Raw genomic sequence first — 57,323 nt, forward strand, 5'->3', positions numbered from 1 at the left:
GATCAGCCCATCGCCTTGTCCAGCGGCGTGACCTTGCCGCGCTACGAGCTGATGTATGAAACCTACGGCACGCTCAACGAGAACCGCACCAACGCCATCCTGATCTGCCATGCGCTGTCGGGCCACCATCACGTGGCTGGCCGTTATCAGGAATCCGACAAGAATCCAGGCTGGTGGGACAACATGGTCGGGCCAGGCAAGCCCATTGATACCAACCGTTTCTTTGTGATTGGCCTCAACAATCTGGGCGGTTGTCATGGTTCTACCGGCCCGTCGTCCATCGACCCGGAAACCGGCACACCGTACGGTTCGCGCTTTCCGCTGGTGCTGGTGCGTGACTGGGTGGAAACCCAGGCGCGGCTGGCTGACATGCTGGGCATTCACCAGTTTGCGGCCATTATCGGCGGCAGCCTGGGCGGCATGCAGGCGCTGCGCTGGACCATCACCTACCCGCAGCGCGTACGGCATGCGCTGGTGATTGCCTCTGCGCCCCGGCTGACCGCGCAGAACATTGCCTTCAACGACGTCGCCCGCCAGGCCATCCTGACTGATCCGGATTTTCACGGTGGCGATTTCTACGCCCACAACACCGTACCGCGCCGCGGCCTGCGCCTGGCGCGCATGCTGGGCCACATCACCTATCTGTCTGATGACGGCATGGGCGAGAAATTCGGCCGTTTGCTGCGCAGTGGCGAGTACCGGTACAGCTACGATGTCGAGTTCGAGATCGAATCGTATCTGCGCTATCAGGGCGACAAGTTCTCTGACATTTTCGACGCCAATACATATCTCTTGATGACCAAGGCGCTGGATTACTTCGACCCGGCCCGGCATTACGGCGGTGATCTGGCGACGGCGCTTAAAGAAGCACTGGCCAAATTCCTGGTGGTGTCATTTACCAGCGACTGGCGCTTTGCGCCGGAGCGCTCGCGCGAGATCGTCAAAGCCTTGCTGGATGCGCGCAAACACGTCAGCTACGCCGAGATTGAATCGGCCCACGGCCACGACGCCTTCCTGATGGAGGACGCGCCGTATCACAACATCATGCGGGCCTATCTGAACCGCGTTGCAGCGGAGGTGAACGCATGAGCAACAATCTGACTTTGCGCCCTGACCTCAGAAATGTGGCGGACTGGATCAACCCCAACGCCAGCGTGCTCGATCTGGGTTGTGGCGATGGCTCTTTGCTGGCCTGGTTGTCGGGCAACAAGCGCGTGCAGGGTTACGGCGTAGAAATCGATGTCGATGGCGTAACCGCTTGCGTCGAGAAGCATGTCGATGTGATCCAGACTGACCTGGAAAGCGGCCTTGGCACCTTCCAGGACAACACGTTTGATTATGTGGTGTTGTCGCTGACCATTCAGGCCATGCACAACATCGAGAACATCCTGCTGGAAATGCTGCGCGTGGGCCGCACCGGCATCGTCACCTTTCCCAATTTCGGCTTCTGGGAAAACCGCTGGCAACTGGCGCTGGGCCGCATGCCGGTGTCGGAGACCATTCCCTATGAGTGGTACAACACGCCCAACATCCACCTGTGCACGATCTATGACTTCGGCCGGCTGCTGAACAAACTGGGCATGAAGACCACCGGTCAGGTGGTGATGCATCAGGGCCAAAAAGTCTCGTTCCTGCCCAACCTGCGCGGCAGCCTGGCGCTGGTGCGCTTCGACAAAGCCTGACCTGGCTGGCGTCTGCTTGAACAAAAGGGCTGCGGATGCAGCCCTTTTTTATGGCTGTGCTGTGGGTGCGCGCAGCACAGAATTTGACGCTTGCCGTCTGTCCAGTGTTTACCCGGTTCGCCCGTCACATCGGGCGGGGTATCATGGCCGGACAAAATCCAGTCAACGGAATGTGCCATGTCCTCCCAAACCATACGCTTTGGCGTGATCGGAACCGGCGGGATTGCCCGTCGTTTTGCCGAAGGCCTCAAACTCGTGCCTGATGCCGCTCTGGCTCAGGTCTGGAATCACACCGCAGACAAAGCCGCTGCCTTTGCCAAAGAATTTGGCGCGACGGCCGCAGCGTCGCTCGAATCCTTGCTGGCCAGCGATATCGATGCCGTTTACATCGCTACACCGCACAACAGCCACGCCCAGTACTGTCTGGCCGCGCTTAGTGCCGGCAAAGCGGTGCTCTGTGAAAAGCCCGCCGCGATCAGTCTGGGTGAACTGGAGGCCGTGCTGGCGCAAGCCGCGGTCAGTGACAAGCTGTTCATGGAAGCCATGAAGCCGCCGTTCTACCCGCTGTACCGCAAGCTGCGCGAGACCCTGCAAAAAGACCCGATCGGCCAGATCCGCTTTACCCGCGCAGGTTTCGCAATTCCGGAAGCCCAGTCGGGCGGCCGTTTGTATGATCCGCAACTGGCAGGTGGCGGTTTGCTGGATATCGGCGTGTATGGCGTATTCCTGGCTGTGGACTGGCTGGGCGCCGCCGATAACGTGCAGGTGCAGGGCAGGGTTGAAGGCGGCGTGGATACCTTTGCCGCCATCAACAGCCGCCATCGTGACGGTTTCTCGCAGGTATATTGCGGCCTGGGCGTTGGTGGCTCGGGCGACGCCATGATCGGCGCCACCGGCGGCCATATTGTGATTCACGAAAAATGGTGGCACCCGGAGCGCGCCACGATTGTGTACGCCGATGGCCGCAAGGTAGAACTGTACGAGCCGGCCGAAGGCGGTGGTCTGAACTACGAAGCCGCGCACTTTTGCGAGCTGCTGCGCGAGGGCAAGCGCCAGAGCCCGATCCTGTCGCACGAGACCTCACGCGCCATGATCCGCTTGCTGGATCACGCGCGGGCAGAACTGGGTGTCGTATACCCGTTCGAGCGCGGGCTTATCGGTTCAATCTGACCCAGTCGCGCCAGGGGCCGAACAGGGCGGGGGTGCGCGCAGCAATGGCTGAGCGCGCCATCACCCGGTCGGCCCAGTAGTCATCCAGATTCAGTGTCGCCAGCTGGCAGCCGGCTTCCTGGGCGATCAGCGCGCCAGCCGCGTAATCCCACAGTTTTTGCGAGCCGTGCAGCATGATGTCGACGCGACCGGCAGCCAGAAAGCACCAGTCAATGGTCGAGGCGCCAAAGTTGCGCAGGCTGGAGAACGGCGCGACGGTGACCACGCGGTTGGGCAACCGGCCGGTCAGATGCTTGGTTTCGACAATCGCCACGCCATCGCCGGTTTTGATATCCGGCGCAATCAGCGGCAGCGGCTCGCCGTTGCACCACGCGCCCTGGCCTGCGGCCGCGTAATAACACTCATCAAGCACTGGCAGATACACCACGCCCAGCGCCGACCGGCCCTGCCGCATCAAGGCAATGGAAATGGCGAAATACGGCAAGCCATGCACGAAGTTGGTGGTGCCATCGATAGGGTCGACAATCCACAGGCCGTCCGGGTTGTTTTCCAGCAACGCCAGTTGCTCTGCGTGGGTCATCTCTTCGCCCAGCACCGGGCAATTGATGATTTCCGGCAGGCCTTTGACCAGGGCGGCCTGACTGGCCAGGTCTGCTTCGGTAAACGTGCTGCCGTCGTGTTTGCGCCCGCTGGCGACTTTCAGAAAGCGGGGCATGACTTCGCGCGCGGCGACGTCGCGGGCAAGGTCACAGATGCGGGTCAGTAGTTCCAGGTCAGACACAGGGCACTCCGGCTTGGTGGCTCAGTGCTCGATTGTATGCGAGCTCTGCAAAATGTACTGTCGGAATTTGCCGCACCGCAATACTGGTTTTCCAGCCGGGCTGCGTTTTGTCATGGCCAATGCTGACGACGCCCAATAAAAAACGACCTGCCGGAGCAGGTCGTTTGTGGTTTCAAACCGGTAAACCGGCTTAGTACGGCCACTTCCAGTCGCGCACTTCCGGCATGTCGTCGCCATACTCATTGATGTAATGCTTGTGTTCAATGAGCTTGTCTTCAAACTTCTGACGCACATGGGCGCCCTTGACGGCGAGTTCCGGCACGCGGTCGATCACGTCAATCGCCAGCGAGTAGCGGTCAACCTGGTTCATCACCACCATGTCGAACGGGGTGGAGGTGGTGCCGTTTTCGACATAACCACGCACGTGCAGGTTGTCGTGACCGTTGCGGCGATAGGTGATGCGGTGGATCAGCCACGGGTAGCCGTGGAAGGCGAACACGATCGGCTTGTCGGTCGTGAAGACCGAATCGAACTCGTGATCATCCAGACCGTGCGGGTGTTCCACCTTCGGTTGCAGGGTCATCAGGTCAACCACGTTCACAAAGCGGATCTTCAGATCCGGGAAGTGCTGACGCAGCAGATCGGTCGCGGCCAGTGCTTCCATGGTCGGCACGTCGCCGGCGCAAGCCACGACCACATCAGGTTCAGCGCCCTGGTCGTTGGATGCCCAGTCCCAGATGCCGACGCCCTTGGTGCAATGCTTGATGGCCTGATCCATGGTCAGGTACTGCAGCGCCGGTTGCTTGCCGGCAACCACCACGTTCACATAATGACGCGAACGCAGGCAGTGGTCGGTCACCGACAGCAGCGTGTTGGCATCGGCCGGCAGGTACACCCGGATCACTTCAGACTTCTTGTTCACCACGTGATCCAGGAAGCCCGGATCCTGGTGCGAGAAGCCGTTGTGATCCTGCCGCCACACGTGGCTGGTCAGCAGGTAGTTCAGCGACGGCACCTGCTTGCGCCAGTGGATGTCACGCGTGGTTTTCAGCCACTTGGCGTGCTGGTTGAACATGGAATCAATGACGTGGATGAAGGCTTCGTAGCAGCTGAAGAAGCCGTGACGGCCTGTCAGCAGGTAGCCTTCCAACCAGCCCTGGCAAGTGTGCTCGGACAGGATTTCCATCACGCGGCCGTTTTGCGCCAGGAAGTCGTTGTCCGCATCTTCCGGCTTGTAATCGGCCTGCCATTGCTTGCCGGTCACATCGTAGACGTCTTGCCAGCGATTGGATGCGGTTTCATCCGGGCCGAAGATACGGAAGTTCTTCGCGTCCAGGTTGTCCTTCATCACATCGCGCAGGAACTTGCCCATGACGCGGGTTGCTTCGGCATTGATGGTGCCCGGCTTTTTGACTTCGACTGCATATTTGCGGAAGTCCGGCATTTTCAGATCACGCGTGACCTGACCATGCACATGCGGGTTGGCGCCCATGCGCAGTTCACCCTTGGGGGCGAGTTCCTGCAGTTCGGCCTTGAGCGCGCCGTCATCGGTGAACAGCTCTTTGGGCTTGTAGCTCTTGAGCCAGTCTTCCAGGTTTTTCACGTGTTCCGGCGTCATGTCGGAGAACGGCACCTGGTGGCTGCGCCAGTAGTCTTCCACTTTCTTGCCGTCAATTTCAACCGGGCCAGTCCAGCCCTTGGGGCTGCGCAGGATGATCATCGGCCACTTCGGACGGGTCAGCGGCTTGCCGGCTTTTTGTTCCTTGAGCGCGTTCTTGCGGATTGCGTCCAGCTCGTCGAGCACGGTATCGAGCGTCGCGGCAAAGCGCTGGTGCATATCGGCGTAGTCATGGACATCCTTGCCCACTTCTACAAAGTGCGGCTTGTAGCCGTAGCCTTCGAACAGCTTTTGCAGCTCGTCATGCGGAATGCGCGAGAGCAGCGTCGGGTTGGCAATCTTGTAGCCGTTCAAATGCAGGATCGGCAGCACAAAACCGTCGTCAATCGGGTGCAGGTACTTGTTGGAGTGCCAGCTGGTTGCCAGCGGGCCGGTTTCGGCTTCGCCATCGCCTACCACGCAGGCCACGACCAGGTTCGGATTATCGAATGCCGCGCCAAACGCGTGAGAAACCGAATAACCCAGCTCGCCGCCTTCATGCATGGAGCCCGGGGTTTCCGGTGCCACGTGCGACGGAATGCCGCCCGGGAAAGAGAACTGCTTGAACAGACGCTGCATGCCATCTGCGGTCTGGCCAATGCTTGGATAAACCTCGCCGTAGGTGCCTTCCAGCCAGGTATTGGCGACCAGACCCGGGCCACCATGGCCAGGACCGGCAATATAGGCCACAGACAGGCTGCGTTCCTTGATGACGCGGTTCAAATGCACGTAAACAAAGTTCAGACCTGGTGTCGTCCCCCAGTGACCCAGCAGACGCGGCTTGACGTGCTCGCGCTTGAGGGGTTTTTTCAGGAGGGGGTTATCGAGCAAGTAAATCTGGCCAACTGACAGATAATTGGCTGCGCGCCAGTAGGCGTGCATCTTGTCGATGAGGTCCTTGGGAAGAGCTTTTTGAGCCACGGTTCACCTCGTTCTGGTTGTGATTGCAAAACTGGTCAGGCAGCTTGTCTTTGTGAAGCAAAGCATTTGCCGGGTTACGATCAGTTTATGCCGTTTACATGAACGGCTTCTGACCTGGATCAACGCGCCAGGCTGAACTTTTGCTCACTGTGACAAAGTTACTGGGTAACCTTAGAACAAACTCTGAGACATAGAGAGAAAGTTACCGGATAGGTTCAACGGGTAAATTCAGGGAAGAAAAGAAAGTACCGTGAAAATTATCATGGCATATTTTGAGAAATATGCCTGGCAGGCGGGGCAAGGGGCAGAACGGATCACGCGCCGGGCGCGGCGTGATCCGCCAGATCAGAAGTGGAAAAAGATCAGGGTGACCAGCAGGAACAACGGCAACAAAATGGCACCTGACCAAAGCATGTAACCAAAGAAGCCGGGCATCTTCACTTTGCCTTGCTCGGCAATGGCCTTGACCATGAAGTTGGGCGCATTGCCGATATAGGTATTGGCACCCATGAAAACCGCACCCATGGAGATCGCCAGCAGGGTCGATGCCAACGGGCCCATCATGTGCGCCGCATCGCCATGCGCTAGGTTGAAGAACACCAGGTAGGTCGGCGCGTTATCCAGAAAGCTCGACAGCAAGCCCGTCATCCAGAAATACATGCCGTTGACGGGTTCCCCCATCTCGTTACTGACCAGACTGACAAGGCCGGACAGGTGGCCTTCAGGCCCGGCGCGCAAAATGGCAATGGCCGGGGCGATGGTAATGAAGATGGCCGCAAACAGCTTGGCGACTTCCAGGATCGGAAACCAGTTGAACTCGTTGCCGGCGCGAATCTGCTTTGGCGTCAGCCACAATGAAAGCAGCCCCAGCATCAGCAACAGCGCGTCGCGCACCAGGCTTTGCAGATCAACCGCTGTACCGTAAATGTCGATCTGCACGCCGCTGTTCCACAGCCCGGACATCAGCACCGCACCCACAACGCCGGCGATCAGCAGCATGTTCCAGGTGCCGTAGAGTTTGACCGGCTGCGGTTTTTCTGTGGCGACCGGGGCGGGGTCACGTTTCCAGAAATGGCGATCCAGGAAATAGAACAAGGTGAGCAAAACAGCCGCGCAAAACGCCACGGACGGCAGCATGTGCTGCACCGTCCACATGAACGTCACGCCCTGCAAAAAGCCCAGGAACAGGGGTGGATCACCCAGCGGCGTCAGCCCGCCACCAATATTGGCCACCAGGAAGATAAAGAACACCACCACATGAACATTGTGCTGGCGGTGCGCATTGGCCTTGAGCAAAGGCCGGATCAGCAGCATGGCCGCACCCGTGGTGCCCATGACAGACGCCAGCAGTGTGCCCAGTGCCAGCAAACCGGTATTGAGCGCAGGCGAGCCACGCAGCGTGCCCCAGACCAGAATGCCGCCAGAGATCGTATACAGCGCAAACAGCAGCAAGATGAACGGGATGTACTCGCCCACCAGTGCATGTACGACGTTATGCAGGGCGGCATCCACGCCAAAGACGGCGGCAAACGGCAGCAGGAACAAGGCAATCCAGAAAGCCGCAATCTTGCCGAAATGGTCATGCCACAAATGCGGCGCCACCAGCGGGAACACGGCAATCGACAACAACATGCCGGCAAACGGAATGGTCCATGCCAGCGACAGGCTGGCCCCCGCAGGCTCTGCGCCAAAGGCGAGTGCGGGCAACATCATCAACAGTGGCACAAGGCGTTTGCAAAGAAGTGGCATGAGCAATCAGTAATCAATATGCATGACAAAGCCGGGCAGGCCGCCCGGCTCGCAAATCCAGTGACCCTCAGGTCTTTTTCTGGATGAACTCGATCTTGTAACCCTGGCTACACATAATTTCTACCCATATGGACAATTAATTTTATTTAAAATCAATAGCTTTGCTATAACTCGTCGAGTCCACATGGACAGGAATTTATGGACAATTTTACCAGGCACCGATATTGGGCTTGGAAACCCAAGGTTCAGCTGGAGGGAGAGCCTCGCCACCTTGCAGAAGTTCAATTGAAATTCCATCAGGGGATCTCACGAACGCCATTCGGCCGTCTCGCGGGGGGCGCAAGATTGTCACGCCGAGGCTTTCCAGCTTTGCACAGGTCGCATAGATGTCATTCACTTCGTAGGCGAGGTGGCCGAAGTTGCGACCCCCGGTGTAGGTTTCTGGGTCCCAGTTGTAAGTCAACTCAACTTGCGCTTCTTCATCCCCTGGCGCCGCTAGGTAAACAAGCGTGAATCTTCCTTTTTCATACTCTTTGCGACTAATTTCCAAGAGACCCAAGGCATCGCGGTAGAAAAATAAAGAGGCTTCCAGGTCCGTTACACGAACCATTGTGTGTAAGTACTTCATAACTATTTTCCCGTGGAGTTTTTGTCGGTCAATGTTCTGTGACGAGCCAGGCCCATCTGCTGTGAACCTGCTCGAGTATTCATGCAATTTCAGAGTATTCAATAGACTGGAGGAATTTTTCGCCAACTCGCCAGTGAGATCAACCGGTTTTTACCTCAATCTATCTGCCACTGATGTGCATTAAAGGCAAGTTCCGCAGAGAGGCGGATTCTGACTGAAGAACACGTCGCACCTTGTCATACTCAAGGGAGAGCGCATAGTCTTCATCGACATTCCCATCCGTTATCTTCATAACCCGTACTACACCTTCTTTTTCCTCCAAAGCAGCTTCGATGACCTGCTGCAGGTGAGTTTCTGCTTGCAGTACGGCATCTTTGATAACGGACCGCATTGAGGCCTGAATATCACTTAAGCACTCTACGTATTGGCGCACACTTCTTCTCAGATCCACCTGATCATCCATTTCGTCCAGTACCTCTGCCTTGAATTTCCCATCTTCGGCCAACGACTGACGTGTCGTCTGAATGATGGTCCTTTGTTCCATTACTTCTTCATTCTTCACTCGAACCCACTCTACGGTTTTTGTCGTCAAGTGAATGGCGCTCCCATTGTGTTGGACGTGATTTCGGAGCGCTTCCATGAAGCGGTAGGCAAAGTGGCTGTCGTATTGTTCAGTCCTGAAGTGTTTAAGTAAACGGGCTGCTTCTTTTGGGTCGGCAAGGGCTGGCTGAATATCGCGATGGGCTTGGTCAAGATAGAGACGAGCCGTAGACAGGAAGTTAGCCAGAGCCAGATTTAGCCGTACCTTGATTTCATGAAAACTTGCGTACTCGTTCTTTTCGAAGAGAACCGAATCTAGTGTGCAGTCAAACAGCTCGCGCTCGAAGGTTGCATAGTTGCGGATGAGGTACTGATACTTTGTTTCGAGTCCAAGTGCCCCTCGCAAAATGGTCATATCCCCGAGCAAAGTCTGGTATTCCTCTTCACTCAGCAATCGATGGGTCATGCCCCTAGGTTCTGACTTGAGCCCGTCTAGGTAGTATTTTGTCTCCATATTTCTCCTGAATCCAAGTTCCGATGCGGCTTCCACATTGGAACAATGATCAGGGAGATGTTATGGCAAGCGCAATGAAAGCCGACTGTTGATTTGCACCCAAACCTGACCCGCCGGGGGTGCGGACAAAAACCTGGACTACCTGGAGGGGAGTTCATGTATTCGTACGAAGACCGGTTACGAGCAGTCCAGCTCTACCTGAAGTTGGGCAAGCGCATCAACGCAACCATCCGCACACTGGGTTATCCAACAAAAAATGCACTCAAGGCCTGGTATCGCGAATATCAACAGGGCCGGGATCTGCCGACGGGCTATGTGCGTTTGCAGTCAAAATATTCCGCCGACCAGAAGCAGGTGGCGGTCGATCATTACCTGAGCCATGGCTGCTGTGCTGCCGCCACCTTGAGGGCGTTAGGCTATCCTGGCCGTGCGACGCTGGTTGCCTGGATTGAAGAACGATGTCCTGACATCGGCAAACGCCCTGTCGGGCGGGTCGCGGGCAGCGTTCCGAAATCCCGGGAGGTCCGGCAGACGGCCGTCATTGCATTGTGCACCCGAGAAGAAAGTGCGAGCCGGGTTGCTCAAAAGGCAGGCGTGAGCAGGCCGATGCTCTACAACTGGAAGAACCAGTTACTCGGTCGGGAGGATCCCGCATCCATGAAACGCCAGAAGACACCCGTATCGGAGACTGAACGTACGGCACTGGAACAACAGGTCGAATTCCTTCGACGCAACCTCCGTCAACTACAGCTTGAACACGACATCCTGAAGAAGGCGAATGAGCTGATAAAAAAAGAAACGGGCGTCACCCTGCTGCGCTTGGGCAACCGGGAGAAGACGATACTGGTTGACGCCCTGAAACAGACTTACGCGCTCCCTGAGTTGTTGGCCGCATCAGGGCTGGCCCGCAGTTCGTACTTCTATCACCGGGCGTGTCAGTGGCTCCCGGACAAATATGCAGCGGTGCGTGATGCCATGACCAGTATCTTCCATGGCAACTACCGCAGCTATGGCTACCGGCGCATGCACGCCGTCCTGCGCCAGGGTCATGCCCGTCTCTCTGAAAAAGTGGTGCGTCGCCTGATGCAGGAGGAGCAGCTTGTCGTTCACCGGACGCGTCGCCGCGGTTACAGTTCTTACTGCGGAGAGATTGGCCATGCGCCGGAGAATCTGCTGGCCAGGCAGTTCCATGCCCGGTCACCGAACGAGAAGTGGCTGACGGACATCACTGAATTCCCGCTGCCGTCGGGCAAGGTGTATCTCTCGCCCGTGATCGATTGTTTTGATGGCAAAGTAGTCAGCTGGTCCATCGGCACCCGGCCGGATGCGCAACTGGCGAACAGTATGCTGGATCGTGCCATCAGTACGCTGGCCACTGGCGATCAGCCGTTGATTCACAGTGACCGGGGTGGGCATTACCGATGGCCAGGCTGGGTGCAACGGATCCAGTCGGCCGGTCTCGTCCGTTCGATGTCCCGCAAGGCCTGTTCCCCCGACAATGCAGCCTGCGAAGGCTTCTTCGGACGGTTGAAAAACGAGATGTTCCATGGCCGCAACTGGACCGGTATCACTGTGGAATGGTTCATGCAGGAGCTGGACATCTACATCCGCTGGTACAACGAGCGCCGTATCAAGCTGTCACTGGGCGGCCTGAGCCCGGTGGCCTACCGGCAGTCCCTGGGGATTGCAACGTAAACCAGTCCAGGAAAACGTCCGCACCCCCGCCTGATGCAGTAATTTGCACCGAAAACTGACCCACGTAGAACACTGTCCCGCGAGGTAGCGAGCGGGAGCCGGGCCTTCTTCCTGCGTGCCTAGAGGCTACAGCAACACTCGCGATAAACAGCGGACGCTATTGGTTGCAGTGCCGCCCAACGCCGCTGACAAGCAAACGGGCACTTTGGCCGATGACCTGCCTACTGTTGTTTGTGGCTGGCGGCAAATCGGCCGAAGCAGACTTGCACCCCTTTCGCCGGCATGTCCGCTTCTAACCGCTGAACAGCCCCCTGAAAACCTGACGTGCCTGGCACGGCGGGGCAACTGGACTGCCCCGGCTCCTGTAGCCAATCCCGCCCTCTGCCCGGCCGCAAGGGGGTCACGCGCAGACGGGCCGGCTTAACGCTTGCCGGCCGCCTCTTCTCGTCGGCGCTTGGCCTCTTCCAGCAGGTAGACCTGGTAATCGTCCAGATCGCCCGCGAAATCGCTGACCCCGCCACGCGACACCATCCAGAATTCGTCGCACACCGCGCGCAGCAACGCCCGGTCGTGGCTGACCAGCATCACCGAGCCTTCGAACTCGTTCAGCGCCACGCTCAGCGCCTCGCGGGTGGCAAGGTCCAGATGGTTGGTCGGTTCATCCAGCAGTAGCAGGTTCGGCCGCTGCCACACGATCATGCACAGCACCAGCCGCGCCTTCTCGCCGCCGCTCATGCTGCCGACCGCCTGCTTCACCATGTCGCCGCTGAAGTTGAAGGTGCCGAGGAAATTGCGCAACCCCTGCTCGCGGCAATCGTTGGCCGACGGCCGCATCGCCGCCGGGGTGTCGCGCACCAGACGGAACATGTGCTGCAGCGGATCGTCGTCCGGCCGCAGCACGTCCAGCTCCTGCTGCGAGAAGTAGCCGATATTGAGCCCCTTGCCACGAATGATCTCGCCACCGACCGCCTGCAGCGCCTCGGCCACGGTTTTCACCAGCGTCGACTTGCCCTGGCCGTTGGCACCGAGAATGCCGATACGCTGCCCGGCCAGCACGGTGCGGTTCACGTTGCGCACGATCACCGTCGGCGGCGTGTCTTGCGGCGCGCCCTCCGGCGCCGGATAGCCGAACACCGCGCCGGTCATCGACAACATCGAGTTCGGCAGGCTCTGCGGCTCTTTGAATTCGAACTGGAATTCGGCATCGGCCAGCACCGGCGCGATCTTCTCCATCCGCTCCAGCGCCTTGACCCGGCTCTGCGCCTGCTTCGCCTTGCTGGCCTTGGCCTTGAAGCGATCGATAAACTTTTGCAGGTGCGCCATCTTTTCCTGCTGTTTGGCCAGTGCCGCTTGCTGCAGGACCAGCTGTTCGGCACGCATGTCCTCGAACTTGCTGTAATTGCCGCCGTAGCGCACCAGCTTGGCATTGTCGACGTGCAGCGTCACGTTGGTGACGGCATCGAGGAATTCGCGGTCATGGCTGATTACCACCATGGTGCCGGCGTATTGCTTCAACCACGCTTCCAGCCATACCAGCGCGTCCAGATCCAGGTGGTTGGTTGGCTCGTCCAGCAGCAGCAGGTCGGACGGACACATCAGCGCACGCGCCAGTTGCAGCCGCATGCGCCAGCCGCCGGAAAAGCTGTTCACCGGCTGCTGCAGCTCGGCAACGCTGAAACCCAACCCGAGAATCAGCGCCTGCGCCCGTGCCGGCGCGTCGTGGGCGCCGGCATCGTTGAGTGCGGTATAGGCGTGCGCCATGCGCATGTAGTCTTCGCCGGCCTCGGCCTCGGTCACCTCCTGCTGCGCGGCGAGCAGGGTGGTATCGCCTTCGACCACAAACTCGGTCGCCGTCTGCGCTGTTTCCGGCATGTCCTGTGCCACCTGCGACATGCGCCACTGCGACGGGATCGACACATCGCCTCCGTCTTCGTGCAGCGAGCCGTTCAGCACCGCGAACAGCGAGGATTTGCCGGCGCCGTTGCGGCCGACCAGGCCGACTTTCTCGCCGGGATTGAGCGTCACCGACGCGTTGTCGAGCAGGACTTTGGTGCCGCGGCGCAAGGCCACGTTTTTCAGAATGATCATGGGAAGCGCCGTGCGGCAGCAGAAAACAGGTTACGCCGCGACCGGCGACAAGGCGGGAAGACGACAGAAAAGTGGCCAACGTTGGCCGCATCATGGCAATGGAGCAGCGCCGCCACATGCTGCAAAGCAATAAAAACGGCACGGCGCAGATGGTAACACGCCCCTACGCGCTCCGAAGGGGAAGAAAGTTGACGTTCGGTGCCGGCAACAGAGAAATGGCCGGTATGTGGCTCTGAGCAGACTTTCAGGACAAATGGGCTAACAGACCGCTTCGGCCGAACAGCCGCTGAATCCTGTCGGTTCGGATGAGCAGCAGCCCGCCGTCTGTGTGCGAACCAAATAATTGGACTCCTCTCAACCACCAAGGAGTCCGGCATGGAAACCATCTGTAAGCGAGAAGCCTGGAACAAGGGCAAGCTCGTGGGCCAGAAACCACCTCTCAGGTTGAAAGATATCTGGACGATTCGTATCTACCTTCAAAACACCCATGCTGTCCGCGACCTCGCCATGTTCAATTTGGCAATCGATAGCAAGTTGCGGGGGTGCGATCTCGTCAGTCTGCGCGTCCGCGATATCGCCCACGGGAGTCAAGTCCTTCCCCGAGCCATTGTCATTCAGAGAAAGACGCAAAGACCCGTACAGTTTGAAATGACTGAACCTACAAGAATGGCTGTCTCTGCCTGGTTGGACAAAACCAAACTGCGGGGAGATCAATATCTCTTTCCGAGCCGCCCAGCACCGGCGTTCCATATTTCAACACGGCAGTATGCGCGTATCGTGCATCACTGGGCTGACGCTGCCGGCCTTGACTCGTCGGTCTACGGGACACACTCGATGCGACGAACAAAAGCAACGCTGATCTACAAACGAACGAAAAACCTGCGTGCTATTCAACTGTTGCTTGGTCATTCCAAACTGGAAAGCACGGTCCGATACCTCGGTATCGAGGTGGATGATGCTCTGGAGATATCGGAGCAGACAGAAATATAGCTTCTAGCACCCGCTGCTCGACAATGTCGGGCAGCGGTAAAGTTTCGGCCAAAGCGGTCGGTGGGTGTTCCGTATGTGATCGGCAGCTTCCTGACTGCACCAGCCGGTCCATGGCCGTGGCGCCGGTCTAAAGGATTGAGAGTCCAATTCTGCTACTCAACTCCGGGGTGACGTTGGGTGTAACAGACGAGGTGAACCAGAAGATATTCAAGATGCTGGATTTTGAAGAGGTCACACTCTAACTCCCGGTCGATCTGGTCGATAAAAAAGCCCCGGCGCTGAGTGCGCAGGGGCTTTTTTTCTGGAGTGCCGACTATTTGGCTTCGCGCTCAAACTCGGGCAACTTCCACGTGCCAGACAAGACTTCTTCCTTGGGCTGGTAGATGCGCAGAATGGCGTAGAAACCGCCCTTGGGTGCGGGCAACCAGTTGGTGCCGTCGGTAGGTTTGTCGGCTGAGACGGTGACGGTAAAACCACCATCTGCGTCTTTCTTGATGCCCGGGGTGTCGCTACCAAACTTGTACCGGCTGATGGGATTCTCGATCAGCATTTTGGTCGTGGCATCGTAAATGGTCAGCGACCAGAAGGCGTTGTTGGGCGGCTCACCCGAGAACTTCACCTTATAGGCGTTGTTGCCATCCAGCGGCTGGTTCTGGCTGTCGGTATAACGCAGCGGGTACACCGCTTCTTTCTCGCCATTCCCACCCAGGTACGGGCCGGCCACCACCGCCCGGAATGGATAGTTGTACCCGAAATTGTCCATGCCCTTGTTGAAGCTCCAGCCCTGGCGGGACTCGGATATCTGCGTGACCGAGGCCACGGCAATGTACGGGGCATCTTCAACGGCGCGCATCAAGCCTTTCTTTTGCGCGTCGTTGAGTTTGCTCGGGTCAAAGCCCTTGTCGGTCAAGCCAATGCGCTCAAATTGCCCGTAGAGCGCTTTGTCATCCGGGCGCACCGGGTTGTCTTTCAGCACGGCAGCCAGTTGGGTGTAGAAACCCAGCGGATCGTCACCGATATCCGGCAGCGGTGTCAGCGAGGCGGCCGGGGCTTTCCAGTCTTTCTTGCCCAGCGCGGACAGCGGACGCAGATCAAACTGGTCTTGCAGGGCGTGCAACTTGCTCATGTCCTCGCCCGGCGAAACGCGCATGCGGCCCCACAGCCAGACCTTGCTGGTTTTGATATCCAGCCGTTTCACGCCAGCGGGCAGTTTGCCTTTCCAGCCCGGACCCACCAGCGCAAAGCGGCCGGCTTTGGTGCCGGTGGTGCGGCGGCCGATATAGTGTTCCAGCTCTTGCCACATGTTGAAGGTATCGACCACGTAGTAGCGGTCGTGGGTATCGGGCACCGACAACACATACGGGCCGTGCGACAGATCAACCACCGCGCTCAGGTAGGCGGTGTCGTTGTTGGCGGTCGGCATGTCCAGCGCCTTGGGCGTGGCCAGTTCACGCGCCCAGCCGATCTGGTTCATCGGGGCGCGGTAGCTGGTGGCCGGCTTGGGATCGGGTACGTCGATGTACTCGCGCATGACGCGTTCCATACGCACCAGCGGGTAGCCCCAGATATAGGCCGACAAGCCCTGTTCGTAGGCATCGTATTCCATGCCTTTGGCGACGTTTTCCGGCGTGCCGGCGGTTTTCAGTATTGGATCGGGCCAGTCTTTGGCTTGGGCAAGCGGGCTAGCCGCCAGGCTTGCGGCAATCATGGCCATGACCAACAACGATTGACGAGCTTTAAACAATTGATCTCTCCTTGCGGGTTGGTGTGGTGACGCTTCTCGATCAGCGTGCCTGAGCGTCGATCCAGGGGGATATGCGGAGCCTGCGCCGGGTGAGCAACACATGGCTGGCTCCCATCAGCATAGCCAGGCAAATGACGAGTGCAATCAACAGCCCTGGTGACAGCGAATAACCTTCTTTACTTGGGGAACAGCAGGGTCACGACCGCTCGCAGCCCCCAGCCATGCGCCCCGGAATCCGGCGAGGCGGCCCAGTAACGCACGCCGCCGCCCAGACTGACCGGCTGGTTGCCGAACTTCACGAGTTTGCTGACCATGCCATTGATGGGTACCGACCACTGCCGGTGGGTCCAGTCATAGGTGGATTCGGTGTTCAGGGTGTAGGTCCAGGCATCCTTGGTGGTGTAGGCCAGGAAGGGCTGCAAGAATGTCGAGTTCACCTCGGGACGGTCGCTTTGTCCGGCAAAAGACCAGATATGGTTGGCCAGCGCGCCGTAGGTCCAGCCGTGGTTTTGCCAGAGCAGAACGGCGGTAGGGCCAGCGCCCCATTTCTCGGCACCCAGCAGTTTGTTGGTGTCGGTGGGCAACAGCAGCACTGGGCCAACGCCCCAGATCAGGCCACTTTCAGTGGGCTTTTGCGGCGACAGGAAAAAGCTTTGCACCACGTCGCCAATCCCGCTTTGTGAGCCCGCACCCGGTGCGACATCACTTTGCGAGACCACTGGCACAATGGTGCGCGAAATCAGGTTCCATTCATCATTCAGATGAAACGGAATCACCGGCTGGAAGTTCAGTAGATATTTGTCGCCATCTCGCGACGGGCCGATGTCATCGTCGTAGTTGAACTGAAAGGGCACGCTGATCAAAGCCGCCACCGGGTTGCTCAGCTTCTGCGCGAGGTCTGAGTCACTGTCAGACCAGGCTTGGGCAGAAGATAGAGCCAGTACCATGCCGCTCAGGGCAGGCAAGACAAGTTGAATGCGTGTACGCATCGGTCTCTCCAGATTTTGACAGGGAAGGTGTGCGCAAAACCAGCGACACGACCTGGACTACCGCGTGGGCGGTCCAGGGTGTCCGGTCAGGCAAAGGCAGGGTGGCCTGCATTCGTGGCGGACCACTCAAGAGGTAAAACCGCAGAGCGCTTTACTACTGGAACAACCGCAAAGACTCAGCTCACCAGTTCAAAGTCCGGCATCTTGAAGATTTTCTGATTCATTTCATCCGTGGCCCCGTAAAAACGGAACGCAGGCAAAGGACGTTTGCCGCTGGTGGGAATCCAGTTTGCTTCCAGCCCGGCCGGTGCTTTGGGGCCGACGTAGAGCGTCACGCTGCCATCGCTATTCTTTTTCATCTTGTTCATGTCGTAGGTCGAGAGCGTCGTACGGTTGGACTCGCTGTAGATGAATGAGAACGTGGCGCGGTCGTATACCGTTAAAGCCCAGAACTGCTTGACTGGCATTTGTGCAGGGACGTCGATCTTGTACAGCTTGCCGGCCTCCAGCAGTTTGCCGTTCTTGTCGGCCATGGCCATCATGTATTGATTGGCCGGGGTGTCGGTTTCGACCTTGGGCATATAGGTGCACCAGAAATACTCGGCGGCACGTTCTGTCACATCAATGCGATCTTCATAGGTGAAGGTGAAGGTCTTGTTGGTGTCGGTCTGCATCAGCGACACGTAGTGCCGATCCGGCCAGAACACGCGCTTGACCATTTCGGTATCAAACCACCACTGCAGATAGAACCAGACATCAATGGCTGCCTGCCGCATCGCCCGTTTGGCGGTGTCGTCCGGCGAGAACGGCTTGCCTTTCTCGATCCCCAGCGAGGTCAGCATGCCCATCATGACTTTGTCTTGTTCCTTGACCGGCTCCACTGACATGATCTCGTGCATGTCCTGGAAATGGCGCTCGTCGTAGAACGGCAGCGTCGGGTAACGCATGTCGATCGGATCAAGAAACCGTTGTTTGGGCGGGTTGGCCGCATCAGACAGGTAATACATGCGCAGGCGTTGCGCATATTGGTATGCATCTGCTGCCGTCTTGCCGGCGGCTGGCACGGAGCGGAACGCAAAGGCAACCCGGTAATTGGGCGATGGCACATGGATATAGCCAGCGGGCACATCGCCTTTGAAGTCGGGCGGGGTAAACAGGATCTTGCCGCCTTTACCCTTGTCCAGACCGGACGGCCCTACATCGGCAATCGTGTATTGCCAGGCATCCACCACCTGTCCGTACAGGCTGCCATCGGGCCCGGCTGCGGGTAGTTCGAGCACAACCGGGCCTTTGCGCAAGTCTGTAAATGCGGAGATATACGGCGTCACGCTGTTGGCGGTGATGGCCTCCAGCTTCGGGGTTGCGGGTCGCGAATAGGTAATGATGTCGTTGTCTTTGAGGCCCAGTTCATCGATTGCCGCACGGCGAAAACTGTAAATGGCAATTGCAGGCATGTTCCACAGAATGGCTTCAAAGGCGCGGTGATATTTGACCTCATAATCGAAATCCTTGATCGAGGTTTTGGCACCCGCAGGCGGCTGACCACCTAATGGCTCGCCCTTGGCACCCGCTGCGCCCGTCAGTTTGACGGGTTCGGTATCAGCCAGCGCTTCGCTGGTAGAAAGGGTCACTGTGCTTGCTACTGCCGTTGCTGCACTTGCCAGCAAAAAATTGCGTCTATCCACTTCGTTCTCCCCGGTCGATCCATTGCAAAAAACAAGCGCCTCGACTGATGCGAGGTCTCCAAAGGCAATGAATTATCTTAGGCAGACATGCCAATTTGTGCCTGGGAGCCAAGAGGGCAGATGAGGATTATTCGACCACGCAGACAAGCCAGGGCCGATGGGCAACGGGACGATTGGTGTGGCAGCAATGGGTGGGGGAGCAGACGTTGAGGAACTGAAGTCGCCATGTCTGCTTCGGCCGATTTGCCGCCAGCCCCAACCCACTGTGGGTAGCTAGTCGGCCAAAGCAGCCATCACAATACCAATATGGAATGGCTGCTCTTGGTCACATACCCGCGTTTTATTTGAGCGCGTTTGAGATCATCGCCGCCAAAACCGCCGTTTGATGGCCGATCAAACTGCTGAGCTGATGTTGATCATCAAACAAGGCTCCCTTGGCTGCGCCTGCATCGGAATCCGCCAGCACAAAGGCCAGGCCTTCCGGCAAACCACCTTCCAGTAACGCAGCGCGAAACTCGGCTTCTGGTAGATTGACGTAGGGAATTTCCTTGCCGGCCTGCGAACTCAATGCAGCTGCGAAATCGGTCAGTGTGTATGCCGTATCACCAGCCAGTTCGTAGACCTTTCCGCTTTGATCTTCCAGTGTCAGCACGATGGCCGCTGCTTCGGCGTAGTCTGCACGAGCAGCAGAGGCAATCTTGCCTTCCCCGGCGGAGCCTATGTACGCACCATGCTGAAGTGCCACCGGAATGCTGGCGAGATAGTTTTCGGTATACCAGCCATTGCGCAGCATCACATAAGGCACGCCCGATGCCTTGAGATACGCCTCGGTTTCGCGGTGCTCACCCGCCAGGAACAGTGGCGATGTATCCAGGTGCAGCAGGCTGGTATAGGCCAGCAATGCGACGCCAGCCCGTTTGGCGGCGTCAATCACGTTCTGGTGCTGGGCAACACGCTGGCCGACTTCGCTGGAAGAAATCAGCAGTAATCTGGTTGCACCCGCGAATGCAGCATCCAGTGAGGCAGGGTCAGAATAATCTGCCTGACGGACCTGAATGCCCTGCGCGGCAAGATCCGCTGCCCGTTCAGGTTGGCGTACGGCTGCGATGATTTGTGAAGCGGGAACATGCTTGAGTAGTGATGCAATCACGAGGCGGCCAAGCTGGCCGGTTGTGCCGGTAACGACAAACATAATGAAGACTCCTGGTCGAAATTGGTGAGCGACCAGACTATCGCTTATACTAACTAAATGTAAGTACGCACCTGGAAGTAAGTGATGCATAACCAAGACCAGTTTGAGTCAGAAACCAAGCCCAGCCTTGTTGAACAGCTGATTCAGGGCAACCTGCTGGATGAAAATTGTCCTTCGCGGGAAGTGCTCAAACACGTGACGAGCCGTTGGGGCGTTTTAATCCTGGTGGTCCTGCTCAGAGACACTCATCGTTTCAGCGACTTGAGACGCAAGATCGGCGGCGTGAGTGAAAAGATGCTGGCGCAGACACTCCAGTGGCTGGAGCAGGATGGCTTCGTGCTTCGCGTGGCCTACCCGGTTATTCCGCCCCATGTGGAATATTCTTTGACGCCGCTGGGTCAGGAAGTCGCCAGACATGTGCAGACCCTGGCTGACTGGATCGAATTCAAGTTGCCGGAAATTCAGGCGGGCAAGCAACCGGCCTGATGCAGCATCAAAAACGCTTCAGCCTCGTACTGGTGGCTCCGGCGGAGACGCACTCTGCAAAGACGGAGCCAGTGGCAGATTCAATGCTTCACAAAGCTGTCGGATTGAACTCACGGAGCCCTGTATTTCAAGCAGGGTCCGTTCCAGAAGCTGGCCAGTAAAGCTGCACTCATCGATCGCAAGCTGCGCTTTTTTCAACAGATGCTCAGCTTGCCTGAGCACCCGGGTGGTCGAAGCCGGCATGCCGGGCTCGGCAGACTTCAGGATCGCATCAAGATCTGCCAGCGTCGCGTTGAGATTGTCCCAGATCGTTTTATTGCGTTGATGCTCCACATGCAGTTCCTTGGTGGCCCAGAAATGCCTCAACACCAGGATGCCGATCGACACGACGAGCAAGACCACAATCCAGACCATTGCAATGCTCCTCAGCGGGTCGAGCAAGAACCAGGCATCCGGGATTTCGAGAAAGTACGGTTCACTCACGAGGCGTGTTCGTATGCCATCGCGGCACAGTGGTCTCCGTGGATGCACGTCACCACCGGCGCCTGTTTTCCCGACAACAACGTGTCTACAAGCTGGGCCAGTCTGGTGACGGTATCGCGCCAGTCGTCCGAGAGGCCGTGCTCTTCGAAACTGGCGGCGCTGAGCAATACGCCATCCCGTTTGAGTGTCAGAGACGCGCTGGCCAGCGATGGCGGAGTGAGCGCGGTATTGCCCTGCTGTGCCGGATGCAGAATCGCCGCATAGGTCAACTCGGCGCAGCCGTGGGGCGCGGTGCCGCGCATATAGACCCGGCTCACCAGGCCGTAGTCATCCAGCAGTTGCTGCAAGGCGGGTACAAAATCCGGAATGGACACGTCTTCATTCCAGCTGATACAGACCTCTTTCAAGGGCAGGTGGGGCTGCACCTCTCTGGATGCCGGGTGTCGCCCCGGCATCGAGCTGGTGAGTGCTGCGAGGCTGTCGGTCGCGGAGTTATACAAGTGGGTCAGCCCATCCGGAGTCACGAGTCCACCACAAGCGCTGGTCATGCATGACATGGCCAATAGCGCGAGATATCGCAAGGTAGTGTTGAGTCGGTGGTATCGCGGGTGACGGCACATACTCGGCATGGATTGACCTGCAGACGGTTCGACAGCGCAATCACTGCAGCCAGATTTAGAGCCCAATCTGGCTGCGCTCCCGGCTTAGAAGTTGTAGTTGGTGAAGACGCCGTAGGTCATCTGGTTCTTCTTTTCTACAATCGGGCTGTCGCCGACATCGCCAGGCAGGCGAGTTGCACCGATGCGGGCACCCAGGGTCCAGTTTTTGTCCAGCTGGTACATCGCCCCGACCGAGAACCGGATTGCCGCGAGGCCAGCGCCCGGCGTGTATTCAGCCAGTCCGGAACGGGCGCTGTCTTCGGCGGTCACGCCGTAGAAGGTCTGGTTGTTCTTGCTGCTACCCCAGGTCACGCCGGGACCAGCAGACAGGGTGAGCTGTTCAGTTACCTGGTATCTGCCCAGTGCATCCAGGGTCGCGGTCGTGCCCTGACCCTTGCCGCCGACATCCTGCGTGGCGGAACCCACCACCGAAAGCCAGTCGAGGTTATAGCTCGCAAAGAAAGTCGCATGCGCCGTGCGTTCAACATCGGGCAGGCCCGTCAGGCGCGCATCATCGGATGACTTGCGGGGTTTGACCAGGTCAGCGGAGAGCGCAACGCCAACGCGAAAGGTCTTGTCCCGATACAGATAGGCCCCAATGCCAAACGGAACGTTGGCGTCGGGCACAGTGCCGAAAAAGTATCTGTCGTAGCGGACACCAATCAGGGGTGCGGGGACCACATGATTATCACTGGAGCCGGAGTATTTCGGGGCAACGAAAGCACCAAAACCCAGAGAGTAATGCAGGCCGTCATCAGGCAAGTCCTGAGGGGTTGCTGCCGTTGCAGCGACAGGGGCGCTACCTGTTGCTGCCTGTACCGCAGCGGTCGCCAGCAGCATCGCAAAAGGTGCGAGCCATCCGTTGCGCAAACCAGTTTTCTGAATAGCCATGTTCTCTCCCAAAGAGTTTTGATAGCCCCGAGCGCTGGCAGGGTCGGAGACTGACAAGGGTGAATACGTGATGGAGTGTACGGAAAAATATTTAAATTGGAAACCGTCTGGACGGTTTTTATAATGTATCGGAAATCTGACTGGGAACCTGGCGAAATCGTTGAAAAATGCGCCGTCAGAGCAACCCCGATTAGGCCCCGGCAAGCCGCATCAGTTATGCTTGCACTCTTCTAGTGAAGTCATCTCAAGGACTGATTTTGGCGACGAGGCAGGAGCGCTCAGAGCAAACCCGACGGGCGATTGTCAAAGCCGCGCTTACCGTTCTGGGGCGTGATGGCGCGGCAAGACTGACGTTCGGTTCGGTTGCCCGGGAAGCCGGTCTCAGCAAGGGGGCAGTCACGCGCCATTTCCCTTCCCGGAAAGACCTGTTGCAAGGCATCCTGGCATTCCGCGCGGAAACCTTCCGTTCGTTCCGCAATGACTTTGCTGCCACGCAGTCGCCAGATGAGACTCAGCCCTTTACCGTGCGGCAAATCGCGACGATGCGGGAAATGGTGGAGAACTCCCGCTCTCCGGCGCGTGCGGTCTTTTCAGCATTAATGGAGACCCCTGAAGCCATGCAGGAAATGGGCAAGCGCATTGCGTCCAGTCTGGCTAAAACGCAGGCTGAAACGACCGACGCTGAACTGGCCCATCTGCGCTGGGCGGCCGGTTGGGGGGTTGGGTTGTTGAGCGTCTTTGGACTCTCCCCCTTCTCCGAAGCGGAACGCGGCCAGTTGTTCGACAAACTCAGCGACAACGAACTCTGGCGCCGGCTGGAAAAACCGGTTGAACCGAACCAGTAATTTCAGAGCACATTCTTCTTCACAGCCAACGCAATCACACCATCACCATGGATAACGCCACCCGTTCAGAGCAGTCACGACTGAAAGCCATCAAAGCGGCCCTCGCCATTTTGACGCGCGACGGTGTAGGTGCGCTCACCTTTGACGCCTTGGCCAGCGAAAGCGGCCTGAGCAAGGGTGGATTACTCCATCAATTTTCGACGAAGGAAGAGTTGCTCGGCGCACTGCTGGATTACCGCCAGCAATTCATCAAGGAAACGGTATATAGCCAGGCTGCCGAAGTCTCTGACCAAGAACCTGTCCTTCATGGCCATCTCTCCGCATTGAAAGGGTTATCTGGCGGTGAAACCAAGCCGGTGAATTTATCCTTTCTGGCCGCCCTGGTGCAGGCACCGGAGCTGCTTCAGCAAGTTCTTGATGACCATGCCGAAGCCTTGACTCAAATCCGGTCTGAGGCAACAGATGCCGACGTGGCTTCGTTGCGCTGGCTGGCAGCTTCCGGATTGATGTTCATGGACTTGCTTGGCTGGGTTCCGCTGCCGGATGAGCAAGGCAATACGTTATTCGAGCGGCTCAACGACACGTCGGCTTGGACGCTCTAAAAGCCTGCTTTGCGCGGCGAATCGGGCCGGTATTTGTAGCCACTACGAGGTCTGCTTCGCTCCCCATACCAGCCGATTCCACGGGAGGCTGCAAACGGCGGCTTTGGCCGAAAAGCTGACAGCAACCTGGAGAGACGCCCCTGGTCAGAACCAGATCCCAGCCTCTGGAAGAATCGCTCCAGCTTCCAAAACCTGCAATAACCTTAAATAGCTCAAATCGAAACTCACCGCGCGGCGAACCAGAATCCACATCCCGAAGATCGCAACCATCGGCGCGACAAAAAGAAAAGCCCCTGCCAGGCAGGGCTCTTTCTTTACTTGTCGATTAGCGCATGTGCGGGGGCCGGGAGTTGCAATCCGGTCATAGATGCGGGAGCAGCGACCACAGAGTTAAACGATGTGCTGGGGGTGTCTGCCAAAGAGAGGTCACGGCGCACCACAGGCAGGCAGTGCCCTGGATATTTCGTTGTCGTAGCACTGCCCGGTATATCGATAACCTTTCTTCAGCATGCATCGCTGCCAGTTATCAAACAGCCTGGAATACGCTGCCCTGTCGTCCTCCCGCGGTTGCTGCTCTTTTTGTATCCGGTCCTGGCTGAACGCAATGCCATCAGGATATGGCACTGTTTCGAGAAGGTCTGAACCGCAGGTTCGGGAGTCCATCCGTCTGCTTTCTGGAGTTACATCCGCCTTGGCCCACTGCAGCAAATAGGGGCGCGCATTGATCAATGCCTCGACATCTTTGCCCGTCGCGATGAAGCATCCGCCGGGACAGCACCCGGCGAGCAAAATACCAAGAACACACATGCAGCAGAAACAGATCAGCTTCATTATTTCGGCTCCTCCCACACTGGGATCAATTGGTAACGAGCTAAAAAGTGGGCGTCAAAATCAGAAAGCTGCATGCTTGCCGACTCCAGACTGAACGAGTTGTCGTAGGTGGCAACACTCAGCACCATCTGACCAAAGAAAAGCAGGAAGCCAACATCAACAAGGCTACGGCGGATGACCTCGTTGGTAAGAGTCGCTGAACCGCAGGTAAGACAGGCCACCACTGAGCGCATAGCTCGTTCTGTGCAAACACCAACTTTAGAGCACCCGCCCAAAAACGTTTCTTGATAGGCCATCAAGCCTTTGCGAAAGGCATTGAGCACATCTTGTCTGGACTGTGTTGAGATTGCCCACCCTTCAGTAAAGAGATTGTGCCGAAGCCATAGGGCATAGGGCCCGTAAACGGGTTCGTCAGAGTCAGCAACGTCTTTTAAAAACTTCAAACCCTCCGCCAGCGGCTGCTCATCTTGATAAAGATGACAGAAATGCCCGGGATCAATTGCAAGAATCCGCTTCGCGTGAACGCTACCCCTTCCGTAGTACTCAGACATGGCGATTTCCATGTGATTGTATTGCACGGTGATACTCGAGATGCCGACAAGCCCCGAGTTTGTCCCGTATACAGCCAATGAGCGCCTAAGTTGTGTCGATGCTGTCGGCCATGGATTCCCAACCTTGTAAAGTGGATCCTCATGCCAGGCACGAAAAGGATCAATAGATTCAAGCTCTTCAATGTCCTCTTCTCGAATGACCGGACAAAGTAAATTGAAGCATTCGCTATCTCGTTTTGCCCGTAAAACTCCCGGATTAATATTGGTTCCACGATCTTTATTAGGGTGGCCATTTCTACACGCCCAAACCATTGAAGGGAAAAGAAACCAGCGATCTTCTGGAATTGTTATACCCGAAGGGTTGTAGCGGTAAATCAGTTCCGAAATTTCCTGAGCATATCTAATAGCTCGCATACCAATTGGTGAGGTGACCCATGAAACTAACTCAATCGGCTCTCCCTTTTCACGCTTCTTGGCAGGTATTCCATCAATAAGGCAAAATATATTTGCGCCATTTCTTTCTGTTCTTGCACAATTGTAATTGAGATAAGAAATTTCGCTGCCTCTGGCGCCCGAGAATATATGTAAAATAGCTTTGCACATCAATTGGATGTCGGAGGCTATTTTTCTTAGTCCACCAATAACTTCTCGGATATTCTTGTCGCGGAAGTAGAGCCTAAGTTCATTGCTCATCATGTCTTCAAGCTCAGGTGTTGGGTAGTATGTAATTCCCATATCGTGAGCGATTGTTCTTTGGCTTGTTTTATTGCGGCCATACACAGGATTGCTGAGCGCATTTTTAAGGTGCTCTATAAATTCAGCACGGATCCCATCGTAACGATCAAATTCTTGAACTAGATCAGATATCAATAATAAATAAATGCGTGCAGGAACGGGAGGGGTTTGTTGTTCAGATTTCCATGATGCAATATATTGAACTATCCTCTTTTCAAATTTAGTTTCAAAAACAGCAAAGCCTGTTGACGTTTCTCCGAATTCACGTAGCAGACGAATGAAATTAAGGAGTGCAGACGCAATATAGTTGTGCTTTTTAAAAAGATCTTCGACTAAAGTGTGGTTTTTCAAAATATCAGATGGCAGACAGCCTGATTCGAAAGATTCTAACGCAAGCAATCTAATATAGAGGCTAAACTTTAGGATGACATCGATAGAGCGGCGATCTTTTTGAGATTTGAAATATATATAAATTAATTTTTTTGATTGAGTGATAATATTTTTTTGAAAAGTATCTTGGTTTTTTTTATCCCAGTAATCGAATTTTATAACGGTGTGTTTTTTTCGTCTGTGAAGTTCGGTCAAATTCCAGGAAATATCGTTATATCTGACCGCTACGCCCGAGTTGAGGTTTTCGTACACGATTGGATTGCTTTCTTCTAAATTGTCAAATCGTTCGAGGAGAAAGTCCCTTTTTTTTAATTCTGCATTCCATGATCGTGTCATGCTGGGCGCCCCCACAATCCAATTAGTCTCTCAAGTGAGCCTGACCGGTATGGGTCTAGCATTCCTCGGTCGTCGACCTCAAGTTGAATTTCATTGATTAGCTGTTTATTTTCTGGAGAAATATCTCCAATTGCGTTCACGACTTCTTTAATTCTGGAAATGATCCTGTCGAAATAATCCGCAAGTTCTTCTGAAGATCTATTCCAACTTTTAGTCGTATTGATGACATAGAGACAACTCAGTAATTTTCGAACATCCTTTTCATCTGGGATTACGACGTAATTGCGACAAAATAAACAGCCTTCTGGTTGAGTACAATTAGGCGAGATAGGTGCGCTCTTTGAAATTTCCTCAGGGAGTTGAGAGCCGGAACATTCTCCGATCGCGATATCTCTGGCATTATCCAATTTTGCACGATTTGATACGATCACGATTTGCCCGAAAAAATCTGTGAGCTCACCGGCAACTTGTGTTCGGGAAGGCCTTCCGTATTTTCGCTTCAGAGTCCTTTCGTCATTCTGCAGCAGTCTGGAAACCAAATACGAATCAAAATGATCAACACCCCAGACCGACTTAAGTCGACGCCAATCACGGTAGGTAATGTTCTTCAATTCGGAACTTAAAAATTTGAGTGATTTGAAATACGAGGAATGTGAGATTATTTTGTTACAGTGATAATGACCATGTTTTTTTCGACCAGATTGAAAAAAAAGATAGTTGCAAGATTCATGAGGTTGGAAGAAGCTTCTAATTTCTAAATATTTTTTAAAAATAGGCAATATTTGTGTCGCCAAAACAAAGTGTACTTCTTTTCTATTGGCTCGATATTTTATGCTTTTGAAGCGGGCCGGCCCATTGGTTACCTTGTATTCACCAATCCACGGTAGTTCGAATACGTTCGCTGGATTCATTGCAGTTACGGCAATAAAAATGTCCAGAAACGCCCAAATTGCTATCTGAGCGAAATGCATTCTTGTGCGGTGACGAGGGTCGGAATTGGCTTCGTCTAAATCCTTTTGGGTGGATTTGACGAGTTTTCTTGCTTCTGATTTGAATCTAAAGAGATGTGCAATTTCATCAACAGTTCGGATTCTATATTCCTCTTTGCAGTAAACATTGTCTGCAAATGTGCTTTCACGGTTATGCCATTTCAAAACAGGGTGTTGAGGAATTATGCATATTTTTTGGGGTGCTCCGGATTCTTCGATCTGGATGTTCAGAGCGTGTGGAAATGGTTTGAAATTTATCAAAAAATCATACAATTCATTAAATAGCGATACCGAAGTTCTAAGTCGATCTCCAAACTGCGAGAGCGCATATTTTAGTTCAACAGGCCTTTCTGATGTAGACTCGGTGGATAGCAATTCCAATTTTCCGCGGAAATCTTCCTCTTCCCAAATAAACTCCAACGGATTCAAACATTCAAATTGTAAGCCTCTGCCATAGACAGCAGAAATTTCTCCTGCGACAATTCTTTTTTTAACAAATTGGAAGTACTTTTCTGCAGCAAGCAATGCGTCGTCAGATGAAACCAAAGGATTTGGAAAACTATTTCTATCAGTCCAGTGACAAAAAGTGATGAAACTGTGTGCTTCACTTCTGATGGTATACTCTCGCTTTCCAGCCTTCTTTTGTTGATAAATATAGTTTGCATATCTTTCAACAGCCGCTATACGGCGAATGTCGAGAGATTCGTGCATTACCATTGCAGCTAATGCATTTCTCGATCGATAAGTGGGCGCAACGTCTGCAAAGCAAATTCTGCCGACGTCTAGCTTTTGACGAATTTCTGGAAAGACGATTACAAGATCTTTGATGGCATCGAGACCAATAGGTGGCACTTCACCTATGGTCATTAAATTTGGAGTTCGTTTACAATATTTCATACTATTGAAAAAGCGAACACGGACTAATCAAGTTATGTAGAAAATCATCATATTCTTCTTGAATGGAAAGAATAAGTTCTCTATTTTCTTTATAGTTTAGATAGAGATCTGTAGTAGACCCGAGTTTGTGACCCATTCGAACTCTTACATAATTCCTTGCCATTTCGAACGTCATTTTCCCTTGCTTCACAAGTTCCATGCAGTAGTTAGATAAAAGCATTCCGCCAGTTGCTCTTAAATCATGAAGCGTATAACTGTAGTTCTTCCCAAATTCTTTTCTCATTAGAGGCAGGATGCGATCTTTCACGTACTGTCTGACAGTTTCTCCTTTTTTGGCCTGAGCATTTTTTGCACCCTCTTTAAATAATGCCCTATCTTTTTTTCTTTCATAATAGGGGCACCCCCTATTGGTGAGAAATACTAGATTTCTGACCGATATATCTGCCTTTTTCTCCCTTTCTTTGGCTCGTGGACTATTAATATATATTTGAAATAATAAATATATTTCCCTCGGCATATACAGGACTATCTGCTTGTCTTTTTTTGTGTCGACGGAAGTGCCTTTCCCTGCAGTCATTCTAATTTCACGTTCATCATTTCTTGGAGGCCTTAGAAATTTATCTTTATCAAGGGTAAGAATCGTTTGGGTTCTAGCGTTGCAAAAAATCAAGCCGAGATGAATTATTATCATCTCAGGATTGCCAAGATCAAATAATATTCGCAACAGAATATTCAACTCATTTTCTGGGAGGGGGCGAAGCCTTCCCCCGTCTTTAATTTCTTCGGTATAGGGGTCGTCTTGTTTGGCAATTTTAAGGGAGACGTCGGTTGAAACAACCTTTACCAACCTGCTATTTACAGAGTTTGAATTTCCGTATTCGATATAAACATCTACTGTTTCCCAAGGCGGATATTCAGGTTGGATTAGTGAATTATTTATGGCCCACGTATAGAACGTAATCACGTTTCTAACTTTGCGCTTTCCGGTAGATGCCGCTATTTCTCCTAAATCAATTTTTTGAATAATGTGATTGCGGTACAAATAGGTTGGTCTGTAGAATTTTGACTTATGGAATTTGTCCCAATCTATTTCTTCATCATCCAGATACCTCCTAAAATCAGCTAAATCAGAGGCTATAGATTGGCAAGTATCTATCTGATGAGTTTGATTGACTGCATTACCAAATCGTTCGATGAGGTAGATGGTCGCGGGACGCCAGATTTCGCCGCTTTTGCCTATGACGATCGGGGCGTGATTGAAACTATTGTTGGTAAGGTTGTGGGACCTTACGTCCAGGAGTTCGCGCTTATAGCGGAGAGCACCTGTGTGGTCGGGGAGTATGGACTCAGGATTGAGATCGCTAGCAGTGGTGAGCTGCAATCTCGGCAACAGAAGTCTTCTGGCTTGCGACTTGGACATCTTTCCTCCCGACGAGGAACTCTACTGTGTCCATATAGCAAACTTTAGAATAATGACAAGGAATCAGAAACTTATGTGTACGTCCGGATCGGTCACGAAGGCAATGACCGTGGTGCCGTGTTTCATCGGGCCCGGCTCACGGGTGACTGCGCCGCCCTTTTGACGAACCGCCTCACAGGTCGCGAAAATATCATCGGTTTCCAGTGCGATGTGGCCATAGCCGTTACCCAGATCGTAATGGTCCGTATCCCAGTTATGGGTCAGTTCGATGACCGAGGTATCGCTTTCGTCACCATAGCCGACAAAAGCCAGGGTGAATTTGCCTTCCGGATAGTCATGCTTGCGCAAAAGGCGCATGCCCAGGACGTCGGTATAAAAGGCAATGGAACGATCAAGGTTGCCAACGCGCAGCATGGTGTGTAGCAAACGCATGGATAATGACTCCGTGTATATCAGTGTATGAACCGCCCTCAAACAGGGCTTGCCCGGACGATATCAGGCCAGCGCGTACCGGGCCATGTAAATTGATAACCAATCACAATCTGGCTGGTGCCGATTCAATAAACAAGGAAGATCTCCATGAGTTCCCCGCAACGTGTCGCCCTGATTGGCGAGTGCATGATTGAACTGCAGGAAGAAAGCGGCGGTCTTTTGCGGCGAACCTTCGGCGGCGACACGCTGAACACGGCGGTTTATCTCTCGCGCCTGCTGCAAGCCCAGCCAGTGCAAGTCGATTACGTCACCGCGCTGGGCGACGATCCGCACAGCGCGGATATGTTGTCTGCCTGGCAGGCAGAAGGCATCAAGACCGGCCTTGTGCAGCAACTCAAAGGGCGCGTGCCGGGGCTGTACATGATTCAGGTCGATGACACGGGCGAGCGCCATTTCAGCTACTGGCGCGATACCAGCGCCGCCAAAGCGTACTTCGAGGCCGGGGTCACGCCACTGGAGGCTGAACTGGCTGGCATCGACGTACTTTATTTCAGCGGCATCAGCCTGGCGATCCTGCCGGAGGCCGGCCGCGAACGGTTGTTGCAGGCTGCCACCACATTGCGGGCCCGCGGTGGCAAAGTCATCTTCGACAACAACTACCGTCCCCGCCTGTGGCGTGACGCTACCGAAGCCCGCCACTGGTACCAGCGCGCCTATGCCGGCTGCGACATCGCCCTGATCACCCTGGACGACGATATCGCCATGGCCGCGACGCCAGTTTCCGCCGAACAAGCCCTTGCCAGTGCGCTGGCGCTGCCGGTGGCAGAAGTGGTAGTCAAGCAAGGCGGCAGCGATACCATCGTGCGCCTGGCTGGCCAGCCGCCCCAATCCATCAAACCCACGCGCGTTGAAAAAGTGGTTGATACCACCGCGGCAGGTGACTCGTTTGGCGCAGGCTATGTCGCCGCCCGCCTGACCGGCCACACCCCGGCCCAGGCCGCTGCCACCGGCAACACGCTGGCCGGAACGGTGATCCAGCACCGGGGTGCCATCATTGCCACACAGGCCATGCCCAACATCAAACTGTAAAAAAGTGCGTCAAGGCGCTTGACAGGGTAGGAATGCCTATATAGTATTGCGGGCTCGTTGGGCTGTTAGCTCAGTTGGTAGAGCAGCGGACTCTTAATCCGTAGGTCGAGTGTTCGAGCCACTCACAGCCCACCAGCGAATACAAGCACTTAGGCCACTCTGCAAAGAGTGGCCTTTTGCTTTTGTGTCGTTGTGTAGGCACTGTGTAGGCAAATTTTGATCACCATTTGCCTCAATAATGTCAGGGCAATTGCTTCAGACACTCGCGCAAATAATCACGCACCAGCCTGAATGTATTCTTCTGCTGTGCTGAATACAGGCCGTGCTTCCAGGCATTTCCAGAACTCTTCTTTTTCCCCTCGTTTGTCTTGGGCCCGGTTGATTTTAGCCACGGTGCCCAGCATTTCACTCGGCTTGCCTGTAGAGCACGTTGCTCTGGTGTGCGTACGTAGCCCAAAAAGATTTCCTTGACGTGATAGTTCGTTTGTCCGGAATCGTGAATTTTCGGGAGTCAGGAAGTTTCCATTGTGAGCCTGAATAGGCGCCAGAGTGGGTTGGTTTGGCGCGCGGGGTGACTGCTGCGGGGGTGGTTGCGGTTATCAGTCCGGCAACCACCCCGTTGCGCCAGCTATTAGAGAATCAAGGTGCAGCAATCGGGAACCAGAAGTCGAACTTGTCGAAGTAGGTCACCAGTTCATTGAATTTGGCCTTGTCGCCATCAAACTTCACTTCGCCGGTTTCAGACAGATTGCCCAGCTTCAACTGACCCAACGCAATCTTGTCCAGGGTACTGCGGTTCAGCGTGATGGTCGCATCAGCCCCGCTTGGGTATTGCTTGTCCTTGCCATACCCCAACACCCCATTCTCTGCATACAAAGTGAACTTCTCTTTGGTATCCGGGAAAATCAGGTTGAAGTGGTAAGTGTGATTGCCCAGCTTCGGCCCGTTGAAATGCACCCCTAGGAAATCCAGGAACATTTCTGTGGTCATGCCACGGATGATGTCCGGTGAACTGGTGTTGGGGGTGGCGGCTTTCTGGATGCCGTTGCGCAACTCTTGCGCGCCAGAGAGGTAAAAGTCCCGGGCCGGGCCCGATTCTGCCTGGTAGCCCATTTGTTCCAGCGCATCGGCTTCCAGATTTTTGGCGGCCTGGTTGTCGGGCAGGGCAAACACGATCTTGTTGGTAATGGTGGCGGACCAGCGATAATCACCCTTGTTGAAGGCGTCTTTGGCGGACGACATCATTTTGTCCACGCCGATCATTTCTACATACTTTTTGCTTTCTTCCACCGGCGGCAGCGGGTTCAGGTTGGCCGGGTTGCCGTCCCACCAGCCTTGGTAGAACTGGTAGGTAGAACGCACGTTGTGCTTCAGGTCGCCGTAATAACCCCGGTTGTAGAACTCTTTGGCCAGGCCATCGGGCAGCACAAACTGGTCTGCAATCTCGTGCATGGTGAGGCCTTCGTTGGCCATGCGCAGCACTTGATCGTTGATGTATTTGTACAGATCACGCTGGTCTTCCAGGTGCTTGACCACGCGGTCATTGCCCCACTGTGGCCAGTGGTGGCTGCCCATGGAGACAACGGCGTCTTTGCCCCACATATCCAGCGTGGTATCCAGCGTTTTGCCCCACTTGGAGGCATCACGCACTTTGGCGCCGCGCATGGTCAAGAGGTTGTGCAGGGTGTGGGTGGCGTCTTCTGCCAGGTCGATCAGCTTGAACTGCGGGAAGTAAAACAGCATTTCTGCCGGTGCTTCGGTGCCCGGCGCCATCTGGAATTCCACATCCACGCCGTCGATGGTCATTTTCTCGCCGGTCTTTTCGATCAGCTTGCTGGGGGCGAACAGGGTAATGGTCCCGGCCGCCGTGGTCAGGCCCAGGCCCGCACCCACCGCGCCTTGCGGGTTTTTGGGCAGCAGGTTGCCGTACATGTATGAGGCGCGGCGGCTCATGACGTTACCGGCAAACACGTTCTCGCTGACCGATTCCTCCATAAAGCCTTCCGGCGCCACCACGGGCACTTTGCCGGCGCGCACGTCTTCTTCTTTCACCACACCACGGATACCCGCGAAGTGATCTACGTGGCTGTGGGTAAAGATCACGCCGGTAACGGGCAGGTTTTCTACCTTGGCGTTGATCAGATCCAGCGCGGCTTTGGCGGTTTCTACAGAGGTAAGTGGGTCAATCACAATCCAGCCGGTTTTGCCCCGGATAAAACTGATGTTGGCCAAGTCGATATTGCGGACCTGGTACACGCCATCGACGACCTTGAACAAGCCGCGCACAGACAGCAGTTGTTCTTGCCGCCACAGGCTCGGGTTTACCGTATCCGGTGCCGGACCTTGTTGCTTGAGAAAATCGAACTGCGAGAGATCAATGACGGTATTGCCCTTGGCACCTTTGATCACTGGCGAGGGCAAATCAGCAATGAAGCCGCGTTTGACGTCATCAAAATCCTGCTTGTTATCAAACGGCAGGTAGTCCAGCAGCTTCTGGTTCTCTGCCTTGGTGAAACTGGTTGCTGGCTTGGGTCCTTCAGCCAGGGCATTGGCCAAAGCGAGCATCATGGTAAGCGGTAGTACGGAACGGCGGAGTGAAAAGCGGGACATCGTATTTCCCCATGTAATTGTCCCCGCCTCCCTGGGCATTTGCTGCCTCTCGCTACGGGAACCCAGCCACACGGTGCATGGCGGTTGAGTGGAATGTGACGGCACAGGTCTTGCCGACAAACCAGATTAGGAAATACTTGGGGTTACGACTACTTCTTTTACAATCCAAAGAAAGACAATGGAAAGCAAGAGAAAGCTAAAAGAGCTGTCGCTTGCCCACTCCCTCGCCAAAATGAAGCAAATCGGTAGCGGGCTAGTTTGTGGATGACTTCGACATTTTCACTGACAAAGGATCTACGAGGGCAAGTGGAGGTTGGGTCGCCAGTAACCTGGCATCTGCCTGTGTGGAGCTACCCGGTGAAGATGGGACAGCGTTATTGATTTGTTGCGGCCCTTGCGCAATGTTTGTCTGCCGCACAAATGAAACTGGATGCGGGTTTTTCAGGGCCGCTAGTGCTTCGATGGTTGCGCGACTCTGGGCCTGCGCTTTCAAAGCCAGACGGGTCAACAGGTCCACCTGGCTTGGTATTGTGTTTTCAGAAGCACGGAGGGCAAAGTTGTTGAACATGATGTCCAGCGTGCTCAACTGACACAGCAGAGTAGCCTCCAGCAGCGACGTGTCCTGTTGTGCAATGGCGTTTACTTGGGCATCTAACTGGGCCAGGTAGGCAGTTGGATCAGCAGTCTGGTTGAGGGTGGTGTAGGCCAGCGCTGTGGCGATTGACCGCATTTGCGGGGTGGCCAGCACCCTTGCTAGAGCATCTTTTAGGGCCTCATTCTCTTTCAGGACAATTTTCATCGCCTGGGTTTGCAGGGGGTCGGCTGCGGTGTCTTTCGGTTGGATGGCCGTAGTCATGGTTGCCTCGGATATTGAAATCACATACAGCGCCAGCACCGGTAGTCTTTATCAACTGCCCTAGACCCTTGCTGGTATGGTAACAATATTTAAGGTGGCAGTTTTTCCCCGCCTGGCGAGACCAAATAACCCGCGATTAGAGCAATTTATTGCCTCCTGAATGCTAAACAGGAAATTCAGGGGGCCTTGAATTGACCTAATCGCGGAGGTAGGCGGTTAAGAACTGCTCTTGACCAGTTTGAGGTGCGATTGATACTTGCGGTAGGCATGCATTTGATAACCTTCCGCACCAAAATCGAGCTTGGCTGACTCGTTTAACGGCAGGTAAGTCAGGGCAAACAGATTGGCCCTGTGATGCAGGCCACCCTTGCGGGTTTGCTGGATCAATCCTACTTCTTCCAGGCGGCGCGCAGCTTTACGCACGGTCGCTTTACTACCCAGCCCCCGCAGCTTCATCCTCGTGGGCGAAGTGGTGAGCTCACCGTTATTGCAGATTTCAGATGTGTGGGGTGTGACCCGCAACTGGGAAACGAGCTCAAGGAACAACGCCCGCTCTGAGGCACCCAGGCTGCAAAACCCAGCACTGCCCAGCACTTCTTCAGGAATCCAGTAACGGGGCCCTTGCATCTTCTTGGCGGCCTCTTTTTTGCCACGAATGGCGCGGTCTGCGGTGCCCATCATGCGCCCCCCCGATGAAAGTCGAGCCAGCGGCGCACCAGAACTTGATCATGTGAAGACAGGTGGTAACGCCCGCGAAAACAAGTACAGCCATCGCGGTCGATGAACCGTTCCATGTGGCAGGGCACATCAAGACCTTTATCCCGCATTGTTTTGACCATGTCTGGCGCATTTGCGCAACCTGCTGCGTCGGCCAGCTCTGCGCTGGTGACATCGCGTTTGGAGAGCAAGAAATACATGGCACGCAACATACGAGCGGTAGGCTTAAGACGGATCACTGCCGAGTGGGAAGTCTGGCTTTGTGCGATACTCTGGGTGCTACCCCCAGCGCTCGCTTTGTTCTTACGACGGCGGGCGTTTTTCATTCCGGCACCTCGCCATTCAACAGCGCGGCCAAATCGGTGACGCGCCAACCGAGCCGGCCCAGAATGCGAACCGGCTTAATCGGACCGTTCTCGTTGAGCGACCACTTATAGAGCGTATGTGTTGTGCGATTTACCTGCGGCGCGGCCTCTTTGGTAGACAACAACTCACGCCCGCCTGCAACGGCTGCCAGTGCAGGCGGAATGGGCACTTTAATTGCCATCACAATTCTCCTTCTGGAGAAAAAGTACGCTGCCGTGGGATTACGGCGTATGCGTTTTGATGGCTTTAGATTGCTTGGCAAGTTGGCGCAGCGGGGTGCAGCAAATAGCAGCAAATAGCAGTTACTGGTTAAGCCTCTTTTGCTGTGTTTTTTTGCCGTTCTTGGCCTCTGCGACGTAGCGTTTGAACGTGTCGAACACGATTGATTTGCGCCCCAGCATTACTTCCAGGCGGTCCCGTTCGCCGGCGAGCTTCCGGAATGGAGAGTCGGCAGTGCCAGCATGCTTGATGCAGTAATCGAAGATCAGCTTGGCTTGCAATAACCGGTAATCAGGTATCTGCTGGATGTAGGCGACGATGAGGTCAATGACCAAGCGTGCTGCGGTCTTGCGTTCAGGCTCAAATACGTGGCCCTTTGTTATTTGGCCTGAGTCTTCAAGCAATGCCGGCATGGCAACGGTTACGACTGGTGCTGTGTCTTTCGCCTTCGTCGGAACGGTAGCAACGGGCAGTGCTTTCGTTTGGGGGGCGTCGACGGCTTTTGCTGCCGATTCCTCTATTACAAAGAGGTGGTTGCTGGCAAAACCGGCAAATTCATGCCCGTTGATGTAGATGTCTTCGCGAAACGGTGAATATTCCCCGTCCGCCCGAAGCTTCGGACGATGGGTAATCAGTGAACCATTTGCGCGATACAGTTTGATGCGCCCGTATTGAATGCCCTCCCGCTCGACGATCTCGCGCCCTTCTTCTTCTTCAAGGGCACAAAGAAAGCCGTCATCGCCAGCGTCAGAGGATTTATGCTTTGTGATTGCCTCAGCACGTTCCCGAATGATGAACTCAAGTTTGATCAGTTCATCACCCAAAACAATAGTCGGCAGCGCATAGGGTGCGATGGTATTGGGGTTAGAATGTAAAGCAGCCATTGAAGCTCTCCTGTAGCTTGCAGATGGTCAGGTGGCACAGGTGCTCGAACACCGTGTGCCACTGTTTTTTCATTCCGAACTTACCAGGTGCAGTCTTTCTGCTGATTGCGCGGCGTTGTACTCGATGCCAGCTTGTTCGAGCATCCAACTTTCTATTTGGTCATGCCATTTGCGCAGCAGGTCAATGGGTCTGCGCCGGTAATGCTTTTCCGCAATCGCACTGGGTTTGTGGCCTTGTATCTGTGCCACCACGCCGACGGGACATTCAACCCACTCTGCCAGCGTCCCAAACGACCGACGCAAGCCATGCAGGCTAACGTGGGGCAAACCGGCTTCGGCTAGAGCCTGGCGATGGGCAATACGCGGTTCTGCGATTTTTCCTGCGACGGACGTCGGACTGGAAAACACCCAGTCGTTGCGGCGTGGCAAAGCATTGAGAATACTTGATAAATACGGTGTAAGGGGGATGGTTCTGCCATCATCTTCGACCTTGTCAGCCAAAGACATTTTGCGCCAGGTAAAATCGACATCCTGCCAGCGCAATGCGGCCATTTCCTCGCGGCGTGCGCCAGTCAGCAGCAGGGCTTGAAGGTATGCGCTAATAACCGGGTTACCAATGCGCCGCACAGACTCGAACCAGGCCGCGAGTTGTTCGCGCTCAAGACAGTCACCTGCCTTTGCCTTGGTGCGTGGCACGGCCTCTTTTACTGCGCGGCTCTTGTAGGCATCGGCGGGGAATAGTTGCTGCCAGGCTGGAGTGTCCTCACACCAGCGAATAAAAGCGCGTAGTAGGCGGTAGGCGAGTGCGGCCATCGTGGCGCGTTCTGAACTATGCGATGCCAGCCAGCCAGCAATGCGCTCTCCGTTCAGTTCGGACACCTTGAGCGTCATCAATTCCGCAAGCGGCCCAGCCATCGTGACACCTTTTCCGCGCTTTTTGGGTTCACCTCCAGGGGCAGCAAGCCGGATATGATCCTGCATGTGCCTGTGGCCCCAAGCCTTATCCTGGGCACGCTCTTGACGCTCTGTCTGGTAAATCAAGTAAGCAGACCATGCATCGCCCACCGTCGCCTCTTTTCGAGTCTTTTCCGACCGTAGAGCCTCATGCTTGACCCGTTGCTCCGCCTTTACTTCGCGTGGATCAATACCTTGATCAATGAGCACCTTGAGCCGGGCGGCCTCGGTACGTGCATCTTCCAGCATCCATGAGCTGGGGTCGCCAATCGTGCAGCGTATAGTTCTGCCATGCAGCCGGCTTTCCAGGATGTATGAGCGATTACCAGACTGGGTGACGCGAAGGCCAAACCCGAGGGTTTTGGCATCCCAGTGGATGGTTTGTTGTTTGCCCGGTTCACATCGGAATTCCGCCACGCGCGGGGCGGTGAAGTTACTCTTTGCCATTTTTCTCGCCTACATGCCTACCCATGTAGGCATTGTGTAGGCAAATTTTATGCAAATAACGGCAAAGAAGGGAATAGCCTTAGATAAGAAAAATTAAATTTTTCACTAAAAAATAACGATTTACCGTTGTTTTTGCTAAAAGCTACGAAAGAAGGAATTGCAAAACGTAAGGACTCTTAATCCGTAGGTCGAGTGTTCGAGCCACTCACAGCCCACCAGCGAATACAAGCACTTAGGCCACTCTGCAAAGAGTGGCCTTTTGCTTTTCTGGGGTTACGTGATTGCAATGGTCACGATAAAGTTCATGCCGTTCCATTCTAGCGCAGAGCGGCTTGTCTTTCATGTCTACCTATCCTTCGGACACCCGTAAACGTTACAAGACTAAAGCTTTCGAAGCATGGTTCGAAGTACTTCGGATTGAGTGGAAGCTTTACGATGGGGTGCCACTTTTCGAAGTGGCCTTGGGAACTAAAGCCATTTGGTGGTCAAAACAAATTCTCAAGCGGTTGACTGCCGAGAGACTGTTGGCAGCTGTTTCCAAAGACAGCTCGCTTTCAACTACTTTGGTGGACTACCTCAATAACCTGCGGTCGGCACCTCTCTCGGATAGCGGATTTGCGGTCCAATCCCTCTATATGGACTCTTCAGTCTCGGATCTGAAGGTTTCACAATTGTTATCTCTGGCCTCGGATGTCATGGGTCAAGACCAGTTGATACGCGTGCAACAAAGTAGAGGAAATACAACATGGGCCTTCTGATGAGGATCGAGCCTTCTTTGAAGCCTACTGCCGATTGCCTGCTGTGCAAAAAAGACTAGTGGCCGAATTGGTTAGTGAACTTCTTCGCCAGCATGGTCATGATGCCTAACGCCTTTGACCCATGAACAGGTGGGTTCTTATGATTTTTGGACTGCAGCTGGTGGCCTGCTGGTGTTCTCCCTAACCATTTTCAGGGTAGTGCTAAACAACTGGAAAGGTACCGATTGCCGAGTTCTTTAGGTAAAGAGGCCGATGCCCAGCGATCAAAACTGATGGGCATATGAGAAAAGTATTCTGTTGATTGCCGCTCTGCTACGAGTGATTTATGAAAACCCAAGGCTGGACCTTGTGGGATTTATACAAATATTTGTGTAAATCCTTGCAAGTAAATCCAAAAGGAAATATATTTTTTTTGCCCTTGATGAAATTGGTCAAGGGGTCGTGCACATGATGTCAAGACTTGGAAGGACTTCCCCGACAAGACTTACCAGAACGACGATGATTGCGATGAATTCGTTTAGAACCTTCATAACGGATAACTCCTTGAAATGTTGTTACTTCATTATACTGCATTACTAGCATAGCGCGGCTCACATTACTGTGGATGGCGTATCTGGATGGCTTTATTATCTTTGATAACGCCGGCTCATGCCGGAGGGGATTTGATAGCCGCAGTCTTTTGCCCCTCCGGTTTGGCTAACAAGAAAACAATTGAAAATGAAGATAAACGAACCTCGGTGGTATAAAAGGCGAGGCTATTCGCATTTTGATTTGCCAATTAGTGTTGCCAAAGCAAAATTATTGGTGACTTCCCCAGAGAGAGTTGCTCAACATTCCTTTTATCCGTTTATTAGGTTTGAGCTGATTGCCTCGAAATTCAAACCAGATGATTCGGGAAAGAAAACACTAGTAAGAAAAGAACGCATAATATCTTATGCTTCTCACGTCGACTCCAATATATATTCATACTACTCAGATTTGCTTTCTGAGAAATACGAAGTAGAATTGGAAAAACATGACCTCAGCCAATCAATTTTAGCCTTTCGCTCGTTAGGGCTGTCTAATATAGATTTTGCAAATAACGCATTTGATTCCATTGCTGAAATTGGTGATTCAACTGTTATTGCGCTGGATATAAAAGGTTTCTTTGATAACTTAAGTCATCGATATCTTAAGAGGGCATGGGGTACCCTGATTGGCCATAGCAAGCTCCCGCTAGGGGACTATGCAGTTTTCAAATCTCTTACTTCTTATGCATATGTAGATAAGAGAAAGATTTTTTCTATTTTGAATTTGTCGTTGAATAATCCCCCAAACTGTTCTACTAAAATTTGTTCAGCACAAGATTTTAGAGAGAAAATTCGTGGGACCGGTCACATACAAAAAAATGAAAAATGCATAGGCATCCCTCAAGGGTCGGCAATAAGTGCGATGCTGTCAAATCTATATATGCTAGAGTTTGACATATTTGCGAACAGACTAGCAAAGTCTATGCAGGGACGTTACTATCGATATTGCGACGACATGCTTTTTATTTTTCCAGGTAAATACGAATCGATTGAAGATAAAATTGAGACAGAGCTTGGAAAATATGAGCTCCCTCTTAACAGAAGTAAGACAGAAATCCATATTTTTGAGACGAAGAATGGAAAGTTTTGTACTGAAAAACCACTTCAATACCTAGGGTTTTATTTCGATGGGCAAAGAAAATTTATACGATCTGCTGCGTTTGCTAAATTTTCTAATAATATGCGCAGAGGCGTTAGTCTAGCTAAGCAGACTGCCCGGAAACACAATAGGATTAGAGAAAAGAAAGGCGAGAGTATTCGTTTTATATGGAAAAGGAAAATATATAAAACATACACCCATTTGGGAGGAAGAAATTTCATTACTTACGGCATTCGTGCTGCGGAAAAAATGAAAGATAAAACAATTAGCAGGCAAATTAAGCGGTTGTGGGGTAGGGTTAATCGAGAAGTGCACCATGCAAATAGGGAAGTCATTTGATTTGAGCAATACCGAGGTTCGCGTTTGGTATAAGAAAAGTAACTACTCGTCCCGGAGCTCTCCTATGTGGTCTCTCGTCAAAACCCTGTTTCGTGTTGCCGTAGTCGCTGTCCTGACCACATTGTTGTCCATTTTCAGCTCGGCTAATACCGCCAATGCCTGAACTCGCGTTCTTCTCATAATCCAAGCCCCGAGCCCAGTGCCGGGGCTTTTTGCATTGGAGCTAGCCAAGACCATCGGCTGGATTCGGCTTGGTTTGGTCGCGGAGCTCAGATTAAGCAGCAGGCACTCACTAGGGCCATTACCCTGATCAACTAAAACACATCGTCCACCGACAACTACTCGGGATAGCTTCGACGCTGACCGAGTGTTGTCATTTCTGCTGTCCGCAAAGGAGACATATATATGCGCGAGAAATACAGCAATGCTAAGCTCCACTTTGCGTCTTAACTTGTCGCACTTGGGTATGAGCATCGGAAAAACGAACTTTTCGACCAGCTCATAGGGCCGGAGTTCGTCATGTGGCTGGAACACGGGGAGTTTCAACTCAGCTACCTGAAACAGATCAGAATGACGCTCCACCGGGATCACACTGGAACGAAGGTCATTGCTTCAGGTGCTGGGGCAACCTTTGAATTAGTTGGCGTGCGGGAAGTAATGCTCAGTTTTGAGCACCCGCAGGCCAAGTGCATCAATTCTTGATCAAGGCTTACCCCGCCAGCCAGTGCCCCGACTTTCCGCCCTTTTTCTCCAGCAACTTCACATCCCCGATCACCATCCCGCGATCGACCGCTTTGCACATGTCATAGATGGTCAGCAGGGCGATCTGTACGGCGGTGAGTGCTTCGATTTCCACGCCGGTGCGGCCGACGGTTTCGGCGCTGGCTTCGCAGTGCACGCGGTGGGTGGCGTGGTCGATGCGAAAATCCACCGTGACGCGGGTTAGGGCGATGGCGTGGCACAGCGGGATGAGGTCCGGCGTTTTTTTGGCGGCCATGATGCCGGCGATGCGGGCAATGCCCAGCACATCGCCTTTTTTGTGGTTGCCGCCGGCGATCAGCGCCAGGGTTTCCGGGTTCATGTGGATATGGCCGCTGGCGCGAGCGACGCGGTGGGTTTCGTCTTTGGCGCCGACGCCGACCATGTGGGCCTGGCCGGCGGCATCAAAGTGGGTCAGGCCGCCATTGGGGCTGGCGCTGCCTTGCGTGGATTGGGCCGGGCTGGCATCGCCCAGGCGGGTGGCGGCGGCGGTGAGTTCGTCCGGCGAATTCAGGTTGGCAAAGGGCGTGTCAAAGGTGACCCAGACTGGCGAGAGGGTGTTCAGCCAATCGCCCAGTTTGAATTGCTTGTGTTCGATATGGTGGATCAGCGAGTCAAGCGCGCCACGACGGAGCAAACACAGCGCGGGGTGGGTGCGGCCATCGGTGGTTTTGACGGCGGCGGCCTGGGCGTTGGGGTGATCATCCAGTGCGGTGGCCAGATCACGCAGCAGGTTGGGCGGCAGTTCGGGGACATCGCAAGGCACCACCAGCAGCGTGTTGGCGGGCGAGGCCAGCATGGCGGCATGGATGCCGGCCAGCGGGCCGGAGAAACCGGTGTAGACGTCGTGCAGCACCGGAAAGCCAAAGCGGGCGTAATCGGCCAGATTGCGGTTGGCAGAAACCATGATCTGCCCGATGGGCCGGGTCTGGCGGCTGAGCGCCTCGGCCACCCACGAGACCAGCGCGTGGCCGTTCAGTACCACTAGCCCTTTGTCTTGCCCGCCCATGCGCCGGCCTTCGCCCCCTGCAAGGATCACCGCATCAATCGTCACCTGTTTGCTCCCAACGTTGGCGGGCTGCGTCGTCGCTGGCGCGCGCATCAACCCAGTGGGCCCCTTGCTCACTGACTTCCTGTTTCCAGAAAGGGGCCTCGGTTTTCAGATAGTCCATGATAAAGGCATTTGCGTCATACGCTGCAAGCCGGTGTGCACTGGCTGTTACCACCAGCACAATCTGCTCGCCCGGGTGCAAGGTGCCGACGCGGTGAATGATGCGCACGGCGTTCAGTGGCCAGCGCTGGCAGGCCTGATCGGCAATGCGGACCAGGGCTTTCTCTGTCATGCCCGGGTAGTGTTCCAGCCGCATGGCCTTGCCACCGTGCCAGTCGCGCACCAGACCGGCAAACGTGACAATCGCACCAGAGCCCGGCACGGCCTGGGCTGCGCGGTATTCGGTGGCGAGGTCGAAGTCGGCTTCGCCCACGCGGATATGAATTTGCGGCTGGCTCATTGGGGGATCTCTCAGCCACCGGTCACGGGCGGGAACAAGGCCACTTCGGCCCCGTCGGGGATGGGTTCATCCAGCGCCACCAGGTCCTGGTTGATCGCGGCACGGAACGGGCGGGCGCCGTTCAATTGCGCCTCCCACTCGCCGCCGCGCTGGCGCAGCCAGGCCACAAGATCACGCACGGTATGCACCTGGGTCGGCACGCTGACGGATTCTGCATCCAGCCCCAGCGTGTCGCGCAGGCGGGCAAAGTATCGGAGTTCGAGTTGTTTCATGGGTTTATCCACGCAATTCGTAAGGCAGGAACACCAGCTTGTCGCCCCGGTTAACGGGCTGGTTCTCCGGCACGATGGCAAGGCCGTCCGAGGCCGCGACGGAGGTCAGCACGCCCGAGCCCTGATTGCCGAACGGGACTAACTGGCCATCAACAATACGCACGCGCAAAAACTCGCGGCGGGCGCCGGCCTGGCGCTGGAACCCGGCCGGAATCAGAATCTGCGGCGGCAGTTGCGCATCTGTCTTGCCCTGACGACGCGCCAGGAACGGGCGCACGAGCACAAAGAAAGTGACGAAACTGGATACCGGGTTGCCTGGCAGGCCGATAAAGTCGGCCTCGGTGCCATCGGCGCGGGTAATGCGGCCCTGGGCAAACGGCTTGCCTGGCTTGATCGCCATCTTCCACAGATTGAGTGTGCCCAGCGCTTCGACCGCCGCTTTCACGTGGTCTTCTTCCCCGACTGACACGCCGCCGGTAGTGATGACAATGTCGTGCTCATTGGCGGCGCTCTGCAGCGCCAGTTGCGTTGCATCCAGCCGGTCGGTGACGATGCCGGCATCGGTCACTTCACAACCGGCTTCGCGCAGCATGGCGGCCAGCAGGTAGCGGTTGCTGTTATAGATTTGACCCGCGCCCAGCGGCTGCCCGGGTTCGACCAGCTCGCTGCCGGTGCTGAGCAGGGCCACGCGCACAGGGCGGGTAACGTCGACCTCAGCCACGCCAATCGAGGCCAGCAACCCCAGCTGCGCAGCGCCCAGACGTGTGCCTTGGGCAACGGCGACGGTGTTCAGTTGTATGTCGTCGCCGGTACGGCGAATGTTCTGGCTGGCGCTGAGCGGGGCGCTCACGCTCACGCGGCCTTCGTTCACGTTGCAGTCTTCCTGCATGGCAACCGCATTGGCCCCGGGCGGGATGGGCGCGCCGGTGAAGATCCGCGCGGCCTCACCCGCTTGCAGCATCACGCCGGTTTCACCCGCGGCAATGCGCTGGGTGAGCGTAAAGCTGGCCGGTGGGGCGGAGAAATCGGCCACATTGAGCGCATAGCCATCCATGGCGCTGTTATCAAAGCCGGGTACGGCGATGGGCGAGACCACATCGCTGGCCAGGTAATGACCATGGGCGGTCGTGAGCGGCAGGGTTCGGGTTTCGGTCAGCGGGCGGGCCAATGACAGCAATTGGTCCAGGGCCTGGTCTACAGAGAGCATGCGCGTTCAGGTCATGTCGTTTGGATAACACCATGATACGCGCCCGCCCTGGCCGGAAAAAGGCAACCATTGTGGGTATTGCCGCCGGGTGCGGCCTGTGGCTGTCTTGACCATAAAAAAACGCCGCATCCCGAAAGGTGCGGCGTTTTGTCTGGCTGATCAGCTTGATCAGGCAGCAGGCTTGAGTTCGTAGCCTTCGATATTGGCAGCTTGCACCAGCGTTTGCAGGTACTCGTGCATGGCGCGGCGGGACTTGGTCTCGGTCAGGAACTCGCCCAGACGGTCTTTGACTTCGTCATAAGACACGGTGTCGCCAGAGGTCTTCTTGCCGGTGCGGATGATATGCAGACCGAACTGGGTTTCGACCAGCGTCGGCAGCAGTTCGTTTTCGCCCATGCTGAATACGGCCTGGTCGAATTCCGGCACCATCTGGCCGCGGCCAAACTGACCCAGCGCGCCACCTTGCTTGCCAGACGGGCAGGCAGAGTGTTCACGGGCCAGCGCTTCAAACTTGAACGGCTGTTCCTTGAGTTCGTTCAGGATGCCTTCGGCCTTGGCGCGCACCAGCGCAGCTTCGGTCGGGTTGTCGGCGGTGAACAGGATGTGGCTGGCTTCCGCTTGTTCGCCGCGCACAAAGGCTTGCGGGTTTTCAGCGTAGAAGGCCTGGCATTCTGCTTCGGTTGCTTCGTCAGACTGGACTTCGTTTTGCAGCAGGGTGCCGATGGCTTCTTCAGGCTTGGAGACATCCAGACCCTTGGCTTTGGCGGCCTGCAGCAAGAGTTCGCGCAGAATCAGTTCTTGCACGGCGCCATCCACCGCATGCGGTGCGTCGTCGTGGTGGGGCAGTTCTGCCTGGATCATGGCGTCGGTAATTTCTACGCCGTTGACGGTGATCGCCATGTTGATTGCTCCTGGTCCATAAAAAATGAAGCCACCGGATCAGGTGGCTATCTGGTCATTGTAGCCGCAAGCAGCGGCCCTGGCTTTGCAAATGGCGTCAATACTTGCCGATGCAAGGGCTTTGCCGGGGTATTTTTTGGCAAGGCCGACAAAATCGGCCGTTTTTCAGCAGCCAGACACGCCTTCATACACGCGCAATGCGTATCGCTCCACTACAATCCGGAGCATTGAACTCACGCAGTTAACGCAAACGTCATGCAGGATTTCTTCGCTCTCTTTTTCAGCAAGTTCATTGTGGCGGTCGCCGGTTTGATCCCCATTCTGAATCCGCTGGGTGCCACACCGATCTTTTTGACCCTGACCACGAGCTATAGCTCGGAAGAACGCGCGTTGCTGGCGCGACGGGTGTCGATCTACAGCTTTTTGCTGTTGCTGTTCAGCATGCTGATCGGGACGTATGTGCTGGCCTTTTTTGGGGTATCGATCCCGATCGTGCGGGTGTGCGGTGGTTTGCTGGTGGCGGCGGCTGGCTGGAAACTGTTGAACAGCCCGGAGAACACCGGCGGCGCCAGTGAGCCGATCGGTAGCGCCGCAGACCATGCCCGGCGCGCGGCAGAATTGCGCCAGCGCGCGTTTTACCCGCTGGCATTTCCGTTTACGGTGGGGCCGGGTTCGATCACCGTCGCCATTACCCTGGGCGTGGGTATTCACGGCCAGGATGCACACCAGCTGGCGATTCCGCTGGGCAGCGCGCTGGGCGCTGCGGCGCTCTCCGGCATCATCTATGTGTGTTATCGCTATGGCGATCGCATGCTGCGGCTGATCGGGTCCACTGGCACGGTGGTGTTCCTGCGGTTGTCGGCGTTTATCTTGTTGTGCCTGGGCGCGCAGATTTTATGGGATGGTGCCAGCGGCCTCGCTGGCGAGTTCCTGGTCGCCCACCCCTGGCAATTTGCGCCTACCGGGCAGGGCTGATGCTCACGGCGTCCCGGCGCTCACCCCGCGCCGGGCCGCCATCTGCCGGCCCATGTCTTCGCGTTCGGCCTCACTGAGCAAGGTCCGGGCGTGGGGATACACCGCGTTTTCCTCACGGGCCGCGTGTTGGGAATAGCGCCCGACAAAGTCCTCGACCTGATCCCGGGTCAACACCGCATCGCCCCCCTGTTCGATGGCCATCAGCGCCACACGCAATGCCGCCCACTGGCGATGTAGATGCGGGTGTTCTGCCGCCAGCGCGTCAATATGCGCGCTCAGGGCCGGATCAGCGCGCGTTCTTAACAGCGCGAACAGATTGTCGTCCTCATCCTGATGATGCAACGGCGCCGCAACGTCGAAATACCGCAACACGGCCCGCGCGGCATCCCGGGCTTGCTCGTCGCTACCGTGGGTGGCGTGGTGGGCCGAGAGCTTTTGCAACAGGCTCAGGTAGTAGCGCACCCGTTCGTGGCAGGCCAGCAGCAGCGATACCGGGTCATCAAACCCGGCGTGCTGGTCAGAAAACCGGTTGAACATACGCACCCCATAAGTTGTATCTGGAATGCTTTTATTGTACGCCGTTCAGTGTGCTGGCGGGGTGCTGCCCGTCGGCGGGGCAGTATGAGAGAGACGCTGCGCCAGTTCGCCCAGCACGCGGCCGGTGGCGCCGCGGTGGGCGCTGGCAAAGTGCAAACCGGCGACACTGGCGCTGTGGCGGGCAGTCTCATCTTGCAGCAGGCCAATGGCCAGTTGCGCGACCTTGTCGGCATCTGCGCCTTGCAGCGTGGCGCCGCTTTCAATCGCCATGCGCGCGGCCTCGGCAAAATTGAAAGTGGAGGGGCCGATCACGACCGGCGTGCCTACCGCGCACGATTCAATCAGGTTCTGGCTGCCAAAAGGCAGCAAAGAGCCGCCGATGATGGCCACATCGGCCAGCGTATACCAGGCCGCCAGTTCACCCATGCTATCGCCCAGCAGCACCTGCGCATCGCCAATATCCTGGCCGTTCCACTCGCTGCGGCGCAGGCCGTGCAAGCCACGGGCGCTGATCAGGGCCGCCACTTCATCAAACCGTTGCGGATGGCGCGGCACGATCACCAGCAATGTCCGGGCGGGCAGCGGGTGGCGGGCCAGCGCATCCAGCAGCAGCGCTTCTTCACCCTCACGGCTGGAGGCAAACAGCAATACGGGGCGCTGGCCCAGCGCGTTGCGCCATTCCTTGCCCAGCGCCACCTTGGCGGTGGGAGGGTCGAAATCGAATTTCACGTTGCCGGTCACCAGCACGTGCTGCGCACCCAGCGCGGAAATGCGCGCGGCATCGGCCTCGCTTTGGGCAAACGTGGCAGTCAGGCCGGCAAACGCCGGGCTGGCCAGCCAGTGCCAGCGCTGATAACCGGCGGCTGATTTGGCCGAGAGACGCGCGTTGACCAGAAACAGCGGCACGCGGCGGGTACGGCAAACGGCGACGAGGTTAGGCCAGATTTCGGTTTCCATCAGCAGACCGAACACCGGCTTGAACTGACGGATAAAGCGGCGAGTGGCGCCGGCGTAATCGTAGGGCAGATAGGCAATGGTGACCGTATCACCCAAGAGTTCCTGTGCGGTGGCACGGCCCGTGGGCGTCATGCAGGTCAGCAACACGCGGTGATCCGGCCACGCCTCTTTGAGCGACTTGATCAGCGGCGCGGCAGCGCGCACTTCGCCCACAGAGACCGCGTGCAGCCAGATGGTGCTTTGCGCACTGCGCGTACGCTTGCCGTAATAGCCCCAGCGTTCGTTCCAGTGTTTGCGGTAGTCCGGTTGTTTGAGCGAGCGGCGCCAGAGGTACAGCATCACCAGCGGTGTTACCAGCCAGAGCAACGCGGAATAAAGCACCCGGATCATGCGCGCATGCCTGCGGCAGCGGCCTGCCAGACTTCGTCGACTTCCGGCGAGGCACCGTTGTGCCCCACGTTCACGGCATAGGTGGAGGCCAGCACGCCGTTCTCGACCGGATCAGATGCCAGGAAAACGGCCACTACCGGCGTCGCCATGGCCGCGGCCAGGTGCGCCAGGCCGGTATCCACGCCAACCACGACCCTGGCATCAGCCAACAGGGTGGCGGCGGCATCCAGTGCCATTTTCGGTGCGACGATGGCTTGGGGAATCCCCTGGGCGATGCGCTCCGCCCGCGCTTGTTCCTGGGCATTGCCCCAGGGCAGTACGCAGGCCAGACCTTGCGCGGCAAAGCGCTGACCCAGGCTGATCCAGCGGGACTCTGGCCATTCTTTTTCTGGCCGGCTGGTGGCGGTCAGCAGCACCACATAGGGCGAAGCTGGCAGCCATGACAGGGTGATCTCAGGCCGCGTCAGACCATAATTGATACTGACCGGCAATGGGTAATCAAAGGCCTGCGCGGCCAGTTTGCGCACCCGCTGGATGGCATGCTGATGCCAGACAATGGGGTAGCTCTTTTGATAGGCCAGGGCAGCCAGGCCTTCGCGGGCGCTGTGGCGATCCGGGCCGGCGATGGGGCCACGCGCCATGCGGGCAAAGAACACGCTTTTGAGCAAGCCCTGGACGTCCAGGATCATGTCATAAGGCGTTTGCGCCAGAGCGCTGCGGGCGGCGCAGAACTCGCGCCAGCTTGTGCCCGACAACGGCGATTTGCGCCAGCGGCGCAACGCCACCGGAATAATGCGGTCTACCGCAGGATGCAAGCGCGGCAGGGTCTGGAAGCTGTCTTCCACCACCCAGTCCAGCTTCAGGCCAGGCATGGCCTGAGCCATGTCGGTCACAGCCGGCATGGCGTTGATGATGTCGCCCATGGAAGACAGGCGTACAAGCAGAATTTTCGACATGGGCGGCATTCTAGCAGGCTGTCGGTGCTGGCGTATGGCCGTGCGCAGACTACACTGGTTAGAGTTATTGATAATGGATATTGGGGGATGCTACCCATGCCAAATGTGCCGGTTTCATTTGTCTGGTTTCTTGCCGCTTCAGGCTGGGTGGTGGCCGTGCTGGCCATTGCCGCCTGGAATCTGGAACGGCTGCGCCACAAGACGCTCATCGTCAAACAGGCGCGCCGCGCCGGGCTGGATGTCCAGACCGGGTTGAGTTCGCGTGACCGTTTTCTCACCGAGGCCGGGGCGTCGATCAATCGCGCGCAGCGCACCCACGCCTCGATCTGCGTCTTGCTGGTCTGCGTAGAGAAACTGGAAACCATCGAACAAAGCCATGGCCCGCTGGCGCGTGATCTGGTGCTGCGGCAACTGGCCACGCTGTGCCGGACCAACGTGCGCGATTTCGATATCGTCGGGCGCTTTTCGCCCAGTGAAGTGGCGCTGGTGCTGATGGATATCGACCTGCCCGGCGCGCATGTGGTGGCCAATCGTCTGGTTAACCGCAAACCGGCGCAGATGGTGACGCTGCCAGACGCGCGCATTATCAATTTCTCGCTGGAATGGGGTCTGGCACAATTACGCAGTGAGGCCGACACCATTGAAGACCTGATGCTGGCGGCCGACGCCGATCTGGTCGCCAGCCGCAACCGCAAGAACCGTCCGGAGCTGCAAGTCATTGCCGGCGGCAAGGCGGTGGGCGCAGTGTGACCGTGCCGGGCGCGCTATCCAGCGCTTGTTGAACCCTGAAGCCGGCTTCCCCCAAGGTGGCCGGATTGAACGTCTTATGAAGATCATCCGTTTGCTGGAAGTCTGGGAAAAAGGCATGGATGGCCGCTTTGTCGGTCATCTGCCGGTGGCCGCGACCGTGACCACACCGTTTCTGCTGGGCCTGTTCGCGCATGAACAAGACCGGCCCGATCCGGACATGAAGCTCTCCTACATGCTGGACGCCGCCCGTGCCGAGCGGTTGCAGCCTTATGTGGCAGAACAGCTTTTGCCAGCGCGCTACGACTACATCCTCACCGCGCACGGCGTGCCTGACTAACCGGCCAGCGCGGCCTCATAGACCGAGAGGTCGTGGTCAGAAAAACAGCAAAACACCACATCTTGCGGTGCTTCTGGATGCGCATGGGCTTCTTTGCGCACGGTCTCTACTGCAATGTGGGTTGCTTCTGCCAGCGGATAGCCATACACGCCCGTGCTGATCGCCGGAAACGCAATCGAACGCAGCCCGCGCTTTGCCGCCAGCCGCATGGATTCCCGATAGCAAGAGGCCAGCAGTTCGGCTTCTTTTTGTTTGCCGCCGTGCCAGACCGGGCCCGGGGTATGGATCACATACCGCGCGGGCAGGCGATAGCCCTGGGTGATGCGCGCTTCTCCGGTATGGCATCCGCCCAGCGTGCGGCATTCGGCCAGCAGGTCTGGGCCGGCCGCGCGATGGATAGCGCCATCCACCCCGCCGCCACCCAGCAAAGAGGTGTTGGCGGCGTTGACGATGCAATCAACATCAAGCTGGGTGATATCAGCGCGGATCGCGCGAAGATGAGCCATAACCCGCTCTCTCTGGAAGCTGGAAAAAAGAAACCCCGGCCCAAGGGGAGAATGACCGGGGTGTAATACGCCTTGGCATTTGGCCAAGGCACCCGCTCAGGGAGGAAAAGCGGGAGGTGCAGGGGCGCACCCAGATTTCAGGGTAGAAAGGTTCGCGCAAAGTTCAAGGAATACTATTCGCCGTTCGTCAATTCGCCGTCGTCAGGCTCTGTCTGGTCAAACCAGGCGCCCACCACCTTCTCCGTTTCCTCAACCCCTTGTTTTTTAAGGCTGGAGAACAACTGGACGGTGACTTGAGGGTTATCCGCGAACTCTTTTTGCACGCCCCGCAGTGCCTGGGTGCGTTCCTGGTTGGAGAGTTTGTCTGATTTGGTCAACAGGCAATGCACCGGTTTGCCGGTAGGCAAAAACCAGTCCAGCATGCGCCGATCCAGCTCGGTGAGCGGCCGGCGCGAATCCATGATCAGCACCAGACCGATCAGGTTGTCCCGCTCTTTCAGATAGCGGCCCAGCAGGGTTTCCCAATGCGCGCGCACAGCGGCCGGGACCTCGGCGTAGCCATACCCGGGCAAGTCGACCAGCCGCTTGAGCTCGTCACTGCCGAAGGTAAAATAATTGATATGCTGGGTGCGCCCTGGTGTTTTCGAGACATATGCAAGGCGAGTGTGGTTGGCAAGGGTATTGATCGCACTGGATTTACCCGCGTTGGACCGCCCGGCAAACGCGACTTCTCGCCCTTCATGGGGAAGAGTTCGCAAATCATTGACGGTGGTTAGAAATTTGAGCCCGCGAAACAGCGACATGGTGCGTGGTCTGGTATATGTTGTCTAAATATAGTCTTGATATAGTATCAGGATTTGATCCGTCAGCCGTTCCGGACGCCTGACGACACTCAAAAACGAAAGATCAATTAGGGAAGGGAGCCAAGTTATGCGCGGAGCGCCTGTCGCAGCCTTGCTTGCTGCACTGACGTTGATGAGCACCGGTGGCCAGGCCGCCACAACCAAAGCCGATCCAGCCAAAGGCAAGGAAATCGTTGATAAAGTCTGTGCAGCCTGTCACGGCGCCGACGGTAACAGCGTCATCCCGGCCAATCCCAGCCTTGCTGGACAGCATCCCGAATACATCTACAAGCAACTGACCGAGTTCAAATCGCAAAAGCGCAAGAACCCGGTCATGCTGGGCATGGCAGCCACCCTGTCTGATGCCGACATGCATAACGTTGCGGCTTATTTCTCTACCCAGAAAGCCAAAGAAGGCGGCGCGTCTGACAAAGTGCTGATTGCGGCGGGTGAAAAAATCTACCGTGGCGGCATTGCTGCCAAAAATGTGCCGGCCTGTATGGCCTGCCATGGCCCCGGTGGCGCTGGCATTCCGGTACAGTATCCGCGCGTGGCGGGGCAACATTCTGCCTATGTCATTACCGAGCTGAACCTGTTCCGCTCTGGCGAGCGCAACAATGGCCCGATGATGAACGATATCGCGGCCCGCCTCTCGGATCAGGACATCAAAGCAGTTGCCGAGTACATCCAGTCTTTGCGCTAAGCTTTTTGCGGCTGGAAGACTTGTGCCATGCAACCTTAACCTTGGCAGCATATTCTAGAGGGGCGGCGATACGCCCCTCTTTTGCTTTATGAACCAGAACATACCTCTCCGTCCGCCTCGCGCTGTCCCGTTTACCCGGGCCCTGTACGATCTTCTATCTTCCATGCGCTTTGCCGTCAGTCTGCTGACGGTGCTGGCCATTGCCTCGGTCATTGGCACGGTGCTCAAGCAAGGCGAGCAATATGTCGATTACCGCATCGAGTTTGGCGAGTTCTGGTTTGCCATCTTCAAACCCGTTGGCCTGTTTGACGTTTATCACACCAGCTGGTTTTTGCTGATCCTGGGTTTTCTGGTGCTCTCCACCACGCTGTGCATCTGGCGTCATGCGCCGGGCATGCTGCGTGATATCCGGGGCTACCGCGAGAACGCCACGCGCAATTCTTTGCGCTTGATGGCCCACAACACCGAAGTCGATTACGAAGTCGATCGCACCGCCGCGCAAGCGCATCTGCGTCAGGCTGGCTATCGCTGGCGCCTGCTGGATAAAGACGGCGTGTGGATGCTGGCCGCCAAAAAAGGCGTCGGCCAGCGGCTGGGGTATTTCTTTGCGCATGCCGCCATTGTGGTGATCTGCATTGGCGGTTTGATGGACGGCAATCTGCCGCTCAAGCTGCGGGAACTCATCGGCAACAAAGTGCCGGAAACCCGTGATCTGCCGCAGAGCAAGGTGCCGGCACAAAGCCGGCTTTCGCCCGACAATCTGTCGTTCCGCGGCAATGTCACGCTGCCGGAAGGCGCGGTGGCGGATGTGGTGTTTCTCAATTCCGGCGACGGGTTCTTTGTGCAGGACCTGCCCTTTGCCCTGCGCCTCAAGCAGTTCCAGGTGGATTACTACAGCACCGGCATGCCCAAGCGCTTTGCGTCCAGCATTGATGTGCTTGATCCGCAGTCTGGCAAGGTGGTGAAAAGCGGCGTGGTGGAAGTCAACAAGCCGCTGTTGTACGACGGCATTGCCATCTACCAGGCCAGCTTTGGTGATGGTGGCTCACCACTGCAACTGACGGGCTGGCATCTCAATCGCCCGGCTTCGCAAAAATTTGAGGCGCGTTCGCGCAGCACCCAAAGCATTGATCTGGACGGCAAGGCCTACACACTGGAGTTCGGTGACCTGCGCGTGACCAACGTCGAGAACATGGGCAAGAACACGCCAGAGCAGACGTCTGCCGTGGCGGTGAACAAGCTGGAACAGGCGCTGGCGTCGTCGCAGTCGGTCAAATCGACCAACACCATGCGCAATCTGGGGCCGATGATCCAGTTCAAGCTGCGTGATTCCTCCGGCCAGGCGGTGGAATACCAGAACTACATGACGCCGTTTCTGGATGATGGTGCGCTGTATCTGATGACAGGCGTGCGCAAAGAGATCAATGCGCCATTCCAGTACGTGCGCATCCCGCTGGACGACGATATGAAGGTCGACACCTTCATGCGTCTGCGCGATGTATTGCTTGATGCGTCGGCGTGGTCGGTCATTGCCCAGCGCACCACCGACAAAGCCTTCCAGGGTGGCGGCTTTACCGAAACAAAGCGTGCCGAATTTGCCGCCGTGACCGAGATGATCCTCAAGCAATTTGCGCAGGGCGGCTTCCCGCGCATTGATGCCTTCATCCGTGAGAAAGTCCCGGAAGACAAGCGTGCGGCGGTGGCGCAGACCTATCTGAAGATCCTGCAGGGCGCCACGGTGGACGCCATGGATATCGCCCAGCAGCGCGCCGGCCTGCCGCCGGTTGCCATGAGCGACACGCAGTATCGCTTCCTGATGGATAGCCTGGTTGCCACCAGCGGCTTCTTTGAATATGGCTCCCCGGTTTATCTGCAGTTGAGCGGGTTTACCGAGGTCAAATCGTCTGGCTTCCAGCTCACCCGTTCGCCCGGCAAACGCGTGGTGTATCTGGGTTCCATCCTGCTGGTCATTGGCATATTCTGCATGTTCTATCTGCGCGAAGAACGGGTCTGGCTGCGCAGCGAAAACGGTAAAACCGTGCTGGCGTTGACTGGCAACCGCCGCTCCGCCGATCTGGAGTCTGCATTTGAACGGCACCGCGCCGCGTTGCTGCCGGCCCCATCCAAAGAAGAGATCGCGACATGATGATGACGCTCCCCCTGGCCCGGCGCACACCGCTGGATTTCGTCTTTGCGGTACTGATGCTGGCCGCCGGTGGCTATGCCTTCGCCCGCTACGGCCAGTACATGGATTACTACGAGCACGGCATCTTGCTGGGGGTGACGCTGGCGCTGGTCTGGTTTGGCTGGTTCTGGCCGGCCATGCGTTACTTTTTGCCTGGCGCTGCGGTGCTGGCGCTGTTGGGTACCAGTAGCTACCACGGTGATCTTGCGACCGCGCAGCATTCCTTCCTGCTTAAATATTTTCTGGCCAGCCAGTCTGCAGTGATGTGGATGTGCGTGCTGTATTTCATCGCCACCGTGGTGTACTGGGTGGGGTTGGTGCGGCGCTCAGACACGGTGTTGTCGATCGCCTCCGGGCTGACCTGGACTGCCGCGCTGGCCGCGCTGACGGCCATGCTGGTGCGCTGGTATGAAAGCTACCTGATCGGGCCGGATGTGGGGCATATCCCGGTCTCCAACCTGTACGAAGTGTTCATCCTGTTCTGCCTGATTACCACATTGATGTACCTGTATTACGAGGCGCGGTTCAAAGCCCGCACCATGGGGGCGTTTGTGCTGCTGGTGATCAGCGCGGCAGTTGGCTTCATCTTGTGGTACTCGCTGGACCGTCAGGCGCATGAGATTCAGCCGCTGATTCCGGCGCTGCAATCCTGGTGGATGAAGATCCATGTGCCGGCCAATTTCATTGGCTATGGCGCATTTTCGCTGTCCGCCATGCTGGGCGTTGCCTGGATTCTGGCCTCGCCCATCCAGCGCAAGCCGGCCACGCGTAACACGCTGCATGCATTGGCGTTGGCGCAGACCGTGCTGGCCCTGATGGTTGGTCTTTATGGTGCCAGCGCGCTGGGTCTGTCTGCGGCCGCAGCGCAGCTGACCATGGGCGGCGGCTTGTGCGTCGCCGCGCTGCTGGTGATCGCGGCCTGGCCGGGGGTCATGGCAAAGAGCCTGCCCTCACCGCAGGTGCTGGAAGAAGTGTCTTACCGCGCGGTCTCGGTCGGCTTTTTGTTCTTCACCATTGCCACCATTCTGGGGGCCGCCTGGGCGGCGGATGCCTGGGGCGGCTACTGGAGCTGGGACCCGAAGGAAACCTGGGCGCTGATCGTGTGGCTGAACTATGCCGCCTGGCTGCATGTACGGCTGGTCAAGGGCTGGCGCGGCGAGGTATTGGCCTGGTGGTCGGTCATTGGCCTGGCGGTCACGACCTTTGCTTTCCTTGGCGTGAACATGTTCCTCTCCGGCCTGCATTCCTACGGCGGGCTGTAAAAGGGCAATTGAGGCAAATCAAAGCACAAGGGCGGGTCAGTTGATCCGCCCTTTTTTCATGGCCTCAGCTTGCGTACAGCTAACGGATTCTGCCCGCAACAGAAAGATTGCCGTGTAGCGGTTGCGTGTCTCATTCAAATCATAAATGCCGCGTGTCGCTTTCCGTGACAGCTTGATTGCAGTAAAAACCGTCTTTGCTATCGCTGTTACATCAGCGTTTCATGAATTACGGCCCCGTACAAGAAGCGCCGGATTCCCATAGCACTGGACATATAAATCAGGGGGAGCGCGACCATATGCTCGACGTCATTTACCGCAAGACGCAGGCAGGGCTGACCGAGATTCAGACCCGCGCCAGCGGTCTTTCGCTCAAGCAACGCCAGTTGCTGATCATGATTGATGGCAAGACCCCGGCACATGCGCTGCCCATGGCCATGCCGGAAAAAGATCTGGTTCACAAACTGCTGGAACTGGAATGGGATGGCCTGATCGAGCGCGCAGGCTCTCTGCCACCCAAAACGGTGGCCGCGGCACCGGCTGCTGCACCTGCGCCAGCCGCCGTTGCGGCGACCAGCGCGGTCGCCGGCGGGTTCTCACTGGGTTTGAACGTGGTGCGGATCAGCGCGGGGCAAGTGGCGCGTATCCGTTCCATCTTGCACATGACCAACCAGAACCACCTCTCGGGCGAACTCGATGAGATGATCGGCGAGATGGAGCACCTGATCTCGGTGGCGGATATTGAACGCTGTATCGCGCGCTATCTGCAGGTGATGAAAGCACGTGGCCTTGAGAGCG

54 protein-coding genes and 1 tRNA gene (2 of these 55 running past the window's edge) are annotated in these 57,323 nt (G+C 56.1%); 20 read left to right on the plus strand and 35 right to left on the minus strand.

Translation table 11 applies throughout. From position 1 onward, the window contains the following. The 3 genes from metX to IEX57_RS15040 all read left to right on the plus strand — a co-directional run. Window positions 1-1,089, plus strand: the 3' portion of a protein-coding gene (gene metX, locus IEX57_RS15030; protein ID WP_188705173.1) for a homoserine O-succinyltransferase MetX. The gene continues 51 nt to the left of window position 1, outside the view; the window shows 1,089 of its 1,140 coding nt (coding positions 52-1,140); its start codon lies beyond the left edge, outside the window; its stop codon occupies window positions 1,087-1,089. After that, complete coding sequence (gene metW, locus IEX57_RS15035) at window positions 1,086-1,682, plus strand: methionine biosynthesis protein MetW (protein WP_188705174.1); 597 nt, start codon at window positions 1,086-1,088, stop codon at window positions 1,680-1,682. Before metX ends, metW begins: the two co-directional genes overlap by 4 nt. A 177-nt stretch (window positions 1,683-1,859) precedes the next feature. After that, entirely contained in the window at window positions 1,860-2,852 is a 993-nt protein-coding gene (locus tag IEX57_RS15040) for a Gfo/Idh/MocA family protein (protein WP_188705175.1), read from the plus strand. Here the strand turns inward: IEX57_RS15040 and IEX57_RS15045 are convergent. The 5 genes from IEX57_RS15045 to IEX57_RS15065 all read right to left on the minus strand — a co-directional run bounded on the left by IEX57_RS15045 (window position 2,836) and on the right by IEX57_RS15065 (window position 9,594). Further along, window positions 2,836-3,633: an inositol monophosphatase family protein gene (locus tag IEX57_RS15045; protein ID WP_505965936.1), complete on the minus strand. Its 798-nt coding sequence runs from the start codon at window positions 3,631-3,633 to the stop codon at window positions 2,836-2,838. The genes IEX57_RS15040 and IEX57_RS15045 overlap by 17 nt on opposite strands. A gap of 190 nt (window positions 3,634-3,823) precedes the next feature. Further along, window positions 3,824-6,211: a phosphoketolase family protein gene (locus IEX57_RS15050; protein WP_229709044.1), complete on the minus strand. Its 2,388-nt coding sequence runs from the start codon at window positions 6,209-6,211 to the stop codon at window positions 3,824-3,826. 345 nt (window positions 6,212-6,556) lie between these two features. Then, window positions 6,557-7,960: a sodium:proton antiporter gene (locus IEX57_RS15055; RefSeq protein WP_188705176.1), complete on the minus strand. Its 1,404-nt coding sequence runs from the start codon at window positions 7,958-7,960 to the stop codon at window positions 6,557-6,559. Between the two features lie 208 nt (window positions 7,961-8,168). Next, window positions 8,169-8,588: a VOC family protein gene (locus tag IEX57_RS15060; protein WP_188705177.1), complete on the minus strand. Its 420-nt coding sequence runs from the start codon at window positions 8,586-8,588 to the stop codon at window positions 8,169-8,171. 160 nt (window positions 8,589-8,748) lie between these two features. After that, window positions 8,749-9,594, minus strand: coding sequence for a hypothetical protein (locus IEX57_RS15065; protein WP_188705178.1), 846 nt, complete (start codon window positions 9,592-9,594; stop codon window positions 8,749-8,751). A gap of 204 nt (window positions 9,595-9,798) precedes the next feature. Between IEX57_RS15065 and IEX57_RS15070 the strand changes: the two genes are divergently transcribed. Continuing rightward, the gene (locus tag IEX57_RS15070; RefSeq protein ID WP_188705179.1) at window positions 9,799-11,337 is read left to right on the plus strand and encodes an IS3 family transposase; all 1,539 of its coding nucleotides are present in this window, start codon (window positions 9,799-9,801) and stop codon (window positions 11,335-11,337) included. A 420-nt stretch (window positions 11,338-11,757) separates the two neighbouring features. Here IEX57_RS15070 and IEX57_RS15075 read toward each other — a convergent pair whose 3' ends face one another. After that, window positions 11,758-13,425 (minus strand): ABC-F family ATP-binding cassette domain-containing protein, encoded by a 1,668-nt coding sequence (locus tag IEX57_RS15075; RefSeq protein WP_188705180.1) that lies wholly within the window; start codon window positions 13,423-13,425, stop codon window positions 11,758-11,760. Window positions 13,426-13,800: 375 nt separating this feature from the next. On the opposite strand from IEX57_RS15075, the gene IEX57_RS15080 reads away from it, so the two are divergent. After that, the gene (locus tag IEX57_RS15080) at window positions 13,801-14,415 is read left to right on the plus strand and encodes a tyrosine-type recombinase/integrase (RefSeq protein ID WP_188692421.1); all 615 of its coding nucleotides are present in this window, start codon (window positions 13,801-13,803) and stop codon (window positions 14,413-14,415) included. Window positions 14,416-14,728: 313 nt separating this feature from the next. Here the strand turns inward: IEX57_RS15080 and IEX57_RS15085 are convergent, their stop codons facing one another. The 4 genes from IEX57_RS15085 to IEX57_RS15100 all read right to left on the minus strand — a co-directional run bounded on the left by IEX57_RS15085 (window position 14,729) and on the right by IEX57_RS15100 (window position 20,025). Further along, entirely contained in the window at window positions 14,729-16,159 is a 1,431-nt protein-coding gene (locus tag IEX57_RS15085) for a DUF1254 domain-containing protein (protein WP_229709045.1), read from the minus strand. Between the two features lie 176 nt (window positions 16,160-16,335). After that, window positions 16,336-17,148, minus strand: a complete 813-nt coding sequence (locus tag IEX57_RS15090; protein WP_229709046.1) for a transporter family protein — start codon at window positions 17,146-17,148, stop codon at window positions 16,336-16,338. A 176-nt stretch (window positions 17,149-17,324) separates the two neighbouring features. Next, window positions 17,325-18,779, minus strand: coding sequence for a DUF1254 domain-containing protein (locus IEX57_RS15095; RefSeq protein WP_229709047.1), 1,455 nt, complete (start codon window positions 18,777-18,779; stop codon window positions 17,325-17,327). Between the two features lie 394 nt (window positions 18,780-19,173). Further along, window positions 19,174-20,025, minus strand: a complete 852-nt coding sequence (locus tag IEX57_RS15100) for an SDR family oxidoreductase (protein ID WP_188705182.1) — start codon at window positions 20,023-20,025, stop codon at window positions 19,174-19,176. A gap of 84 nt (window positions 20,026-20,109) precedes the next feature. On the opposite strand from IEX57_RS15100, the gene IEX57_RS15105 reads away from it, so the two are divergent. Next, complete coding sequence (locus IEX57_RS15105; protein ID WP_188705183.1) at window positions 20,110-20,511, plus strand: winged helix-turn-helix transcriptional regulator; 402 nt, start codon at window positions 20,110-20,112, stop codon at window positions 20,509-20,511. A gap of 18 nt (window positions 20,512-20,529) precedes the next feature. On the opposite strand, the gene IEX57_RS15110 is transcribed toward IEX57_RS15105, so the two are convergent. The 3 genes from IEX57_RS15110 to IEX57_RS15120 form a co-directional block, all read right to left on the minus strand. Beyond that, complete coding sequence (locus IEX57_RS15110) at window positions 20,530-20,994, minus strand: hypothetical protein (protein WP_188705184.1); 465 nt, start codon at window positions 20,992-20,994, stop codon at window positions 20,530-20,532. Further along, window positions 20,991-21,368, minus strand: a complete 378-nt coding sequence (locus IEX57_RS15115; protein WP_188705185.1) for a hypothetical protein — start codon at window positions 21,366-21,368, stop codon at window positions 20,991-20,993. The genes IEX57_RS15110 and IEX57_RS15115 overlap by 4 nt, the downstream gene beginning before the upstream one ends. A 330-nt stretch (window positions 21,369-21,698) precedes the next feature. After that, complete coding sequence (locus IEX57_RS15120; protein WP_188705186.1) at window positions 21,699-22,544, minus strand: MipA/OmpV family protein; 846 nt, start codon at window positions 22,542-22,544, stop codon at window positions 21,699-21,701. 233 nt (window positions 22,545-22,777) lie between these two features. Between IEX57_RS15120 and IEX57_RS15125 the strand changes: the two genes are divergently transcribed. Together IEX57_RS15125 and IEX57_RS15130 are read left to right on the plus strand one after the other, a co-directional pair. Then, complete coding sequence (locus IEX57_RS15125) at window positions 22,778-23,389, plus strand: TetR/AcrR family transcriptional regulator (RefSeq protein ID WP_188705187.1); 612 nt, start codon at window positions 22,778-22,780, stop codon at window positions 23,387-23,389. Between the two features lie 47 nt (window positions 23,390-23,436). Continuing rightward, entirely contained in the window at window positions 23,437-23,991 is a 555-nt protein-coding gene (locus IEX57_RS15130; RefSeq protein WP_188705188.1) for a TetR/AcrR family transcriptional regulator, read from the plus strand. A gap of 426 nt (window positions 23,992-24,417) precedes the next feature. Here the strand turns inward: IEX57_RS15130 and IEX57_RS15135 are convergent, their stop codons facing one another. From IEX57_RS15135 to gloA, 5 genes are all read right to left on the minus strand, one after another. Further along, window positions 24,418-24,822, minus strand: a complete 405-nt coding sequence (locus tag IEX57_RS15135; RefSeq protein ID WP_188705189.1) for a hypothetical protein — start codon at window positions 24,820-24,822, stop codon at window positions 24,418-24,420. Then, on the minus strand, window positions 24,822-26,834 hold the full coding sequence (locus IEX57_RS15140; protein WP_188705190.1) for a hypothetical protein: 2,013 nt from the start codon (window positions 26,832-26,834) through the stop codon (window positions 24,822-24,824). The genes IEX57_RS15135 and IEX57_RS15140 overlap by 1 nt, the downstream gene beginning before the upstream one ends. After that, window positions 26,831-28,690 carry a hypothetical protein gene (locus IEX57_RS15145; protein ID WP_188705191.1) on the minus strand — a complete coding sequence of 620 codons (1,860 nt, stop codon included), beginning with the start codon at window positions 28,688-28,690 and terminating at the stop codon, window positions 26,831-26,833. The genes IEX57_RS15140 and IEX57_RS15145 overlap by 4 nt, the downstream gene beginning before the upstream one ends. A 31-nt stretch (window positions 28,691-28,721) precedes the next feature. Further along, window positions 28,722-30,140: a site-specific integrase gene (locus tag IEX57_RS15150; RefSeq protein WP_188705192.1), complete on the minus strand. Its 1,419-nt coding sequence runs from the start codon at window positions 30,138-30,140 to the stop codon at window positions 28,722-28,724. A gap of 63 nt (window positions 30,141-30,203) precedes the next feature. Further along, window positions 30,204-30,572: a lactoylglutathione lyase gene (gloA, locus tag IEX57_RS15155; protein WP_188705193.1), complete on the minus strand. Its 369-nt coding sequence runs from the start codon at window positions 30,570-30,572 to the stop codon at window positions 30,204-30,206. A gap of 147 nt (window positions 30,573-30,719) precedes the next feature. Here gloA and IEX57_RS15160 point away from each other — a divergent pair, with 147 nt between their 5' ends. Both IEX57_RS15160 and IEX57_RS15165 read left to right on the plus strand, forming a co-directional pair. Then, complete coding sequence (locus IEX57_RS15160) at window positions 30,720-31,661, plus strand: sugar kinase (RefSeq protein WP_188705194.1); 942 nt, start codon at window positions 30,720-30,722, stop codon at window positions 31,659-31,661. A 59-nt stretch (window positions 31,662-31,720) separates the two neighbouring features. Further along, a tRNA-Lys gene (locus IEX57_RS15165) sits at window positions 31,721-31,796 on the plus strand. 504 nt (window positions 31,797-32,300) lie between these two features. Here the strand turns inward: IEX57_RS15165 and IEX57_RS15170 are convergent. The 7 genes from IEX57_RS15170 to IEX57_RS15200 form a co-directional block, all read right to left on the minus strand. Next, window positions 32,301-34,229, minus strand: a complete 1,929-nt coding sequence (locus IEX57_RS15170; RefSeq protein WP_229709048.1) for an alkyl/aryl-sulfatase — start codon at window positions 34,227-34,229, stop codon at window positions 32,301-32,303. Between the two features lie 295 nt (window positions 34,230-34,524). Beyond that, window positions 34,525-35,166: a hypothetical protein gene (locus IEX57_RS15175; protein WP_188705196.1), complete on the minus strand. Its 642-nt coding sequence runs from the start codon at window positions 35,164-35,166 to the stop codon at window positions 34,525-34,527. 177 nt (window positions 35,167-35,343) lie between these two features. Then, entirely contained in the window at window positions 35,344-35,808 is a 465-nt protein-coding gene (locus IEX57_RS15180; protein ID WP_188705197.1) for a hypothetical protein, read from the minus strand. Then, window positions 35,805-36,170 (minus strand): hypothetical protein, encoded by a 366-nt coding sequence (locus IEX57_RS15185; RefSeq protein WP_188705198.1) that lies wholly within the window; start codon window positions 36,168-36,170, stop codon window positions 35,805-35,807. Before IEX57_RS15185 ends, IEX57_RS15180 begins: the two co-directional genes overlap by 4 nt. Beyond that, window positions 36,167-36,391: a DNA-binding protein gene (locus tag IEX57_RS15190; RefSeq protein ID WP_188705199.1), complete on the minus strand. Its 225-nt coding sequence runs from the start codon at window positions 36,389-36,391 to the stop codon at window positions 36,167-36,169. Before IEX57_RS15190 ends, IEX57_RS15185 begins: the two co-directional genes overlap by 4 nt. Before the next feature lie 121 nt (window positions 36,392-36,512). Further along, the gene (locus IEX57_RS15195) at window positions 36,513-37,313 is read right to left on the minus strand and encodes a hypothetical protein (RefSeq protein ID WP_188705200.1); all 801 of its coding nucleotides are present in this window, start codon (window positions 37,311-37,313) and stop codon (window positions 36,513-36,515) included. Between the two features lie 69 nt (window positions 37,314-37,382). Next, window positions 37,383-38,714 carry a tyrosine-type recombinase/integrase gene (locus tag IEX57_RS15200; RefSeq protein WP_188705201.1) on the minus strand — a complete coding sequence of 444 codons (1,332 nt, stop codon included), beginning with the start codon at window positions 38,712-38,714 and terminating at the stop codon, window positions 37,383-37,385. 341 nt (window positions 38,715-39,055) lie between these two features. On the opposite strand from IEX57_RS15200, the gene IEX57_RS15205 reads away from it, so the two are divergent. From IEX57_RS15205 to IEX57_RS15215, 3 genes are all read left to right on the plus strand, one after another. Further along, complete coding sequence (locus IEX57_RS15205) at window positions 39,056-39,472, plus strand: hypothetical protein (RefSeq protein ID WP_188705202.1); 417 nt, start codon at window positions 39,056-39,058, stop codon at window positions 39,470-39,472. Between the two features lie 717 nt (window positions 39,473-40,189). Next, the gene (drt2, locus tag IEX57_RS15210; protein WP_229709061.1) at window positions 40,190-41,479 is read left to right on the plus strand and encodes an antiviral reverse transcriptase Drt2; all 1,290 of its coding nucleotides are present in this window, start codon (window positions 40,190-40,192) and stop codon (window positions 41,477-41,479) included. Between the two features lie 519 nt (window positions 41,480-41,998). Further along, on the plus strand, window positions 41,999-42,181 hold the full coding sequence (locus IEX57_RS15215; protein WP_188705204.1) for a hypothetical protein: 183 nt from the start codon (window positions 41,999-42,001) through the stop codon (window positions 42,179-42,181). A gap of 7 nt (window positions 42,182-42,188) precedes the next feature. On the opposite strand, the gene moaC is transcribed toward IEX57_RS15215, so the two are convergent. From moaC to IEX57_RS15240, 5 genes are all read right to left on the minus strand, one after another. Further along, window positions 42,189-43,292, minus strand: a complete 1,104-nt coding sequence (gene moaC / locus IEX57_RS21470) for a cyclic pyranopterin monophosphate synthase MoaC (RefSeq protein WP_188705205.1) — start codon at window positions 43,290-43,292, stop codon at window positions 42,189-42,191. Then, entirely contained in the window at window positions 43,282-43,749 is a 468-nt protein-coding gene (gene moaE / locus IEX57_RS15225) for a molybdopterin synthase catalytic subunit MoaE (RefSeq protein ID WP_188705206.1), read from the minus strand. The genes moaC and moaE overlap by 11 nt, the downstream gene beginning before the upstream one ends. Window positions 43,750-43,760: 11 nt before the next feature. Continuing rightward, the gene (gene moaD / locus IEX57_RS15230) at window positions 43,761-44,021 is read right to left on the minus strand and encodes a molybdopterin converting factor subunit 1 (protein ID WP_188705207.1); all 261 of its coding nucleotides are present in this window, start codon (window positions 44,019-44,021) and stop codon (window positions 43,761-43,763) included. Between the two features lie 4 nt (window positions 44,022-44,025). Next, window positions 44,026-45,228 (minus strand): molybdopterin molybdotransferase MoeA, encoded by a 1,203-nt coding sequence (locus tag IEX57_RS15235; RefSeq protein WP_188705208.1) that lies wholly within the window; start codon window positions 45,226-45,228, stop codon window positions 44,026-44,028. Window positions 45,229-45,396: 168 nt separating this feature from the next. Next, window positions 45,397-46,128 (minus strand): peptidylprolyl isomerase, encoded by a 732-nt coding sequence (locus IEX57_RS15240; protein ID WP_188705209.1) that lies wholly within the window; start codon window positions 46,126-46,128, stop codon window positions 45,397-45,399. A 255-nt stretch (window positions 46,129-46,383) separates the two neighbouring features. Between IEX57_RS15240 and IEX57_RS15245 the strand changes: the two genes are divergently transcribed. Beyond that, a complete protein-coding gene (locus IEX57_RS15245) occupies window positions 46,384-47,103 on the plus strand; it encodes a MarC family protein (RefSeq protein WP_188705210.1) in 720 nt (239 codons plus the stop codon). Window positions 47,104-47,106: 3 nt separating this feature from the next. On the opposite strand, the gene IEX57_RS15250 is transcribed toward IEX57_RS15245, so the two are convergent. The 3 genes from IEX57_RS15250 to waaC are packed head-to-tail and all read right to left on the minus strand — an operon-like array spanning window position 47,107 to window position 49,943. Next, window positions 47,107-47,640, minus strand: a complete 534-nt coding sequence (locus IEX57_RS15250) for a hemerythrin domain-containing protein (RefSeq protein ID WP_188705211.1) — start codon at window positions 47,638-47,640, stop codon at window positions 47,107-47,109. Between the two features lie 45 nt (window positions 47,641-47,685). Further along, complete coding sequence (waaA, locus tag IEX57_RS15255) at window positions 47,686-48,987, minus strand: lipid IV(A) 3-deoxy-D-manno-octulosonic acid transferase (protein ID WP_188705212.1); 1,302 nt, start codon at window positions 48,985-48,987, stop codon at window positions 47,686-47,688. Further along, entirely contained in the window at window positions 48,984-49,943 is a 960-nt protein-coding gene (gene waaC / locus IEX57_RS15260; RefSeq protein ID WP_188705213.1) for a lipopolysaccharide heptosyltransferase I, read from the minus strand. Before waaC ends, waaA begins: the two co-directional genes overlap by 4 nt. Before the next feature lie 87 nt (window positions 49,944-50,030). Between waaC and IEX57_RS15265 the strand changes: the two genes are divergently transcribed. Together IEX57_RS15265 and IEX57_RS15270 are read left to right on the plus strand one after the other, a co-directional pair. Further along, on the plus strand, window positions 50,031-50,693 hold the full coding sequence (locus tag IEX57_RS15265; protein ID WP_188705214.1) for a GGDEF domain-containing protein: 663 nt from the start codon (window positions 50,031-50,033) through the stop codon (window positions 50,691-50,693). A gap of 76 nt (window positions 50,694-50,769) precedes the next feature. After that, window positions 50,770-51,030, plus strand: a complete 261-nt coding sequence (locus IEX57_RS15270) for a hypothetical protein (RefSeq protein WP_188705215.1) — start codon at window positions 50,770-50,772, stop codon at window positions 51,028-51,030. Here IEX57_RS15270 and IEX57_RS15275 read toward each other — a convergent pair. Next, on the minus strand, window positions 51,027-51,536 hold the full coding sequence (locus IEX57_RS15275; protein ID WP_188705216.1) for an O-acetyl-ADP-ribose deacetylase: 510 nt from the start codon (window positions 51,534-51,536) through the stop codon (window positions 51,027-51,029). The genes IEX57_RS15270 and IEX57_RS15275 overlap by 4 nt on opposite strands. Before the next feature lie 173 nt (window positions 51,537-51,709). Further along, window positions 51,710-52,339 carry a ribosome biogenesis GTP-binding protein YihA/YsxC gene (gene yihA / locus IEX57_RS15280; RefSeq protein WP_188705217.1) on the minus strand — a complete coding sequence of 210 codons (630 nt, stop codon included), beginning with the start codon at window positions 52,337-52,339 and terminating at the stop codon, window positions 51,710-51,712. Between the two features lie 127 nt (window positions 52,340-52,466). Here yihA and IEX57_RS15285 point away from each other — a divergent pair, with 127 nt between their 5' ends. The 4 genes from IEX57_RS15285 to IEX57_RS15300 all read left to right on the plus strand — a co-directional run. Further along, a complete protein-coding gene (locus IEX57_RS15285; protein WP_188705218.1) occupies window positions 52,467-53,081 on the plus strand; it encodes a c-type cytochrome in 615 nt (204 codons plus the stop codon). A 163-nt stretch (window positions 53,082-53,244) separates the two neighbouring features. Then, the gene (locus IEX57_RS15290; RefSeq protein WP_229709049.1) at window positions 53,245-55,227 is read left to right on the plus strand and encodes a cytochrome c biogenesis protein ResB; all 1,983 of its coding nucleotides are present in this window, start codon (window positions 53,245-53,247) and stop codon (window positions 55,225-55,227) included. Next, window positions 55,224-56,528 carry a c-type cytochrome biogenesis protein CcsB gene (gene ccsB / locus IEX57_RS15295; protein WP_188705220.1) on the plus strand — a complete coding sequence of 435 codons (1,305 nt, stop codon included), beginning with the start codon at window positions 55,224-55,226 and terminating at the stop codon, window positions 56,526-56,528. Before IEX57_RS15290 ends, ccsB begins: the two co-directional genes overlap by 4 nt. A 296-nt stretch (window positions 56,529-56,824) precedes the next feature. Beyond that, a protein-coding gene (locus tag IEX57_RS15300; protein ID WP_188705221.1) for a hypothetical protein crosses the window boundary here: on the plus strand, window positions 56,825-57,323 show its 5' portion. Its footprint extends 44 nt past the window's final position; the window shows 499 of its 543 coding nt (coding positions 1-499); it begins with the start codon at window positions 56,825-56,827; its stop codon lies beyond the right edge, outside the window.

Source organism: Silvimonas iriomotensis, assembly GCF_014645535.1.
Taxonomy (GTDB): domain Bacteria; phylum Pseudomonadota; class Gammaproteobacteria; order Burkholderiales; family Chitinibacteraceae; genus Silvimonas; species Silvimonas iriomotensis.

Bases quoted from the DNA above. Each gene is read 5' to 3' on its own strand.
- metW (WP_188705174.1), top strand. From the start codon at position 1,086: ATGAGCAACAATCTGACTTTGCGCCCTGACCTCAGAAATGTGGCGGAC.
- IEX57_RS15040 (WP_188705175.1), top strand. From the start codon at position 1,860: ATGTCCTCCCAAACCATACGCTTTGGCGTGATCGGAACCGGCGGGATT.
- IEX57_RS15055 (WP_188705176.1), bottom strand. From the start codon at position 7,960: ATGCCACTTCTTTGCAAACGCCTTGTGCCACTGTTGATGATGTTGCCC.
- IEX57_RS15060 (WP_188705177.1), bottom strand. From the start codon at position 8,588: ATGAAGTACTTACACACAATGGTTCGTGTAACGGACCTGGAAGCCTCT.
- IEX57_RS15065 (WP_188705178.1), bottom strand. From the start codon at position 9,594: ATGACCCATCGATTGCTGAGTGAAGAGGAATACCAGACTTTGCTCGGG.
- IEX57_RS15070 (WP_188705179.1), top strand. From the start codon at position 9,799: ATGTATTCGTACGAAGACCGGTTACGAGCAGTCCAGCTCTACCTGAAG.
- IEX57_RS15075 (WP_188705180.1), bottom strand. From the start codon at position 13,425: ATGATCATTCTGAAAAACGTGGCCTTGCGCCGCGGCACCAAAGTCCTG.
- IEX57_RS15080 (WP_188692421.1), top strand. From the start codon at position 13,801: ATGGAAACCATCTGTAAGCGAGAAGCCTGGAACAAGGGCAAGCTCGTG.
- IEX57_RS15090 (WP_229709046.1), bottom strand. From the start codon at position 17,148: ATGCGTACACGCATTCAACTTGTCTTGCCTGCCCTGAGCGGCATGGTA.
- IEX57_RS15100 (WP_188705182.1), bottom strand. From the start codon at position 20,025: ATGTTTGTCGTTACCGGCACAACCGGCCAGCTTGGCCGCCTCGTGATT.
- IEX57_RS15105 (WP_188705183.1), top strand. From the start codon at position 20,110: ATGCATAACCAAGACCAGTTTGAGTCAGAAACCAAGCCCAGCCTTGTT.
- IEX57_RS15120 (WP_188705186.1), bottom strand. From the start codon at position 22,544: ATGGCTATTCAGAAAACTGGTTTGCGCAACGGATGGCTCGCACCTTTT.
- IEX57_RS15130 (WP_188705188.1), top strand. From the start codon at position 23,437: ATGGATAACGCCACCCGTTCAGAGCAGTCACGACTGAAAGCCATCAAA.
- IEX57_RS15135 (WP_188705189.1), bottom strand. From the start codon at position 24,822: ATGAAGCTGATCTGTTTCTGCTGCATGTGTGTTCTTGGTATTTTGCTC.
- IEX57_RS15140 (WP_188705190.1), bottom strand. From the start codon at position 26,834: ATGACACGATCATGGAATGCAGAATTAAAAAAAAGGGACTTTCTCCTC.
- IEX57_RS15145 (WP_188705191.1), bottom strand. From the start codon at position 28,690: ATGACCATAGGTGAAGTGCCACCTATTGGTCTCGATGCCATCAAAGAT.
- IEX57_RS15150 (WP_188705192.1), bottom strand. From the start codon at position 30,140: ATGTCCAAGTCGCAAGCCAGAAGACTTCTGTTGCCGAGATTGCAGCTC.
- gloA (WP_188705193.1), bottom strand. From the start codon at position 30,572: ATGCGTTTGCTACACACCATGCTGCGCGTTGGCAACCTTGATCGTTCC.
- IEX57_RS15160 (WP_188705194.1), top strand. From the start codon at position 30,720: ATGAGTTCCCCGCAACGTGTCGCCCTGATTGGCGAGTGCATGATTGAA.
- IEX57_RS15170 (WP_229709048.1), bottom strand. From the start codon at position 34,229: ATGATGCTCGCTTTGGCCAATGCCCTGGCTGAAGGACCCAAGCCAGCA.
- IEX57_RS15180 (WP_188705197.1), bottom strand. From the start codon at position 35,808: ATGATGGGCACCGCAGACCGCGCCATTCGTGGCAAAAAAGAGGCCGCC.
- IEX57_RS15185 (WP_188705198.1), bottom strand. From the start codon at position 36,170: ATGAAAAACGCCCGCCGTCGTAAGAACAAAGCGAGCGCTGGGGGTAGC.
- IEX57_RS15190 (WP_188705199.1), bottom strand. From the start codon at position 36,391: ATGGCAATTAAAGTGCCCATTCCGCCTGCACTGGCAGCCGTTGCAGGC.
- IEX57_RS15195 (WP_188705200.1), bottom strand. From the start codon at position 37,313: ATGGCTGCTTTACATTCTAACCCCAATACCATCGCACCCTATGCGCTG.
- IEX57_RS15200 (WP_188705201.1), bottom strand. From the start codon at position 38,714: ATGGCAAAGAGTAACTTCACCGCCCCGCGCGTGGCGGAATTCCGATGT.
- IEX57_RS15205 (WP_188705202.1), top strand. From the start codon at position 39,056: ATGTCTACCTATCCTTCGGACACCCGTAAACGTTACAAGACTAAAGCT.
- drt2 (WP_229709061.1), top strand. From the start codon at position 40,190: ATGAAGATAAACGAACCTCGGTGGTATAAAAGGCGAGGCTATTCGCAT.
- IEX57_RS15215 (WP_188705204.1), top strand. From the start codon at position 41,999: ATGTGGCTGGAACACGGGGAGTTTCAACTCAGCTACCTGAAACAGATC.
- moaE (WP_188705206.1), bottom strand. From the start codon at position 43,749: ATGAGCCAGCCGCAAATTCATATCCGCGTGGGCGAAGCCGACTTCGAC.
- moaD (WP_188705207.1), bottom strand. From the start codon at position 44,021: ATGAAACAACTCGAACTCCGATACTTTGCCCGCCTGCGCGACACGCTG.
- IEX57_RS15235 (WP_188705208.1), bottom strand. From the start codon at position 45,228: ATGCTCTCTGTAGACCAGGCCCTGGACCAATTGCTGTCATTGGCCCGC.
- IEX57_RS15240 (WP_188705209.1), bottom strand. From the start codon at position 46,128: ATGGCGATCACCGTCAACGGCGTAGAAATTACCGACGCCATGATCCAG.
- IEX57_RS15245 (WP_188705210.1), top strand. From the start codon at position 46,384: ATGCAGGATTTCTTCGCTCTCTTTTTCAGCAAGTTCATTGTGGCGGTC.
- IEX57_RS15250 (WP_188705211.1), bottom strand. From the start codon at position 47,640: ATGTTCAACCGGTTTTCTGACCAGCACGCCGGGTTTGATGACCCGGTA.
- waaA (WP_188705212.1), bottom strand. From the start codon at position 48,987: ATGATCCGGGTGCTTTATTCCGCGTTGCTCTGGCTGGTAACACCGCTG.
- waaC (WP_188705213.1), bottom strand. From the start codon at position 49,943: ATGTCGAAAATTCTGCTTGTACGCCTGTCTTCCATGGGCGACATCATC.
- IEX57_RS15265 (WP_188705214.1), top strand. From the start codon at position 50,031: ATGCTACCCATGCCAAATGTGCCGGTTTCATTTGTCTGGTTTCTTGCC.
- IEX57_RS15270 (WP_188705215.1), top strand. From the start codon at position 50,770: ATGAAGATCATCCGTTTGCTGGAAGTCTGGGAAAAAGGCATGGATGGC.
- IEX57_RS15275 (WP_188705216.1), bottom strand. From the start codon at position 51,536: ATGGCTCATCTTCGCGCGATCCGCGCTGATATCACCCAGCTTGATGTT.
- yihA (WP_188705217.1), bottom strand. From the start codon at position 52,339: ATGTCGCTGTTTCGCGGGCTCAAATTTCTAACCACCGTCAATGATTTG.
- IEX57_RS15285 (WP_188705218.1), top strand. From the start codon at position 52,467: ATGCGCGGAGCGCCTGTCGCAGCCTTGCTTGCTGCACTGACGTTGATG.
- IEX57_RS15290 (WP_229709049.1), top strand. From the start codon at position 53,245: ATGCGCTTTGCCGTCAGTCTGCTGACGGTGCTGGCCATTGCCTCGGTC.
- ccsB (WP_188705220.1), top strand. From the start codon at position 55,224: ATGATGATGACGCTCCCCCTGGCCCGGCGCACACCGCTGGATTTCGTC.